Origin of the sequence: Streptomyces sp. HUAS 15-9, assembly GCF_025642155.1 — a bacterium.
GTDB lineage: Bacteria > Actinomycetota > Actinomycetes > Streptomycetales > Streptomycetaceae > Streptomyces.
In genome coordinates this window covers 1-55,569 of record NZ_CP106798.1, presented here as the reverse complement: position 1 = coordinate 55,569, position 55,569 = coordinate 1, and the positions used below count along the sequence as shown (strand labels likewise).

54 protein-coding genes and 6 pseudogenes (1 of these 60 only partly in view) are annotated in these 55,569 nt (G+C 67.9%); 25 read left to right on the top strand and 35 right to left on the bottom strand.

What is annotated here, in order from left to right:
* Together N8I87_RS00295 and istA (N8I87_RS00290) are read left to right on the top strand one after the other, a co-directional pair.
* Positions 1 to 732: pseudogene (locus N8I87_RS00295) on the top strand (IS481 family transposase) (its annotated part extends 42 nt beyond the left edge of the window); the annotation flags it as partial.
* A gap of 339 nt (positions 733 to 1,071) precedes the next feature.
* Entirely contained in the window at positions 1,072 to 1,791 is a 720-nt protein-coding gene (istA, locus tag N8I87_RS00290; RefSeq protein ID WP_263204650.1) for an IS21 family transposase, read from the top strand.
* Positions 1,792 to 1,837: 46 nt separating this feature from the next.
* Here istA (N8I87_RS00290) and N8I87_RS00285 read toward each other — a convergent pair whose 3' ends face one another.
* Positions 1,838 to 2,506, bottom strand: coding sequence for a recombinase family protein (locus tag N8I87_RS00285; RefSeq protein ID WP_263204649.1), 669 nt, complete (start codon positions 2,504 to 2,506; stop codon positions 1,838 to 1,840).
* 248 nt (positions 2,507 to 2,754) lie between these two features.
* On the opposite strand from N8I87_RS00285, the gene N8I87_RS00280 reads away from it, so the two are divergent.
* Positions 2,755 to 3,495 (top strand): class I SAM-dependent methyltransferase, encoded by a 741-nt coding sequence (locus N8I87_RS00280; RefSeq protein ID WP_263204648.1) that lies wholly within the window; start codon positions 2,755 to 2,757, stop codon positions 3,493 to 3,495.
* 55 nt (positions 3,496 to 3,550) lie between these two features.
* On the top strand, positions 3,551 to 4,453 hold the full coding sequence (locus N8I87_RS00275) for an aminoglycoside phosphotransferase family protein (RefSeq protein ID WP_263204647.1): 903 nt from the start codon (positions 3,551 to 3,553) through the stop codon (positions 4,451 to 4,453).
* A 126-nt stretch (positions 4,454 to 4,579) separates the two neighbouring features.
* On the opposite strand, the gene N8I87_RS00270 is transcribed toward N8I87_RS00275, so the two are convergent.
* A complete protein-coding gene (locus tag N8I87_RS00270) occupies positions 4,580 to 5,662 on the bottom strand; it encodes a transposase (RefSeq protein ID WP_263204646.1) in 1,083 nt (360 codons plus the stop codon).
* A gap of 177 nt (positions 5,663 to 5,839) precedes the next feature.
* On the opposite strand from N8I87_RS00270, the gene N8I87_RS00265 reads away from it, so the two are divergent.
* Entirely contained in the window at positions 5,840 to 6,283 is a 444-nt protein-coding gene (locus N8I87_RS00265; RefSeq protein WP_263204645.1) for a hypothetical protein, read from the top strand.
* Positions 6,284 to 6,378: 95 nt separating this feature from the next.
* Here the strand turns inward: N8I87_RS00265 and N8I87_RS00260 are convergent, their stop codons facing one another.
* Positions 6,379 to 7,356 (bottom strand): transposase family protein, encoded by a 978-nt coding sequence (locus tag N8I87_RS00260; RefSeq protein WP_411577171.1) that lies wholly within the window; start codon positions 7,354 to 7,356, stop codon positions 6,379 to 6,381.
* Positions 7,357 to 7,431: 75 nt separating this feature from the next.
* The gene (locus N8I87_RS00255; protein WP_263204644.1) at positions 7,432 to 7,971 is read right to left on the bottom strand and encodes a GNAT family N-acetyltransferase; all 540 of its coding nucleotides are present in this window, start codon (positions 7,969 to 7,971) and stop codon (positions 7,432 to 7,434) included.
* A 297-nt stretch (positions 7,972 to 8,268) separates the two neighbouring features.
* On the opposite strand from N8I87_RS00255, the gene istA (N8I87_RS00250) reads away from it, so the two are divergent.
* Both istA (N8I87_RS00250) and istB read left to right on the top strand, forming a co-directional pair.
* Positions 8,269 to 9,864, top strand: coding sequence for an IS21 family transposase (istA, locus tag N8I87_RS00250; protein WP_411577358.1), 1,596 nt, complete (start codon positions 8,269 to 8,271; stop codon positions 9,862 to 9,864).
* Positions 9,861 to 10,625: an IS21-like element helper ATPase IstB gene (gene istB / locus N8I87_RS00245; RefSeq protein ID WP_263204642.1), complete on the top strand. Its 765-nt coding sequence runs from the start codon at positions 9,861 to 9,863 to the stop codon at positions 10,623 to 10,625. The genes istA (N8I87_RS00250) and istB overlap by 4 nt, the downstream gene beginning before the upstream one ends.
* Here the strand turns inward: istB and N8I87_RS00240 are convergent.
* From N8I87_RS00240 to N8I87_RS00185, 12 genes and pseudogenes are all read right to left on the bottom strand, one after another.
* On the bottom strand, positions 10,622 to 11,146 hold the full coding sequence (locus tag N8I87_RS00240) for a hypothetical protein (protein ID WP_263204641.1): 525 nt from the start codon (positions 11,144 to 11,146) through the stop codon (positions 10,622 to 10,624). The two genes, istB and N8I87_RS00240, sit on opposite strands and share 4 nt — an antisense overlap.
* Positions 11,147 to 11,156: 10 nt before the next feature.
* Complete coding sequence (locus N8I87_RS00235; protein ID WP_263216241.1) at positions 11,157 to 11,939, bottom strand: Tn3 family transposase; 783 nt, start codon at positions 11,937 to 11,939, stop codon at positions 11,157 to 11,159.
* Positions 11,940 to 12,731: 792 nt separating this feature from the next.
* Positions 12,732 to 13,119, bottom strand: a pseudogene (locus N8I87_RS00230) (DUF4158 domain-containing protein); the annotation flags it as partial.
* Positions 13,120 to 13,409: 290 nt separating this feature from the next.
* Entirely contained in the window at positions 13,410 to 14,285 is an 876-nt protein-coding gene (locus N8I87_RS00225) for a Crp/Fnr family transcriptional regulator (protein WP_263204640.1), read from the bottom strand.
* Between the two features lie 38 nt (positions 14,286 to 14,323).
* Positions 14,324 to 14,812, bottom strand: a complete 489-nt coding sequence (locus tag N8I87_RS00220; RefSeq protein ID WP_263204639.1) for a hypothetical protein — start codon at positions 14,810 to 14,812, stop codon at positions 14,324 to 14,326.
* Positions 14,813 to 14,924: 112 nt separating this feature from the next.
* A complete protein-coding gene (locus N8I87_RS00215) occupies positions 14,925 to 15,743 on the bottom strand; it encodes a class I SAM-dependent methyltransferase (RefSeq protein WP_263204638.1) in 819 nt (272 codons plus the stop codon).
* Complete coding sequence (locus N8I87_RS00210; RefSeq protein WP_263204637.1) at positions 15,740 to 17,314, bottom strand: radical SAM protein; 1,575 nt, start codon at positions 17,312 to 17,314, stop codon at positions 15,740 to 15,742. Before N8I87_RS00210 ends, N8I87_RS00215 begins: the two co-directional genes overlap by 4 nt.
* Before the next feature lie 35 nt (positions 17,315 to 17,349).
* On the bottom strand, positions 17,350 to 17,652 hold the full coding sequence (gene merT, locus N8I87_RS00205; protein ID WP_263204636.1) for a mercuric ion transporter MerT: 303 nt from the start codon (positions 17,650 to 17,652) through the stop codon (positions 17,350 to 17,352).
* Positions 17,636 to 18,091, bottom strand: a complete 456-nt coding sequence (locus N8I87_RS00200; protein ID WP_263204635.1) for a MauE/DoxX family redox-associated membrane protein — start codon at positions 18,089 to 18,091, stop codon at positions 17,636 to 17,638. The genes merT and N8I87_RS00200 overlap by 17 nt, the downstream gene beginning before the upstream one ends.
* A 46-nt stretch (positions 18,092 to 18,137) precedes the next feature.
* The gene (locus tag N8I87_RS00195) at positions 18,138 to 18,740 is read right to left on the bottom strand and encodes an SRPBCC family protein (protein ID WP_263204634.1); all 603 of its coding nucleotides are present in this window, start codon (positions 18,738 to 18,740) and stop codon (positions 18,138 to 18,140) included.
* Positions 18,737 to 19,042: a DUF427 domain-containing protein gene (locus N8I87_RS00190; RefSeq protein ID WP_263204633.1), complete on the bottom strand. Its 306-nt coding sequence runs from the start codon at positions 19,040 to 19,042 to the stop codon at positions 18,737 to 18,739. Before N8I87_RS00190 ends, N8I87_RS00195 begins: the two co-directional genes overlap by 4 nt.
* 80 nt (positions 19,043 to 19,122) lie before the next feature.
* On the bottom strand, positions 19,123 to 19,449 hold the full coding sequence (locus tag N8I87_RS00185) for a DsbA family protein (protein ID WP_263204632.1): 327 nt from the start codon (positions 19,447 to 19,449) through the stop codon (positions 19,123 to 19,125).
* 81 nt (positions 19,450 to 19,530) lie between these two features.
* On the opposite strand from N8I87_RS00185, the gene N8I87_RS00180 reads away from it, so the two are divergent.
* Entirely contained in the window at positions 19,531 to 19,794 is a 264-nt protein-coding gene (locus tag N8I87_RS00180) for a hypothetical protein (protein WP_263204631.1), read from the top strand.
* Positions 19,795 to 20,074: 280 nt separating this feature from the next.
* Here the strand turns inward: N8I87_RS00180 and N8I87_RS00175 are convergent, their stop codons facing one another.
* The gene (locus N8I87_RS00175; RefSeq protein WP_263204630.1) at positions 20,075 to 20,248 is read right to left on the bottom strand and encodes a hypothetical protein; all 174 of its coding nucleotides are present in this window, start codon (positions 20,246 to 20,248) and stop codon (positions 20,075 to 20,077) included.
* A gap of 237 nt (positions 20,249 to 20,485) precedes the next feature.
* On the opposite strand from N8I87_RS00175, the gene N8I87_RS00170 reads away from it, so the two are divergent.
* From N8I87_RS00170 to N8I87_RS00160, 3 genes and pseudogenes are all read left to right on the top strand, one after another.
* Entirely contained in the window at positions 20,486 to 21,385 is a 900-nt protein-coding gene (locus N8I87_RS00170) for a hypothetical protein (protein WP_263204629.1), read from the top strand.
* A gap of 305 nt (positions 21,386 to 21,690) precedes the next feature.
* Positions 21,691 to 22,002 carry a hypothetical protein gene (locus tag N8I87_RS00165; protein WP_263204628.1) on the top strand — a complete coding sequence of 104 codons (312 nt, stop codon included), beginning with the start codon at positions 21,691 to 21,693 and terminating at the stop codon, positions 22,000 to 22,002.
* A 655-nt stretch (positions 22,003 to 22,657) separates the two neighbouring features.
* Positions 22,658 to 22,777: pseudogene (locus tag N8I87_RS00160) on the top strand (Ku protein); the annotation flags it as partial.
* A gap of 242 nt (positions 22,778 to 23,019) precedes the next feature.
* On the opposite strand, the gene N8I87_RS00155 reads toward N8I87_RS00160, so the two are convergent.
* The 4 genes from N8I87_RS00155 to N8I87_RS00140 all read right to left on the bottom strand — a co-directional run bounded on the left by N8I87_RS00155 (position 23,020) and on the right by N8I87_RS00140 (position 27,651).
* Positions 23,020 to 23,481, bottom strand: a complete 462-nt coding sequence (locus tag N8I87_RS00155) for a hypothetical protein (RefSeq protein WP_263204627.1) — start codon at positions 23,479 to 23,481, stop codon at positions 23,020 to 23,022.
* A 248-nt stretch (positions 23,482 to 23,729) separates the two neighbouring features.
* Positions 23,730 to 24,242 (bottom strand): DUF6262 family protein, encoded by a 513-nt coding sequence (locus tag N8I87_RS00150; RefSeq protein WP_263204626.1) that lies wholly within the window; start codon positions 24,240 to 24,242, stop codon positions 23,730 to 23,732.
* 5 nt (positions 24,243 to 24,247) lie between these two features.
* On the bottom strand, positions 24,248 to 26,740 hold the full coding sequence (locus N8I87_RS00145) for a tyrosine-type recombinase/integrase (protein ID WP_263204625.1): 2,493 nt from the start codon (positions 26,738 to 26,740) through the stop codon (positions 24,248 to 24,250).
* Positions 26,737 to 27,651: a tyrosine-type recombinase/integrase gene (locus tag N8I87_RS00140; protein ID WP_263204624.1), complete on the bottom strand. Its 915-nt coding sequence runs from the start codon at positions 27,649 to 27,651 to the stop codon at positions 26,737 to 26,739. The genes N8I87_RS00145 and N8I87_RS00140 overlap by 4 nt, the downstream gene beginning before the upstream one ends.
* 384 nt (positions 27,652 to 28,035) lie before the next feature.
* On the opposite strand from N8I87_RS00140, the pseudogene ku reads away from it, so the two are divergent.
* Positions 28,036 to 28,854 (top strand): annotated as a pseudogene (ku, locus tag N8I87_RS00135) (non-homologous end joining protein Ku); the annotation flags it as partial.
* On the opposite strand, the gene N8I87_RS00130 reads toward ku, so the two are convergent.
* Both N8I87_RS00130 and N8I87_RS00125 read right to left on the bottom strand, forming a co-directional pair.
* Positions 28,851 to 29,240: a DUF6233 domain-containing protein gene (locus tag N8I87_RS00130; protein ID WP_263204623.1), complete on the bottom strand. Its 390-nt coding sequence runs from the start codon at positions 29,238 to 29,240 to the stop codon at positions 28,851 to 28,853. The pseudogene ku and the gene N8I87_RS00130 sit on opposite strands and share 4 nt — an antisense overlap.
* A gap of 226 nt (positions 29,241 to 29,466) precedes the next feature.
* Positions 29,467 to 30,036: a DUF4232 domain-containing protein gene (locus N8I87_RS00125; RefSeq protein WP_263204622.1), complete on the bottom strand. Its 570-nt coding sequence runs from the start codon at positions 30,034 to 30,036 to the stop codon at positions 29,467 to 29,469.
* A 174-nt stretch (positions 30,037 to 30,210) separates the two neighbouring features.
* Between N8I87_RS00125 and N8I87_RS00120 the strand changes: the two genes are divergently transcribed.
* Entirely contained in the window at positions 30,211 to 30,843 is a 633-nt protein-coding gene (locus N8I87_RS00120) for an HNH endonuclease family protein (RefSeq protein WP_263204621.1), read from the top strand.
* A gap of 102 nt (positions 30,844 to 30,945) precedes the next feature.
* Here the strand turns inward: N8I87_RS00120 and N8I87_RS00115 are convergent, their stop codons facing one another.
* Positions 30,946 to 31,203, bottom strand: coding sequence for a DUF6207 family protein (locus tag N8I87_RS00115; RefSeq protein WP_317633431.1), 258 nt, complete (start codon positions 31,201 to 31,203; stop codon positions 30,946 to 30,948).
* 669 nt (positions 31,204 to 31,872) lie between these two features.
* Between N8I87_RS00115 and N8I87_RS00110 the strand changes: the two genes are divergently transcribed.
* Positions 31,873 to 32,418 (top strand): lamin tail domain-containing protein, encoded by a 546-nt coding sequence (locus N8I87_RS00110; RefSeq protein WP_263204620.1) that lies wholly within the window; start codon positions 31,873 to 31,875, stop codon positions 32,416 to 32,418.
* Positions 32,419 to 33,592: 1,174 nt separating this feature from the next.
* Entirely contained in the window at positions 33,593 to 34,066 is a 474-nt protein-coding gene (locus N8I87_RS00105; RefSeq protein ID WP_411577170.1) for a hypothetical protein, read from the top strand.
* A gap of 114 nt (positions 34,067 to 34,180) precedes the next feature.
* Here N8I87_RS00105 and N8I87_RS00100 read toward each other — a convergent pair whose 3' ends face one another.
* Together N8I87_RS00100 and N8I87_RS00095 are read right to left on the bottom strand one after the other, a co-directional pair.
* Positions 34,181 to 34,384: a cold-shock protein gene (locus N8I87_RS00100; protein WP_037751662.1), complete on the bottom strand. Its 204-nt coding sequence runs from the start codon at positions 34,382 to 34,384 to the stop codon at positions 34,181 to 34,183.
* Between the two features lie 337 nt (positions 34,385 to 34,721).
* Positions 34,722 to 35,009, bottom strand: coding sequence for a WhiB family transcriptional regulator (locus N8I87_RS00095; protein WP_263204617.1), 288 nt, complete (start codon positions 35,007 to 35,009; stop codon positions 34,722 to 34,724).
* Positions 35,010 to 35,258: 249 nt separating this feature from the next.
* Here N8I87_RS00095 and N8I87_RS00090 point away from each other — a divergent pair, with 249 nt between their 5' ends.
* Positions 35,259 to 35,966, top strand: a complete 708-nt coding sequence (locus N8I87_RS00090) for a hypothetical protein (RefSeq protein ID WP_263204616.1) — start codon at positions 35,259 to 35,261, stop codon at positions 35,964 to 35,966.
* A 240-nt stretch (positions 35,967 to 36,206) separates the two neighbouring features.
* Here N8I87_RS00090 and N8I87_RS00085 read toward each other — a convergent pair whose 3' ends face one another.
* The 3 genes from N8I87_RS00085 to N8I87_RS00075 all read right to left on the bottom strand — a co-directional run bounded on the left by N8I87_RS00085 (position 36,207) and on the right by N8I87_RS00075 (position 39,809).
* A complete protein-coding gene (locus N8I87_RS00085; RefSeq protein WP_263204615.1) occupies positions 36,207 to 36,701 on the bottom strand; it encodes a lamin tail domain-containing protein in 495 nt (164 codons plus the stop codon).
* A gap of 521 nt (positions 36,702 to 37,222) precedes the next feature.
* Entirely contained in the window at positions 37,223 to 38,413 is a 1,191-nt protein-coding gene (locus N8I87_RS00080; RefSeq protein ID WP_263204613.1) for a helix-turn-helix domain-containing protein, read from the bottom strand.
* A 1,009-nt stretch (positions 38,414 to 39,422) separates the two neighbouring features.
* A complete protein-coding gene (locus tag N8I87_RS00075) occupies positions 39,423 to 39,809 on the bottom strand; it encodes a hypothetical protein (RefSeq protein ID WP_263204612.1) in 387 nt (128 codons plus the stop codon).
* A 349-nt stretch (positions 39,810 to 40,158) separates the two neighbouring features.
* Between N8I87_RS00075 and N8I87_RS00070 the strand changes: the two genes are divergently transcribed.
* Positions 40,159 to 40,563, top strand: a complete 405-nt coding sequence (locus N8I87_RS00070) for a hypothetical protein (RefSeq protein ID WP_263204611.1) — start codon at positions 40,159 to 40,161, stop codon at positions 40,561 to 40,563.
* Between the two features lie 20 nt (positions 40,564 to 40,583).
* Here the strand turns inward: N8I87_RS00070 and N8I87_RS00065 are convergent, their stop codons facing one another.
* Positions 40,584 to 41,477: an IS5 family transposase gene (locus N8I87_RS00065; protein ID WP_263216237.1), complete on the bottom strand. Its 894-nt coding sequence runs from the start codon at positions 41,475 to 41,477 to the stop codon at positions 40,584 to 40,586.
* Positions 41,478 to 41,886: 409 nt separating this feature from the next.
* Here N8I87_RS00065 and N8I87_RS00060 point away from each other — a divergent pair, with 409 nt between their 5' ends.
* Entirely contained in the window at positions 41,887 to 42,162 is a 276-nt protein-coding gene (locus N8I87_RS00060; protein WP_263204610.1) for a LuxR C-terminal-related transcriptional regulator, read from the top strand.
* A 79-nt stretch (positions 42,163 to 42,241) separates the two neighbouring features.
* On the opposite strand, the pseudogene N8I87_RS44225 reads toward N8I87_RS00060, so the two are convergent.
* Positions 42,242 to 42,562: pseudogene (locus N8I87_RS44225) on the bottom strand (DUF3515 family protein); the annotation flags it as partial.
* Between the two features lie 541 nt (positions 42,563 to 43,103).
* Between N8I87_RS44225 and N8I87_RS00055 the strand changes: the two are divergent.
* Positions 43,104 to 44,003, top strand: coding sequence for a hypothetical protein (locus N8I87_RS00055; protein ID WP_263204609.1), 900 nt, complete (start codon positions 43,104 to 43,106; stop codon positions 44,001 to 44,003).
* A gap of 84 nt (positions 44,004 to 44,087) precedes the next feature.
* Here the strand turns inward: N8I87_RS00055 and N8I87_RS00050 are convergent, their stop codons facing one another.
* From N8I87_RS00050 to N8I87_RS44220, 3 genes are all read right to left on the bottom strand, one after another.
* A complete protein-coding gene (locus N8I87_RS00050; protein ID WP_263204608.1) occupies positions 44,088 to 44,981 on the bottom strand; it encodes a hypothetical protein in 894 nt (297 codons plus the stop codon).
* Positions 44,978 to 45,511, bottom strand: a complete 534-nt coding sequence (locus N8I87_RS00045) for a SigE family RNA polymerase sigma factor (protein ID WP_263204607.1) — start codon at positions 45,509 to 45,511, stop codon at positions 44,978 to 44,980. The genes N8I87_RS00050 and N8I87_RS00045 overlap by 4 nt, the downstream gene beginning before the upstream one ends.
* Positions 45,512 to 45,784: 273 nt before the next feature.
* Positions 45,785 to 45,898 carry a DUF6207 family protein gene (locus tag N8I87_RS44220; protein WP_411577169.1) on the bottom strand — a complete coding sequence of 38 codons (114 nt, stop codon included), beginning with the start codon at positions 45,896 to 45,898 and terminating at the stop codon, positions 45,785 to 45,787.
* Positions 45,899 to 46,349: 451 nt separating this feature from the next.
* Between N8I87_RS44220 and N8I87_RS00040 the strand changes: the two genes are divergently transcribed.
* On the top strand, positions 46,350 to 46,958 hold the full coding sequence (locus N8I87_RS00040; RefSeq protein WP_263204606.1) for a hypothetical protein: 609 nt from the start codon (positions 46,350 to 46,352) through the stop codon (positions 46,956 to 46,958).
* 259 nt (positions 46,959 to 47,217) lie between these two features.
* On the opposite strand, the gene N8I87_RS00035 is transcribed toward N8I87_RS00040, so the two are convergent.
* A complete protein-coding gene (locus N8I87_RS00035) occupies positions 47,218 to 48,462 on the bottom strand; it encodes a DUF4132 domain-containing protein (protein ID WP_263204605.1) in 1,245 nt (414 codons plus the stop codon).
* Positions 48,463 to 48,604: 142 nt separating this feature from the next.
* Here N8I87_RS00035 and N8I87_RS00030 point away from each other — a divergent pair, with 142 nt between their 5' ends.
* The 5 genes and pseudogenes from N8I87_RS00030 (at position 48,605) to N8I87_RS00005 (ending at position 54,707) form a co-directional block, all read left to right on the top strand.
* The gene (locus N8I87_RS00030; protein WP_263204604.1) at positions 48,605 to 48,754 is read left to right on the top strand and encodes a hypothetical protein; all 150 of its coding nucleotides are present in this window, start codon (positions 48,605 to 48,607) and stop codon (positions 48,752 to 48,754) included.
* Positions 48,755 to 49,598: 844 nt separating this feature from the next.
* A complete protein-coding gene (locus N8I87_RS00025) occupies positions 49,599 to 49,853 on the top strand; it encodes a hypothetical protein (protein ID WP_263204603.1) in 255 nt (84 codons plus the stop codon).
* A gap of 1,269 nt (positions 49,854 to 51,122) precedes the next feature.
* Positions 51,123 to 52,704: pseudogene (locus tag N8I87_RS44215) on the top strand (transposase).
* A 3-nt stretch (positions 52,705 to 52,707) separates the two neighbouring features.
* Positions 52,708 to 53,541, top strand: a complete 834-nt coding sequence (locus tag N8I87_RS00010) for an AAA family ATPase (protein WP_263204600.1) — start codon at positions 52,708 to 52,710, stop codon at positions 53,539 to 53,541.
* A gap of 134 nt (positions 53,542 to 53,675) precedes the next feature.
* Complete coding sequence (locus tag N8I87_RS00005) at positions 53,676 to 54,707, top strand: hypothetical protein (RefSeq protein WP_263204599.1); 1,032 nt, start codon at positions 53,676 to 53,678, stop codon at positions 54,705 to 54,707.
* The last annotated feature ends 862 nt before the right edge of the window (positions 54,708 to 55,569 follow it).

The following is a 55,569-nucleotide window of genomic DNA, read 5'->3' as shown; positions in this document are numbered from 1 at the left end:
CAGGCACTGGCCGGCCGGACACTGACGGTCTGGGCGAACCACCGCAGCGTCCACTTCCTGCTCGACGGGCACCTCGTCACCACGGCCCCGTCCCGGCTGCGGCCGGAGGACCTCGCCTACCTGACCATGCGCTACGGAGCCCGTCCGGCCGGTCCCGAGCCCGCACCCCCGGCCCTGCCCAGGGCCCGCAGCGGCACGGCCATCCTCGCCGCCGGCGAACCCGTCGAGGTCGAGCGCAAGGTCCATCGTGACGGGATCGTCGGCTTGGCCGGAGGCCGCTACCAGGTCGGATTCGCCCTCGCCGGCCGCACGATCACCCTCCGTCTCGACGGACACCTCTTGCACGCCATCGCCGACAACGCCCTGATGGGAACGTGGCCCTGCCCCGTTCCGGCCGACCGTCTGGGGCAAATCGACGGGGCACGGACGGCGACGTCCCCGCTGCCGCCTCCGCCCCTGCCTGCTGGTGCCATCCGGGCCCAGCGCAAGGTGCATGCGAGCGGCCGCTTCATGATCAACGGCCAGTTCATCAAGCTCGGCCCGCGGCATGCGGGAAAGATCGTCACCGTCGTCATCGAGGACACCCACTACCGGATCCTGCACGGGGAGGACGAACTCGCTGTCAGGCCCCGCAAGAACCTCGGGCCGATCACCAGGCTCTACGTCAAAGGCATGGGCACGCAGAAGGACCGTCAAGGATCTCCTGACGACAAACCGTCAAGGAAGTCCTGAGACCTCACACCGACACCGCCGCGCGGCCGGTAAGACGAGAGAGGAACGTCGTCCCCGCGCCCGCGGGGGTAGCTCTCTTCTGCGGATTACTTATAGACCTCGTGCGCCGTCGTCCCCGCGTGTTTGTAAGCACGTCTTTGGGCTCCAGCGCACGGATGAAAAGTGGCTCCACGCGTACGGAGTTGATCTGGCTCCACTCCGGTGAGACGGCTTCCCGCGACGTGCCCTCTTTGGAGTGAATGCACTGGTCCGTCCGCCCGGCGACGGCAGGGTTTGTGCGTCGATCACGGTCATGTCGGAGGCCGTGTTGCTTGATCACGGTCGTGTCGGGAGGCCGGGATGGGTTTGTCGCGGGCGGAGCTGTTCGCTGCGATCCGGAGGGACAAGCGTCTCGATCCGGAGCTGTCGCAGCGGGCTCTGGCGGAGAAGTACGGGGTGCATCGCCGGACTGTGCGGCAGGCTCTGTTGTCTGCTGTTCCGCCGCAGAGGAAGAAACCGGTGCCGCGGGCCGCGGTCCTGGACCCGGCCAAGCCGTGGATCGACGAGATGCTGCGGGAAGACGCGAGTGCGCCGCGCAAGCAGAAGCACACCGCCCGCCGGATCCATCAGCGTCTCGCCCAGGAGTACGACTTCGACCTGGTGTCCTACTCCACGGTCTGCGACTACGTGCTGGCCAGGCGCCCGCAGATCGAGGCCGAGGTGCTGGAGGGCCGCCGGCACTTGACGGGGATGGTTCCGCAGGTTCATCTGCCAGGCGAGGAAGCCGAGGTCGACTTCGCCGATGTGTGGGTCCGTCTGGCGGGCGAGGCCGTCAAGTGCCACCTGTTCACGCTGCGGCTGTCGTACTCCGGCAAGGCCGTCCACCGCGTCTATGCCTCGCAGGCCCAGGAATCCTTCATGGAAGGGCACGTCGAGGCGTTCAACGTCCTGGGCGGAGTGCCGACCCGGCACATCCGCTACGACAACCTCAAGCCGGCGGTGAACCGCATCTGCACCGGCCGCAGCCGCATCGAGTCCGAGCGTTGGGTGTCCTTCCGGGCCCACTACGGGCGTGAGTAGCTGCGGTACAGAAAGTGCCGCTGAGATTGATCTTGCTGAGGCTGGGCTACTTCGCGGGGGCTTCGAGCTGCCGGGGCACGGCTCCGGCACGCAGTTCCCGCAGGTCGGGGATGTGGTTGTAGAGGGTGCCCGGGGAGACGCCGAGTAGTTTGGCGATCGAGGTGATCGAGCGGCCGGGGTCGGGCAGCAGATCGCGGGCGGCTTTGACGACTTCCTCGGTGGCGACGGTGGGGCGTCCGCCGACCCGGCCGCGGGAGCGGGCGGCGGCCAGACCCTCGTTGGTACCGATGACGATGAGTTCCCGGATGAACTCCGCGAGGGCGGCGAAGACGTGGAAGACGAGCCGACCGCCTGGGGTAGTGGTGTCGAGGTTCTCGTGCAGCGAGGTGAAGCCGATTCTGCGGTCACGGAGTTCGGCGACCATGTTGATGAGGTCCTGGAGGCTGCGGCCGTAGCGGTCGAGCGAGGGGACCACGAGCGTGTCACCGGCGTCGAGGAAGGCGTGGCACGCCTTCAGTTCCGGGCGGAGCGCGTTCTTGCCGGACTTCTTGTCCGCGAAGATCTTCCGGCACCCTGCGGCGGTGAGTGCGTCGAGCTGTCGTTCGAGCTTCTGTCCGCCGGTCGAGACCCGGGCGTATCCGATCTTGATTTCGGTGCGGACGAGCGGTTCGGCGACGAGGAGGTCCGGACCTTCGGCCGGTTCGAGGGCGGTCATGGCCCCGGATCATGTCAGAAAACGGTGGTCTCGGGTTGTTGAATGGCCCAGGTTTTTGAAGGGGTTTTTGAAGGCTCTGCGGGCTCCTGGCGGTCCCGCAGAGTGATCTTCAGAAAACGAAGGTTTTTTGAAGGAGCGAGGGGCGGTCAGGCGGCGGCCGGACGCGTGTGATCTCGCGCGGCGAAGGTTGAGTGGCTGTTGGGTGTGGGGGCCTGCCCGGCGGATCATGTGACTACTAAGCTGCGACGATGAAGTCCGCGGATCGGAACCAGGCCAACGACTACGACAGCTTCGCCGAGATATTCTCCGCGGAGTCCGACAACAGCCTCGTGAACGCTTACTACGAGCGGCCAGCGATGCTGGCCCTCGCAGGGGACGTGACCGGCCGTCGGATCCTGGACGCCGGCTGCGGCTCGGGCCCGCTGTCCGCCGCGCTGCACGAGCGCGGCGCCGTCGTCACCGGCATCGACTCCAGCGCCGGGATGCTGGCGCTGGCGAGGCGGCGACTCGGCGACGATGTGGCCCTGCACATGGTCGACCTGTGCGACCCGCTGCCGTTCGATGACGGGGTGTTCGACGACGTGGTCGCGTCACTGGTCCTGCACTACCTGGAGGACTGGGGGCCGACGCTGGCCGAGTTCCGGCGGGTGCTTCGGCCCGGCGGCCGGCTGATCGCGTCGGTGGGCCACCCCTTCGTGGCCTACGCGCACCGGGATCCCCGGCCCGACTACCACGCGACCACCAGCTACACCTTCGACTGGACACTCAACGGGCAGTCCGTCCCGATGGAGTTCTGGCGCAGGCCGTTGCACGCGATGACCGATGCCTTCACCACCGCCGGCTTCCGTCTTTGCGTCCTCAGCGAGCCGCAGCCCGACCCGGCCGCCCGTGAGCTGTTCCCAGACAGCTTCCAGGACCTTTCGACCAGTCCCAACTTCCTGTTCTTCGTCGTCGAGGTGCCGCTGTCGGCCACCGGTTCAGGCGGCTGACCGGTCGCGGATCACCAGCGGATCCTGTACCGGCGCAACGGTACTGTGGCGTCGCATGAGCGACGTCGAGATCGAGATCACCGCGGAACTGGTCCGTGACCTGCTGCGGGAGCAGCATCCTGACCTCGCGGGACTGGCCATCCGCGAGGTGGTGGGTGGGTGGGGCAACCAAATGTGGCGCCTTGGGGACGGGTTAGCCGTGCGCATGCCGCGTACAGAAGGTGCCCCGAACCTCCTGCGCAAGGAGTGCCGGTGGCTGCCCGTCCTGGCCCCGCGCCTGCCGCTCCCGGTCCCCAACCCCGTACGGATCGGCGAACCGTCCGCGCGTTTCCCGAAGCCCTGGACCATCATGACGTGGGTCCCCGGCGAGCCACTGGACTGCACCTCCATCAGCCGCGGCGACCACGCGGCCGACACACTGGCGGCCTTCCTCACCGCGCTCCACGTGGAGGCGCCTGAAGACGCGCCAATCAGTGAGGACCGCGGCGATCACCCAAAGAAGTGCACGGACGGTTTCGACCACTTCTTCCATGCCGTCGTCCCCGACGACCTCGCCGCCGAGGTCCGGGCCGTCTGGGACGACGCCGTCGCGGCGCCCGAGTGGGAGGGCCCGCCGCTGTGGGTGCACGGCGACCTGCATCCTGCGAACGTCGTCGTCTCGGACGGGACGCTCTCGGGCGTGATCGACTTCGATGCCATGTTCGCCGGTGATCCGGCGTGGGACCTCGCCGCCGCATGGGTCATCCTTCCCGCGGGCGCCACCTCACGCTTCTTCGACGCATACGCGCAGGCAGACGAGGGGACGATCCGGCGGGCCCGCGGGCTGGCCGCCCTGAAGAGCCTGTTCCTCATGCTGATGGGCCAGAACGGAGACCGGGGCCTTCCTGGCGGCAAGCCAGCATGGGGACCCGTAGGCCGGGCAGCACTCGATCGTGTTCTGAGAGGCGGTCTGATGTAGGCAGGCAGCGATGATCCTCATCGATACTCGCTGCCGAAACTGCCGCGACGTCGCTCTCGCGTCGCTCACGATGCCCTCCCCGTGGAGCGGACCGGACGAACCGCCCAACGGGGCGGGTGCGCGCGATCAGTCCTCGTCCTCGTCGTCCTTGATAGCGTCCGGGTCCCGAAAGGGACGCAGGCCCTGGCCGGGGCCGCTTGCCCTGATGTTGAACAGGTAGCGGCCCAGGATGCGGATGTGGTCGTGGCCGAGGGGTGAGAGCCGGGCGAGGTCGGCGTCGGAGATGTGGTGGCCCTCGGCGCGGAGCTGGTTGACGGCTTCCTGGATATAGACCGAATTCCACAGAACACAGGCATTCAGGACGAGTCCCAGCGCCGACAGTTGGTCTTCCTGCCCCTCCTTGTACTTCTGCCTCAGCTCGCCTTTCTGGCCGTAGAAGATGCGGCGGGCGAGTTCGTGGCGGGACTCCTGCCGGTTGAGCTGGGTGTTGATCTTCCGGCGGAAGAGTTCGCTGTGGTAATAGCGGGCGAGGAAGGCGGAACGGTCCAGGCGACCGATCTGCATGACCGTGCGGCCCAGCGGGCTGGGGCGGCCCTGGCCGGCGAGGACGGGCAGGATCTGGGAGGCGCGGACGGTGCCCTCGCGCAGCGAGCCCGCCAGACACAGCAGGTCGTCCCAGTTCTCGATGATGGTCCGCTTGCGGATGCGACCGGTGGTCAGCGGGTTGAGCGGGCCGTAGTCGGCCGCAGGGTCGGCGCGGTAGAGCAGGGTGTGCCTGGCGTCCGCGAGGCGCGGGGAGAACTGGTAGCCCAGGATCCGGAACAGCCCGAAGATCATTTCGGAAGCGCCTGCGGTGTCGGTGGCTATCTCGGTGGGGTTCAGCGAGGTTGGCTGGTCGAGGATGCCGTCGAGCAGGTAGAGGCTGTCGCGGCGGGTGCCGGGGATGACGATGTGGTTGAAGCCGCTGTACTGGTCCGAGAGGTAGTTGTAGAGCGTGATGCCGCGGGCGGCGAAGCGCAGTCCGTCGGCGGAGGCGAGTTCGCCTCCGCCCCAGTGGCCCGACGATGGGCAAGGTCGCCTGGTAGTCGACCAGGACCGCGTTGGCGAGCCGGAGTGTCTCGGCGCGCAGGTAGTTCTGCTCGACCCAGAACAGCTGGTCGCGGGAGCGGCCGGGCTCGTCCTCGTGTCGACGGTCAGACAATTCCCCATGATCTGCATGATCAGCGTCAGGCAATTCCCCACCCCCGTGGTCACGATTCCCCACCGGGGCGCTGACCATCGATGGTGCTGCTGACCGCGCTGGGACCGGTGTGAGAACGGTGTCGGTGATCCGCCGACGCTGCCATCTCATCCGCAGAGGCTCGGGCGCTCGTCTAGGGTGACGCAATGGGGTTTGAGCTGCGGGAACGGTGGAGCGCACAGCCGTTGTGGGCGAGATGGGTTCTCGCGGTGTACTTGATCGGCCTCATTGAGGGCACCGGTTCGCACATCGCAGATCTGGTCCGTGGCGGCATCTATGCCTATGTAGCGTTTCATCAAGTCTCTCTGCAGGTGTTCTTCGTCAGCTTGGTGATCCTCGATCCGTTGGCTGCCGTGCTGGTGGGGCTTGTGCGGCAGGAAGGGATCTGGCTGGCAAGTGCCGTGATGGTGTTGGACGTCAGCGCGAACTGGTGGGGTAATCGGCACTGGCTGAGGGATGTCCCTGCGCAGTTGCTCTGGCTGTTGCCCATCACCGCCTTTGGCTTGTTCGTTGCTGCGTTCGCGGTCCCCTTGCACCGTGCGGTTGCCGGGGCGGCGAGCAGGTCGCCGGCGGCTCTGCCGTCGGCCTGACGGCTCACGATTCTCAACCGCTGCCGCCGGTCTTACGAGTAGCCGCACGATAGGGCTTGGGACGTGCTGGCCTGGCGGTTCGGCTCAGGGGTGGATCAGCAGGCCGTCGCGCGGACGCGGTCGAGTTCCACGCTCGGCCTGCTGCGGGTTGGGCGCTTGGCACTGCGGTCGGAGACCAGGGCGCCGATTGCGGCGATGACCTCGGGCAGGTCGTCGCGCTCGCCGGTCCAGCGTTGCAGCGACCGCCACTGCTTGACCTCTGCGTTGGCATGCTCGACCATGATCCGCCGTTGGGATTGGCGGCGGCGCGCATGGTCGTAGAAGTTGCGCTCGGACGGCCCAGCGTACGCCGCTGGCTTCTTCGGCGGGGCGCTGACCTGGCCGGGGAAGTCGCGGGCCAGGCCGGCATAGCCGGAATCGACTTCGGCTTTCACGTTCGGGTGCAGCCGCAACTGCTCCTCGATGCCCTCGGTGCGTACTGCTGTGACATCGTGCATCCGGCCCGGGCGAATCGCCCCGAGCCACAGCTCCCGACCCTGCTCGTCGCTGATCATCGTGGCTTTCTCGGTGTTCTGCTTCTTCTTGCCCGACACGAACGCCTTACGGCCCGGCCGCCCCGCCTTCGGGCGGCGTACCTGCACCTCGGTACCGTCGATCCGCAGCGTGATCCCCTCGGCCTGGGCATAGGCGAACACGTCCGCAAGGGTCCTGAGCCTGATCCCGGACCGATCCGGCACCGCGAAACCGCGAGCGGCCAGCAACGGGCGCACCTCGCCGACCGCCCGGTCGATCGTGGAGGGCGAAACTCCAAACAGCGCCGCGAGCACCCTGTGCGACAGCGCCCAGCGCAACACCACCAAGGTCACCAGCACCCGGTCCACGAAGACCAACTGGTGATCCGGCCCAGCCCCGGCCGCCCGCAATCGGCCATGACCACGCCGTTTGGCCAGCTCAGAGTCTCGGGCTGCGGTCCACGGCCCGGCCAACTCGCTGATCAGCGCACCCAGGTGTTCCTTCGAGATCCCGCACAGGGCAGAATCAGAGCAGGCCGCGCGGGCCCAACTTGACTTCACACTCCAGATGATCCCGCGCGGCTCTTTGCCTCCGGCACCAGGGCGGCTGCCGGAGCCTGCCCACCGATACCCCGATCACTCGGGCCCGGGCCGGTGCGCCCATTCCTGGTCGAGGATGCTGAAGACTTCGGAGTCACGCCAGCCGTCCCGGATCAGCGCGGTGTGCCGATGTCGGCCCTCGTGGGTCATGCCGAGCTTGCCCAGCACCCGGGCCGATGCAACGTTGCGAGGATCGCAGGTTGCATAGATCCGGTGCAGTCCTATCAGCCCAAACCCTCTGCCGAGAAGTTCCCCGCCGATGGCTGTGCCCACGCCTCGACCCCACACCCGAGGATGCACGAGATAGGAGATCTCGCCCTGACGGTGGGCCAGACTACGAACCTTCAGCTCGCCGATACCGACGAGTTCACCGTCGAGGCAGGCCGCATACACGAATCTCGCCTGCGGGGACCGCAACCGGGCATCCACCGCGCCTTGGACGAAGTCCCGCGTCTGTTCCTCGGTGTTCGGCCCCCACGCCTGGTAGCAGCAAGCCTCCGGCAGACTGGCGAAGGCATGTACAGCGTGGCAGTCACCGACAACGAGATCGCGCATAGTCACCGAAGTTTTGATCACGAGCCGATCCTGTCAGGCCAGCTTCGCCACATACCAACACCAAGTCGCGGGGCTCCCACACGATCAAGATCGCATCATTATCGTGCGGCAACTCGTTAGGCCGCAGGGACGGTCTCCGATATTCCCTGTTTTAGGTGGTTTGGTGCGCTTTTGGGTCTTCCTTGCGAATCGGTCGCGTTCCCCATGGGCATGCCGGTGCCCGGGTTGAGGGTCTGGGCCTCTCGGAGCCGTTGCGGTCCCTTGACCTGCGAGCCGAGAGGTCGACGGACGCACCGGATGGCAAGGAGAACATTCACCGTGGTCGACATCGTCGAGATCTACGTGCACTGGTACGCGGGCCGGTCGAAGAGCCAGGTGTCCGCGTCGCTTGGGGTGGACCGCAAGACAATCAGGAAGTACCTGGCGCCGGCAGAGGCGGCCGGGATCACCCCCGGCGGGCCGCCCATGAGCGAGGCGGACTGGGCCAAGCTGCTCAAGAGCTGGTTCCCGGAGCTGGCCAGCCGGAGGCTGAACCAGGTCCGGTGGGGAGAGATCGAGCCGCACCGCGACTACGTCAAGCAACTGCTGGAGACCACGACGGTCACCACGATCCACCAACGGCTGCGGGACGAAGGTAAGTTGAAGGTGTCGTTGTCGACGTTCCGCCGCTGGGTGCACGAAAACCTGCCCGAGGAGGCGGCCAGGTCGAAGGTCACGGTGCTGCGGGAGAACGTCGAGCCGGGCTCGGAGGCCCAGATCGACTACGGCTTCCTGGGGCAGTGGATCAACTCGACCACCGGGAAACGGCACCGGATCTGGGCGTTCGTGATGGTGCTGCCCGCCTCGCGGCACATGTTCGTCCGCCCGGTGGCGCACATGGACCAGCACGCCTGGACCCTCGCGCACGCGGAAGCGTTCCGCTTCTTCGGCGGTGTCCCACGGCGCCTGGTGCCGGACAACCTCAAGACCGGGGTCGACAAGCCGGACCTCTACGACCCGCAGATCAACAAGTCGTATGCCGAACTCGCCACCTACTACGGCACGTTGGTGGACCCGGCCCGGGCTGCGAAGCCGAAGGACAAACCGCGGGTCGAGCGGCCCATGCCCTATGTCCGAGACTCGTTCTGGAGCGGGCGGACGTTCACCTCGGTGGAACACATGCAGGCCGAGGCCCTGGCCTGGGCGATGAACGTCGCAGGTCAGCGGCAGTGCCGCCCGCTGGACGGCGCGAAGCCGCTGTCGGTGTTCGAAGCGGTGGAGGCCGAGGCCCTGCTTCCGCTGCCGGCCGAGCCGTTCGTGCTGGCCAGATGGTCGAAGGCGACGGTCGGCCCGGACATCCACATCAAGGTCGGCCGCACCCTCTACTCGGTGCCCTGGAAGCTGATCGGCCGCCGCGTCGATGTCCGCTCCACCGCTGTCACGGTGCAGGTTTTCCACGAAGGGGAGCTGGTCAAGACCCATGCCGCCCTGGAGCAGGGCAAACGCACCGACAAGAACGACTACCCGCCCGAGAAGATCGCCTTCCAGATGAGGACGCCGATCTGGTGCCGCGGCCAGGCGTCCCAGGTCGGGGACGCCTGCCGGGAGGTGATCGACCAGCTCCTGGAGGTCAACGCCCTCTACCGGCTCCGGGCCGCCCAGGGGGTGCTCGGGCTGCGGAAGAAGTACAGCGACACCCGCCTGGAGGCCGCCTGCCGCAAGGCGATCGCGGTCGGCGACCCGTCCTACCGCACCGTCAAGGGCATCCTGGTCGCCGGCACCGAGACCGACCCGGAACCCGAGACCGGTGACGCCGGTGCCGCGGCCTTCCTGCATGGACCCGAGGGCCTGTTCGCGGCCACCATCCCCACCCAGACTCCCGGCAGCGTCCACGACGACCAGGGCCACGATGACGCGGAGGAGGCCGCCCGATGAGCGTGATGACCACCGCCTTGCGCGACTGTCTCAAGACCCTGCGGCTATCCGGGATGCTCGAAACCCTCGACGCCCGCCTCACCCAGGCCCAGAAGGGCGAGCTCGGGCACCTCGACTTCCTCCAGGTCCTCTGCCACGACGAGATCACCCGGCGCGAGTCCGTCGCGCTCGAACGCCACCTGCGCAAGGCCAAGTTCGAGCAGCAGGCCACCTTGGAGGGCTTCGACTTCAACGCCTCCCCGAAGCTGCCCGCCGCGCAGATCCGCGACCTGGCCGCGCTGCGTTGGCTGCACTCCGGTGAGTCCGTCATTCTGTTCGGACCCGTCGGCGTCGGGAAGACGCACGTCGCGCAGGCCCTCGGCCACCAGGCCGTCCGCCAGGGCGCCAACGTCCGCTTCGCCAAGACCAGCCGCATTCTCGCCGAGCTCGCCGGCGGCCACGCGGACCGCACCTGGGACAGACGCATGCGCGAGCTCATCCGCCCCGACCTGCTCATCCTCGACGACTTCGCCATGCGCCAGCTCACCGCCTCCCAGGCCGACGACCTCTACGAACTCGTCTCCGAGCGGCAAGGACGCTCACTGATCATCACCAGCAACCGGGCACCCAGCGACTGGTATCCCCTGTTCCCCAACCCCGTCGTCGCCGAGTCACTGCTGGACCGGCTGATCAACGCCAGCCACCAGGTGATCATGAACGGCCCCAGCTACCGGCCCAACAAGCGGCCCAAGGACCCGACCGGCAAGCCGCCGACCGCCTAGCGTCCGGGCTGGTCGACGTTCCACTCCCTCGGCAGGGCCTCGTCACAGAAGACGCAGACGAAGTCCTCCTCGCGCACGATGTTGAGCTGCTGGCAGGAGAGGCAGCGTCGGAACACCACCTCGTGCGTGAAACCGGACGGGCGAACGATCCCCGCCTGGTCCAGGGCCTCGACGACGGCCGACCACGAGCTGACGTCCGGGCAGTAGCCGGTCGACTGATTGCTGACCTCGTCGACCGCCCACCGCCCGGACTCCTCGCGAAAGCTAATCTCGCCGGCGCCCAGGACCGCTTCTCCACCAGCACACACCACGTGCTCACTGCGACGCGGCGCGAGACGCAGGACCCCAGCCTGATCGACAACGAAGGTGAAGGGCTCGGCCAACTCCTGCACCGTCCGAGCCGAGACCCACTCGTGGAAGTCCGCCGGCGACCGCATGCCCTGACCCTCGCCGTCCGGACGGACGAGGCTCCTCAACTCGGCCGGTCCGACATAGCGATAGCTCCACCCGCGCATGGTCATGCTCGCCAAACTAGACCCGACTGGGGCGAGGACCTGGGGAATTACGTGACCGCAGGGGTGGGGAATTACGTGATCGTCGACAGTCCTCGGAGACCATCGCCTGAATCCCGATGTTGCACGCCTCGGCCACCAGGACCGCTGCGAGCGATACGACGAGATGCTCGGCGCGGCTGCCCGCCTCCGAGACGTGGTGGAAGTGGTTCAGGAACCCGGTCCAGGCGTGGACTTCGAGGAGGAGTTCTGGGAGGTCGACGGTGGGGATGCGGGCGTCGACCGCCTTGCGCAGGTCGGTGAGGCTGGCGGGTTCGGTGAGCTTGTCCAGGCCGGTGAGGACGAGGTGGTCGCGCAGTTTGCCGTTTTCGGTGCGCTGCTCGATGCGTACGTGCGGGTTGTCGGCGAGGCCAGCGTGCAGGCGCTGGTAGTCGTGGTCGAGTTCGCGGCACCAGCGGTCCACGTCGACGCCGGGCTTTGCGGACAGGCCGAGGCTACGGCATACCCGGGTGCGGGCGTTTTCCCAGGCGTCGTCCTGGAGCAGGGCTTTGCGGGGGTCGCCCCACTTGTCCAGGCCGGGTACGAACACGTCGTGGCGGCGCAGGGCGCCGCGCAGGGCCTCGGCGGTGCCGACGATCCAGGCGTGTTTGTCGACGCCGCCGGAGTGCTCGCCCTCGGTGGGGAAGACCTTCGTCTGCCAGGTGGGGCCGAGGTGCTTGACGGGGACGGAGGGGAACAGCTCGCTCTGGCGGCTCTTGGCCAGGGTCCGCTCCAGCTTCGGCAGGAACCTCAGTGCCTCCATCAGGGGGCCTGCCTCTTCGACGCCTTCCAGGCCGAGGTGCTTGGCCAGGCGCCGCAGCGGCTGGTTGATGGTGCGGTAGCGGGCGGTCAGCTCGGCGGCGATGGTCTCGGCCTCGGGCCGGGCCAGTTCGCCGACGGTGCGGGCGGCCTGGTGCATGGCGGTGATGTCGAGCAGGTCGAAGGCGCCGCGGATATCGGGTTGGTCGGGGTCGGCGGCGGCGTGGGCGAGGGTGATCCACGCCTCGCGCAGCATCAGGGCTGAGGAGTCCAGGTCGCCCAGGGTGCGCATGCGCTGCTTGACGGCCAGGTTCGCCGAGGTGCGGGCCAGGTCGGACATCAGCATGTCGAAGACCTCGATCGCCTCGTCCGCGGCCCGGTTGCGCATCGCGGCGGCGAACGCCACCAGGGTGGCCATCCGCCGCGGCTCGGCGAGGTCGGCGACAGCCTTGGCACGGACTGAGCTGGCATAGCGGGACAGGGCGTGCAGACGGCCGGCGGGGACGGCGGACAGGTCCCAGCCGGAGGCTCCGAGCTTGTTCAGCTCGATGAACCGGTCGATGGCCTTGCCCGCACCGGGGCCGGTGATGTCACGCGGGGAACGGCGCAGCCGGTCCAGCTTGGAGGTGCGGCGGCTGTCCTCGACCGGCAGCAGCCCCGTCAAGGCGGTCCGCTGCTCAGCGGTGGGCTTGGCGGCCAGGGTGCGCCACGTCTTGCGGTTGGTGTGCTCGCGAATCGAGGTGACCGTGCGTTCGAGGACGGTGGCGCCGGGCAGCAGCACCTTGTTCTCGACCAGGTGCAGCGTGGCGAGGTCGAACAGAGCGATGGGGCGCTCGTTGCCCGACCAGCAGCGGTCCCATAGCCAGCGGGCCAGCTTCCACCAGGCATCGCCCTTCAGGTCCCGGTAGCCGTAGGCGTCCTTGATGGCGCCTTGGTGGTCCCAGCGGGTGCGCTCGGCGCCGTACCCGGCCAGCACCGAGGCAGGGTGGCCGAGCTGCTCGGCGACGTATGCGACGACCTCGGCGGGCGCGTGTTCGGGGTTCCAGGAAGGTGCCCAGGAACCGCACGGTGCCCAGCTGGACGGCGTAGCCGAGCTGCGAGCGCACGCCCCGGCAGACCATCGCCCGCCGCCGCGCGTCGCGGTCCAGCAGAAAGTACCCGGCCAGCTGTCCGTCGTCGGGCACCTGCGTGAACGTGCCGTAGTTGCGGCGTTGTTCGTCGGTCAGGAACGCCACCAGCCCCTGCCCCTCCCCATCGCTTCTCCTGCTGTGACGGCGCTCACTTTAAGTCACATGATCAGCGGATGTGGCACCGGGTCAGCCTGGTGATGACGGCGGCGCGGATGACGGGGCCGCAGGGTCGATGCGGCGCTGCCGGGCAACTGCGCCCCGATGGTTTCCCGCCGGGGCGCGACCGTACCGGGGCCGGAGCCATGGCCAGCCAGGGCGGGCCGCCGCGGAGGTCCCTCGTGCGCCTATCCGGCTTCGTCGAGCAGCCGGGCGGGGTCGAGGACGGTGATGCGGCCGCGGGCCAGGCGTAGCAGGCCGCGGTCGGCGAACTCGCGCAGCACTTTGGTGCAGGTCTCGCGGGAGGTGCCGGCCAGCGCGGCGAGCTGCTCGTGGGTGAGGGCGATCTGCGGGTGCCGCAGGCCGGGCCGGAGCTTCCCGGCGGGGGTGTCGGTGCGGGTGGCGAGGGTGGTCAGGGTGGTGGCGATGCGCTGGGGGACGGACTTGAAGACGCTGTCGGACAGGCGCTGTTCGAGGTCGGCGAGGCGGCGGCCGAGGATCTCGGTGATCCGGGCGGCGATCCGGGCATCCGACAGCAGGAACTTCTGCACGTCGGCGCGGCTCATGACGCACACGGTGACGTCGTCGAGGGCTTCGGCGAAGTTGTCGTACATGCGCTGCCCGAGCAGGGCCATCTCGCCGAAGATCGTGCCGGGGCTGATGATCGCGCAGGTCAGCGCGCGGCCGTCGGCGGAGACCCGGAAGATACGGACCCGGCCGCGTTTGAGGATGAACAGCACCTCGGACGGCTGCTGGGGGGAGTGGAGGATTTCCCCGGCGGTATAGGTCTTCATCGGGGCCGCGGCGGCGATGGCGTCCATCTCCGGCTCGGACAGGTCGCAGAAGATGTCGACCTCGGAGATGCACCAGGTGCGGTCGGCATCGCCCGTCTCGCCGTCGTGGTGTTCGATCATGCGGTGGGTCTCCTCGCGTCGCCCGGGGGCCCACGGTGGTGGTGCGGCGCCCCAGGCGGGGGCGGCCAGCGCGCTGGTGCCCTCGGCCAGACAGTAGGGCACCGCGCCGCCGGCGGGGCTGTCGCCGCGCGGCGGAGTGTCCGCTGCCACAGCGCTGGGGTTGTGGGAAATGGAGTCCGGTTTCGGCCTCATCGCCCGGATGCACCCGTGGTGCGCTTGCCCATCACCTGTGCGATGCAGGAGTAGGCCAGGCCGATGAGCAGTCCGAACAGCAGGTGGCCGCCGAGGCTGGAGCGGGTGACCGGATTCCAGTCGAAGACTGGCATGTGCAGGTTGGCGGGCATGATCCACAGGGCGCCGAGGACCCACCAGACGGCACCGTAGGCCAGCCCGAGGACGGCGGCGGGCGCGAGCTTTCGGGCGTACTCGCCCAGCAGGACGCCGAAGCCGGTGCCGGCGAAGAGGGCGATCGCCAGGTGGATCAGCCAGCCGACGACGGCGTTGGTGGAACCGAGTAGCCCGGCCACCATGGTGATCATCGCGGTGTTCATCATCGGCCGCGACACCGACATCCAGATGCCGAACCCGACGCCGCCGACCAGTCCGGCCGCCGCGCCGTAGAGCGCGTGGACCGGGATGACGGCGGTGTGCGGGGAGACGTGCGCAGTGGTTGCCATGATGGTGCGTCCTCTCCTTGCCGATCGTTCGCTTTCGCCTGTGACGCTAGGGCGGCCGACGGGCGCGGGTATGTGAGGGCGCTTACGTACGGGCGAGTAGACACCGTGGTCGTCACGACGCCTTTTCGGCGATCAGCAGCGCGTAGCCGAGCATTCCGTCGGCGACGGCCGTGCGGGCTGCCGCGAGGACGACGGGGGCGGCGTCCAGGTCCACTCCGGCCTCGCTGAGCCGGCCTGCGGAGGTCATGCGCAGCAGGTTCAGCCGGGCTTCGATCTGGTCGATCATGCGGGTCATGGCGTGGTCGTGGCGCTCGCTGCGCAGAGTGCGTAGTCCGGCGGCGGCCAGGAGCTTGGCGTACTCCTGAAGCGGGCGGGCGTCGGCGATGCAGGCGATCCGCGCGGCGAGACCGGTCAGCACGGCGGGGAGCCGGTCGGGGATGGCGGTGACGTCGGTGATGCCGAGCCGTCTGCCGGGTTTCAGGACGCGGGCGAACTCGGCTGCGGCCCGGGCCTTGTCGGGGAAGGTGCACAGGGCGCACTCGCACACCACCGCGTCGAAGACGGCATCCGGGTAGGGCAGTTGTTCGGCGTCGCCGGTGGTGAAGACGGCCCGGTCGGCGAGTCCTGCGGCCTGGGCGGCGCCCTGGGCGAGGGCGGTGTTGGCCGGGGCGTAGTCCACGCCGTCGACCCGGACGCCGTAGGTGTCGGTGAGGAGCAGGGCGGTGGTGCCGCGGCCGGAGGCCACGTCGAGCACGCGGCGGTCCTCGCCCAGGTCCAAGGCGTCGGCGAGGCGCCGGGTCAGGGTCGTGCCGCCGGGATGGTAGGAGTCCCCCAGGAGCAGGGCGACTACGTCCGAGGAGTACGCAGCGGCGCAGCAGGCTTTCAGCTCGTCGCCGGGCGGGCCGGACGGGAGCGTGTTCCGGTCGGTCATCGCGTCTCCTCCTCGGCGGTTGGCCCGGTGATGGCGGTCTTGGAGCCGTACGGGGTATCGGTGAGCCGGTCGGCCAGCGGCAGCGCGTTCGGAGCAACACCGGCGACGGGCACGCCGGACATCTCGGCGCGGACCTGCTCGCGGTAGCCGACGGAGTTGTACGCGCAGAACGGAATCAAGCGCCCGTCGGGGGTGATCTCCTCAACGCAGCACTTCATCAGCTGCTTGACGTTGAGGGTGTAGGAGTCCAGGAAGTCCTGCACCACGATCATGAACGCCTTGTCGTTCAGCTGCTTCACAGCCTCCGGCAGGTCGATGCCGCAGGCGTCCGCGCAGTCGAGGGCTTCGGCGGCGGCCCGCAGCTTCTCCTCGGTGGTGGCGGTGCCCATGAACGCCGAGGCGGACCACAGCTTCTCCAGCGCCTCCCGGATCCCGGCATCCGGCATCACCCGGTTGGAGACGTAGTCGAGGTAGTCCTCCACGTTCAGCAGCCGCGGGATCGGCACGACGGTGCGGTTGCCTACCTCGCCGTCCACCAGGAGGTAGGTGATGGAGCGGCAGGTCGGGAAGCAGCACGGCACGGGGAAGAAGTCGCCCTTGGTGAACCAGTCCGGGCGGTGGGCGTTGATCAGCCGGATGACGTCGGGGTTGGTGAGCCGGTTCAGTGGGTCGAATTCCACGTGCCGACCGGAGTGGGTGACCGGTTGGAACGCCACCGAGCGGACTGCGGGGTGGTCAATGCCGTACTCGATGATCGCCCCGAGTTCGTGCTCATTCAGGCCCCGTTCGACGGTCGCGACCAGGGTGACGGTCAGACCAGCCTCGGCGCAGTTGTCCAGGGCCCGCTGCTTGAACGTGCGCAGGTCCCGGCCGCGGATCTCCAGGTGGGTGCGTTCGTCGAAGCCGTCGAACTGCAGGTAGATGTTCACCGACTTCCCCGGTGCCTGGTTGCGTTTGCCGAGTTCGGCGACGAAGGTCCGGTCGGTGGCCAGGCGGATGCCGTTGGTGTTGAGGTTGACGGATCTGATCGGGCGGGCTTGGGCGAGGTCGATGAAGTCCAGGATGTGCTTGTGGATGGTGGGCTCGCCACCGGAGAACATCACCACCTCCGCCTCCCCCTCAGAGGCCACAAACGCGTCCAGCATCCGCTCGCACTGCTCACGGGTGATGGAATAGCCGTCGCTGTGGTGGCCGGAGTCGGCGAAGCAGATCGGGCAGTCCAGGTTGCAGCCGGTGTTGACCTCGATGATCCCCAGGCAAGCATGCTGCTTATGCTCCGGACACAGGCCGCAGTCGAGCGGGCAGCCGTCCTTGACCTCGGTCTGGAAGCTGAGGGGGATGGTGCCGGGCTTGTTGAAGCGGGACGAGGCCAGGTACTCCTCGGCATCCCCGTACACCAGCGCCTCGAACTCCCCGTGATCGCGGCAGCGTTTACGCAGATAGACCTTCGTTTCGCGGATGCTGACCTGCGCATCGATGGGGGTCTTGCACAGTGGGCAGATCGACTTGGTGAACTCCACAAACACCTCGTCCCGGTCCACCTTGCGCCTCGGCGCCGGTGCCTGGGCCATCGCAGAACTCCTCTCACAGGGGCAGCAGCAATCGGTCACCGGACGTCGTAGTCCGGGGTGTCGTCCTCACGGCGGTGCGGGTCCGGGACAGTCGGGCAGCAGCCGTCCGGCCCGGCGCCTCGGCGACGCCGGGCCCGGCACCACAGGGCAGAGGCGGTGCCGGCCACGAGCACGACCGCACCGACCGTGATCAGCCACAAATTGGCCAGCGCGCCACCGACCGCGCCGAGCCCCGCTCCGCCCAAGAGCAATGGACCCGCGCAACACACGACCAGGACCAGACCGGCCGCAACGGCGACCGCCCCACCGAATCGGGAGCGTTCACGGGAAGCGGACATCACGAGCTGCCTCCACGCCACCGGTCGACTCCCTCGCGATGGCCGTACGGGCAGTGCGCAGCAGCACGGCGGCGTACACGAGGGTGAGGGCGTCCTGCAGGAGGACGAACCAGCCCAGCCGCTGGGTGAGGTAGTTCCCGAAACAGCCGCAGTTGTCCACGGCCAGTCCCCGCGCATACGCCTGGACGGCCAGCACAGTCCACACGACGGACACGGCGGTGTAGACCCACACGGGGGCGCTGGCTGTCGACCGGGGACGAGTCAGGAACCACACCCCGCACACCAACTCCCCAGCGATCAGCGCCGCGGCCAGCGCGGCCGCGACGGCGCCGTGCACCAGACCGTACGCGCCGAGAACGGTCGGCATGACGGTAATCGAGGCGATCTGTCCGGCGGCCATCGCCGTGTAGACCGTGCCGAGTACGAGACGGAGCACCATGCCCGCGACGCTACGGCCGCCGGGGTGGCCGGAACTGTAAGCGCGCTCACCGAACCAGCCGCGGATTCACCCTCCCACCGCCGGAGCGGCGCTCGGCCTCGGCCTTCACCGAGGCGAGCGAGGCGGCGACCGCTGCCTCCCAGCGGGAGGCCACCAAGTTGCCCCACCACTGCCCCAGCCGCCACAGATCGGTACCCAGTTGCCCCTCGTACACCAGCCGGGTCCCCGCCGCGGTCTCGCTCAGTACGAAGGACTCGGTCACCTGCGGCACGGGGCCGCGCACCAGGCGGAAGCCGACGCGCTCGGGCCGGGTGAAGCGCACCGTCTCCACCGTGACCGCTCGCAGCCGCCCGCCCGCGACCGGGGTGAAGTGCTCGGCCAGCACCAGGTCACTGCCGCGTTCCAGCACATGCAGCTTCTCGCGCATCGCCCGAGGCGTACGGCCCAGGTACGGCCGGGCCACCACGTCGAACACCGTCTCCCGAGGGGCCGCGATGTCGACGCTCCGCGGGCCCAACGCGCGGGTACGGCGCCCCACACCGACATCGACCGGGACGGCTCCGGTCACCAGCCCCAGGTAGCCGGCGGCCAGCGAGCCGCCCACACCCACGCCCCAAGCCGCGATCCGCAGACCACGAGCGGCGGTCACCGGCTCTCCTGCGGCGCTGCTTCCTCGACCATGACGCCGTTCCAGAACGCGACGTACCCCTTGATCTTCTTCGCCAGCGGGCTGGGGTGCGGGTAGTACCAGGCAGCGTTCACGTTAGTCTGCCCGCCGACGGACACGGTGTAGTAGCGGGCAAGCCCCTTCCAGAAGCACAGCGACCTGGCCCGGCTCTCGGTGAAGTACTCCCGGTGGAGCGACTCGGGCGGAAAGTAGTGATTGCCCTCCACGACAACGGTCTGCTCGGCCTCCGCGAGCACGGTGGCGTTCCACACGGCACGCATCATGACCGGCCACCCCCGACGAGATCTTTGTGGTCCATGACAGCGACGCTAGGCGCCATCTGCCAGTCCGACGGTGATCCCGCTTACACTCCGCCGCCCGCATCGACGGCTGACTCCAGGGCCTGCCGGAGCTGATCGACCTCAGGTACACCGGCCAGGCCGCCCGGGGTGCGGTACATCCGGCAGGCGACCGACGACGCCGCACCCGGTTCAGCGAACAGGTCGCGGCCGTCGATCAGGATCGCCGGGGAGCCCGTGAAGCCCGACCGCTCGGCCTCGGCCTGGTCCGCGATCACCCGTGTGGTGAAAACGGTGCTGGACAGCCCGACGCCGTCCAGCACCTGCCGCAGCCGCTCCTCCACGAGCTGCTGGTTGGGGCAACCCGGCACCACCAAGACCTCAATCTCCATGCCTCCAGGATCGCGCACTCCGGACCGTACGGGCCGAAGAGCCCGCCCGCGCCGAGCACCGGAGCGCCGCCACTTCATCCAGTGGAAGTCGGAGATCACCGCCCCACCGTACGAGAGGTTGGCCGCCTTCAGGCCGGCCGCGCGACCGCCGCGATCCGGTCGGCGTACGTGCGGAACGCCTTGCGCCCGGACGGAACTGCTCATCGGGCGGCTGAGGCGGCAGAGAAGCAATCCGCGCATGCCACGGTCAATTCAGACCACGAGCTGCAGGCCTTGGCTCAAGAGCTTCGCGACCGCCTGACAGCGGAACAGGTGGAGAAGCTGATCAAGCTGCTCAAGGTGTGAGCCCTCCTTGGGTGCTTACGTCGTAAGCACCTGTGCGGCAGGCCTTCCCTGCGCGAAGCGAGGGGCTGAGCGAAGACGGGGGTGCTTACGGCGTAAGCACCCCCGTCCCGGGTCGTCTTTCGTCGGCTCCGGTGACCCGAGCAGCCGGAACACCGTCCACAGCGGGCGCCTGGGTGCTTCGCCGCGTTTAGGGCACATTCCAGATCCGAGCAGCGACGAGCCCCGCGGCGCCTCCTCGAAGTCCAGCGTCGTAGGACGGGCCGGGTCGCGCCGCGGTCGTTCACCGGGCGAGGATCACGCCAACGACGGTGGTCATGACCGTGACCACGCTGACCGCAGCGCCGAGCGGCTGGCTCCATGACGGGTGGCGGTGTACGACGTAGGCGGCGCCGGCCGCGAGCAGTCCCACGACGACGGCCAGGAGCAGCACCACGAGCGATGCGAGCGTGGACAACGGTTCTCCCTCGGAGTTGAGTACGGCCCCGAAAAGAAGCACGCAGTACATACGACTGAAGATCTGATTCGGGTACATGGCGGCCCGGTGTGAGGGCCGGGAAGGCCCGGACTGGCGACGCCACTTCGGGCCGACACGGTCCGCTCACAGCTGGCCGTAGCACCCGGACCCACACTCCCGTCAGGTGATTACTGGAGGCCATTCGAGAGGCCCGGATCCGGGTGTAAGTTCCACGCCGTGACGGACGAGAACGATGAGTGGCAGCCGGCTACCGCTGAGGACCTGGTCGCCGATGCCGTGGCACTCGGCGTCCCGAAGGCCAGTCTGCGCGTGATCACGGACTGGACGGAGTACGGCTTGCTCGGTGCTCCGGCGTTCCGCAAGTCCACCCGGCACGGCAGCGATGCACGGCTGTACTCGGCCGATCAGCGCCGGCTGTTCACCGAGATGCTCAAGGCCCGCCAGCGCTCTCCACTCGCACGCGTCCCGCACCACACGCTGATCCGCGTGGTCCTGCATATATGGCTGACCGACGACACGGTTGTGTCCGATGCCCAGGCGCGCCGCGGCTGGCGAACCTGGGCGCGGGCTACCAGGAGCACCGCAGCCAAGCGCAGTGAGAACGCCCGCCAGATCGTTGACCAGTTCGCCCACCCAGATGCCCCGTACCACCAGCGCCGCAAGGCGCAGCTCCTGATCGAACAGGGGGAGAAGCACCGCTCCGCGGACTGGGACCGGCTCTATTCGGCGCTGACCGAGGTCTGCTCTCCTTGGCCGGCGGCTCCCGGCAGCCGCATCGAGCGGAGCATCGGCACGCCCATACTCCCTTTCGGCGTTCGGGAGGCTATCGCCATGTGGATGCTCGACCACAAGGTGAGCCGTCTCCTCGCTGCAGAAGCGGTCCCCGAGGCCACGCTCGTCCAGGCCCGCGCTGAGCATCGCGTGAACTGGCAGTCGTACGAAGCCCAGCGGGAACAGTTTCAGATCCAGGCCACGAAGCCGGAAATGTTCGAGAAGCCTTCGGATCTGGAAGAGCAGATCAAGCAGCACGTGGCAGGCTTCGTCCCGGTCGTCGGACACGTACTCGGACTTGACCAACCAACATTCGCCGAGGCCCGAGCACTGGGCCAGCCCTGACGTCTGGGCTGGAGCGAGGTCGCGCGGGGCCTCTGGCACGGCCGCACACACAAGCGCCGCCCGCTGCAGGCAACGTGGCCGGTCACGGTTGGGGCTGCGGTCGGCCCCACCGTCCCCCTGCCCAACTCGGCATTTGTGCAGGTAGTAGATTTACGTTTGTGACGAAAAAGGCGGACCGCAGTCCGGACGCACAAGAGCGGCTTGTGCAGCGCACCTGCGCCTGGTGCGGTGCGCCCATCGACTACACGGGCAGGGGTCGGCCACCGGTCTATTGCCCGCCTGCGCACCGGTCCCGGGCATGGGAGGTGCGCAGTGCCGACCGCCGCGCGGGCCGACCGGTGGCGGCCGGCGGGCGGTCCGCCGAGCCCGTCCGGGAAGTGGTGGAGCGTACCGTCGTGCGCACCGTCCCGGTCCCGACCGCGCCCCGTCTTGCCGTACGACTGAGCGGCGAGCCGTACACACTGCCCACGGACGCCGTCGAGTGGGTGGAAGCCCTGGCTGCACTGCGTACCGGCGCAGGGTCCGCGCGGATCTATCCCTTCCGCGAGCAGCTGGCTCGCGCCTGTGACCGTGCGGCGCGTGCCCTGCGCGAGGCCGAACCGGATCAGGCTGTCTGACGCTCTGGGAGTCGCTCGTGCACGTTGGCCGGCCCGCGGCGTGTGCTGTTGTGCCTCGGGTGGGTGATCTCCGCCTGGTGTCCGTGACGCTGGCCGGTGGGGCGGGCGTTGGCCGTTCATGATCCGTTACTTGTTCACCGCGGCGGCCACGGTGGCCATGCTGGCGTCCGGGCTTGTCGGTCCGGCGTCGGCGTCAGCCATGTCCCTTCCGCCGTACGTCCTTGTGCCGCGAAGTGGCGGGCCGTCACCACGGTGGCGGTGCGCCGGCCCCGGTGGAATGAGGGGGCGGTAGCCACGACGCGTTCGCCGGTTCTCCGGTACCTGCGCCGGGGCGAGGTGGTCACGTCCTGCGTGGCGGCTGTCGGGCGGGGCGGCTGGTCGGCCTACCACGAGTGCGGCGGCGGTCACCTATGGCAGGTGGTTCCCGGCGGTCAGGTACCACGAGGGTGCCTGCGGCGGCAGTAACCGGCGGCGGGCTGGCGCTGGTCTGCTTCTAGGCTGGCCCTGGCCAGTGCGAAGCGGGAGACAGCCGAGGAGAACAGGGCAGTCCATTGAAGCTGGCGGCCCTTCGCATAGGAGACCCTGCTCTCGGGTGACCGGTGCTGGCGTGGCTTCTAGGCTGGGTGTGCTCGGGGTGTTCTGCGGAGGTTCTGCCATGCCCCGGACGATCTGGAGCGGCGCGATCAGCTTCGGTCTCGTGACCGTTCCCATCCACGTGGTGTCCGCGACCGAGGACCACAGTGTGCGCTTCCACCAGTACCACGTTGAGGACATGGCTTCTCTGGGGAAGAGTGTGCTGCGACTCTCAAGTGGCGCCGATTCGTGCAGCTCAGCGTTGATGCGGTCGACAGTATCTGTTGCAACAGGTGTGGCGCCATCGCTGAGTCGAGCGAACGAGGGGCCCCCGCGCCCGCTGCGCGGCAGCCAATCGTCTTTCGGATCGGTGTAGTGAAGCGCCGCGCTCTTGTGCGGCTCCCGGCGCCCAGCCTGCGGAAGCCTTCATCAGCCGCCGCAGCCTCAGCCGGCCTTCGCCGTGGGCCTCTGGCCTTGCTCTGCCTGGTGGATGCGCAGCACGAAGGCACGTGCCACGGAGTTGAGCACCTTCGGATCTGCAGCTGGCGGCCCATCAGTGTTGATGTTCACGTATGCGCTGACGGAGCCCACTCGCATCTGGATTGAGCTGCTGCAGTAGCTCCGGCCGAGGCAATAGACGGCCGTGAATGCCGTGTCCGCACCGTCTATCTGCGCCGCTGCCTGCTGCGTGCCGGCAGTACGCCTCTTCCACTTGCCGTAGTCGGCCTCGGCCTGTGAGCGGCTCCTGAACGATCTAAGCCCGAACCCAACGTGACCGTTGAGATCTGGCGCGCTGTAAGCCTTCCTGCCGAAGGCAACGAAGCCATCGGTACCCGAGCTGCCCTCTATGCGATATGAAGTTGCTGCCTTCCATCCCGGGGGCACATCGGCTGCTCCGGGCAGCACGACCCACAACTGCTCCTTACCAAGCACCACATCGGCCTTAGCCGACGATGGGACCTTCGTCGTGGCCTCCGGCCCTGGCCGATCTGCTCCTCCGCACCCGGACAACATCGCGATCGCAGCAGCCACACTCAGGACCTGGGCGGTATGTCTCCCCGGCACCGTTCCCCCCAACGCGTCAGACAGCAGCAAAGCTCACGCTTGGCGATCATATGCTCACGTCAAGACGACGAGGACATGGCCCGTCAGACCTACGTTTCGCGCTGGTTCAGGGCCCGGGTTAGCTCTCGGTTGGCCGCTCGGGCAGCCTCCAATTCATCGGCACGTTCGTCGAGCTGATCTTGGATGTCGGCGAGGTTCTGCTCCAGCATCTTGATGCGTTGCTGGAGCTGGTCGACATCGGCTGGCGCCCCCAAGCCGGACTCGGCCCAGGCCGCCTCCCCGAGGGCCTGGGAGAGGCGCTTCTCCAACTGCTGGACCCGCGCGGCAAGGCGTTTGTTCCGTTCCAGCGCGTTGGCCAGGTCGGCCTGCAGCGAGGCCCGGCTGACGGCTGCGATCTGCCCCTCCTGGGGAGGGGCGGCGGCCGCGGCCGCGTGGACACGTTGGAGCAGGTCGCGGTGCCGGTAGAGAAAAGTTCGGTCCACTCGAGCCGCACGGGCGAGAGCCGAAACGGTGATGTCGGCGTCGCTTCGCAGCATCGTGTCGAGGGCCTTGAGAACGCGCTCCCGGCGGCGGGCCGAGTCGGCCCGCCGCCCGTCACTCATGTTGGTCATGCTGTTCTGCCGGGGCGAAAGTCGGGCATGGGCGGTCCGACGCGGGGCATCCCGAGGGCAACGATCTGCCGGCGGCTGCGGCGCAGGACAGTGGTGGCTTCCTTGATCTGCGTGCGGTCCTCGTCGGTGAGAACGTCGAGGTCCTCTCGGACACGCCGCACAAGACGACGGACCCGGGCGATTTCCTCGTCGGAGGGTGCGGCCTCGACTTTTGCCCAATCGTCGGCGGAGGCGAACGCGGCCAGTCGTTCTCGGTTTCGCAGCAGGTCGGCGAGGTATGCCTCCAGGTCAGGGAGGTAGGAGGCGTCGGTGCGGAAGTGGTCGCATCCGACGCAGCGGAATCGGACGGGGCAGGCGTGTCCGCCCGCCGCGACGTTGGATGGCTCGACGCAGACGCCGTAGGGCGCTTGGACCTCGCCGACAGCGCGGCGGGCATACTCGTCGTCCAGCAGTTCCTTGGCTTGCCGCCAGATGCGGTTGCCGTGCCGGTCGAACTGCATCGCCGAGACGCGGTCGACGGCCTCGCGTTTGCGCTGCTCAGTGACACGGTAGTAACGCTGAGTAGTGCTGAGTTGGCGATGGTCCATAAGGCTTTGGAGGACGTCGGGCTGGATGCCCTCGTCAGCGTGCCGCTGGCAATAGGTGTGCCGGTAGGCGTAGAGGAAGATCTTGCATTTGTCGAAGGGCAGCATCTTGGTGGCCTGCTGCCCGTTGATCTCGACGCGGGTGGGGATCAGGAACGCGGGTAGTGACCGGATCCATTCGCGGTGGCGGCTGGCCAGCCAGCCGGACGCGAGTGGCTTGCGGCCGTGGGGGTTGCCTACCCGTGTCGGCAGGAGCATCAGCTCAGCGGTGGGGGTCAGGGGGAAGTCGGCGCGGATCAGTTCCTGCTGCCTGGTGATCACTCCTGCGGTGGCCTGGGAGATCGGCAGTCGGCGTCCTTTGCGGCCGGCCTTGTAGTTGTCGTAGATCAGGACGTTCTGGCCGTCGGTGTCCTGCTTAAGGCAGTCCCACCGCAGTTGGCAGATCTCCATGGGCCGCCTGCCGGTGTCGATCAGTAATTCTGTGGCCACCCGGTTCTCGTTGCCGTTCCGCTTCGTGCCGGCGAGGGAGGGCAGGTACTCGCAGATTTGCCGCATGACCTCGGCTGGGAGGTCTTTGCCTGCTTCGGTGTCCTCGGGGTCGTCGGGGACGTCCTCGGCCAGGAGAGCGAAGTCGTCCGGCAGACCGTGTAGCGGCTCGCCGGGTCGGGTCAGGCCCAATGAGCGCATCCGGGCCAGGTTGCTGCGCACGCAGCGGCTGACGACCACCGTTCTGCGGGCCGAGATGACGCCGGTGTGGCGCAGGTAGCTCAGCCGGTTGGTGAAGGCGGTGATGTCCCTGCGGCCCAGGGATCGAATGTCATTGCCGCCGTCCTCGCGCTGCAGCCGAAGGCTCTCGGAGAGGAGCGCGAACGCGCTGAGAATGTCCTGGCACGTGGCGATGGCCTTGCCGCGGCGCTGCGGCAGCGAGAAGAACGCCCATTTCTTTGCGGCACCGCGGAGCCATGGCTGGTGGATCGCGGTGAAACGCAGATAGCCGGCATGGCCGAAGACGGCGCCGTTCCACACGTCCTTGGCCCGTTCGCCCTCTGGGGTGAGCCCGAAGCGGCCGACATGGGTGACCAGGCTGCTGCAGAATCCCCGTTCGCCGCGGGATACCTGGTCTAGGTCCACTGCGGCCAGCGAGGGCAGTTCGAGCTCGCGCAGCCGATTGGTAAGCGTCCGGAGTACGGGCTGCGTCGTGTGCAGGCCCTCGCGGGTACGGGCCTGGATGCCGTAGAGGATTTCCGCGACCAGCCGCTCGGCCAGTCCGCGCAGGCTGACCTCGTTGTTCGCCGAGACAGGCGCGGTAGTACGCCGCCACCGCGCTTCATCGTCTCTGCTCAGTCCGCGTTTGACGGCCCACGACCAACGGACACGATGGCCATGACAGTACGGGGAACTGCCGTCTCGCTTGCGGTGGCAGGCCACGACCTCGCAGTGCCCGAAGGCCGGCAAGGGGACAACGTCGTCACGCACGAGGAACTCCTCCAACGTCACCTGAAGCCGGGTGAGCTGGGCGAAGTGGGTCGAGCAGACCGGATTTCTCCACGACCGGAACGGCCGCGGGCATCCCTCCACCGAGCAGTCCGCGACCCCGGTCCGGCGCGTACCGGGGCGAGCCGTCTCCACGAACTGATCCACGCCAGGCTTCCCTGCCTGCCTCCACCGCAGCCGGCACCCTTCACACAGTTGCCGGGCGACACTGGCCTGTGGACAGCCCTTCACCCTGCACATCGGCATGCCAAGCAGGTGATGGTCGTAAGGGAAGAACAACATCCGGACCTCATCCGACCAGCCCAGCAGGTCCAGAAATTCCTGATCCACCGCAGCTCGCAACGCCGAAGCCGTGCCGTCGTCCTCCTCAAGGCGCGCTGCGAGCCGGAGTGGAGCAGCGGTCACCGTCATCGGGTTCCCTCCCCGCCCAGCTCCCGCGGCGAGGGAACGCGGTTGACCGCCTCACGCAGCCGTGACGCCGCCGGATGCAAGTAGGGCCGCGCGGACTCGGGATGCTTGTGCCCCAGGAGCATCTGCACCTCGTCCAACTTGCCGCCGGCGTCGACAACATTGCTGGCCATCGCGTGCCGACACATCCGAGGTCCCACCCGGCGGCCGAGCCCCGCCCGCCGGGACAACGACTCGCACAACTCCCCGATTGCGTCCGCAGAGACCGGTGCACCTAGCGGGGGCCGGAAGAGGTTGACGAGCAGAAAGTCGCTGCCGTCGGAACCCAGATGCTCGTGGCGTTCCAGCGCGTACTGGTCGAATGCCTGCACGACCAGGAAATCCACGGGCATCACCCACGACTTCTTCGACTTCGACCATGCGTTGTTCTCGTTCTGTCGCCGGACGACATGCACATGGGTGCCTTCGACGTGGCACCCCAGTGACCGCGAGTCCATCAGCAAGTGAGGATCACAGCGACGAAGGCCCGCGACCTGACCTGGACGCAGTCCGACACGGGAGAGCAGGAGCATGATCAGCCGGTCGCGCGCCGAGCGGCAGGCGAGGAACATCGCAATGACCTCCTCATCGCTGGCCCGGTCGACCGCGGTCTCGGGCTCCTGGAGCCGATGGTGGGCTCGCAGGCGGTGGCGCATTGCGCCGCTCTCACCCCGGGCTGCCAAGGGCAGGTCGTGGTTGTCGCTCAGTTCGTAGATCTGCTCCAACACCGAGGCTGCCACGGCCTTGTTGATGACCGCGTGGACCAGGAACATCCGCACTGCTGTGAGCACTTTGTTGATCCGGCTGTCCCCGCGGACCGGCTTGATCCCCGGCCCAGGCACCACAACGTGACGCTGCCCGCCGTTGCCGGGCATCCACCTCAGCCAGAGGATGAACAGCCCCATCTCACGAGCCGCCGTCCGCCAGTCCCGCCCCGTGCTCACGCACCAGCGCAAGAACAAGACGAGACCCTCGGCGTACGCCTTCGTCGTCAGCTCCGCCCGCCCTCGCGCCAGCCGAATCTCCCGCAGAAATCGGTCAGCTTCCTCTACGACCTCAAAATCGTCATCCACCACGGTCCAGTACCGGACGCCCGAAGGCATCCGTACAGGAAATGCGCGCACTTGTACCCCTAGTCCACGAGCCGATCGCAACGATCCGCCGCAGAGCCACACCCCCCGAGAACCTGTCGTACGGCCCCAACGAGCAGTGCCGTAGGACGTCACACCACGGTCTCGGAACCCCCAGAGAACGGAGGGCGGGTGCGGGTGCGGAAGGTGTGCGAGCTGGAGGACCGTGAGGTCCGCCAGGACGAGATCGGCAAGGGCTACGAGCTCACCAGGACACAGGTCATCCCGGTCTCGGACGAGGAACTGCGGAATCTTCCGTTGCCGACGGCGAAGGCGATCGAGATCCAGGGGTTCGTGCCGTGGGAGTCGATCGACCCGATCAGGGTGGGGGAGGGCTATTACCTGCAGCCGGACGGGCAGGTTGCGGTGAAGCCGTACGAGCTGTTGCGCAGGGCGTTGGAGCGGTCGTCGCGGGTGGCGGTGGCGAAGTTCGCCTGGAGCGGCCGGGAGCGGCTGGGACTGCTGCGGGTGAGGGAGAACGCGCTGGTGCTGCACGCGATGCGCTGGCCCGACGAGATCCGCGACCCGACGGAGCTGTATCCGCCGGCGGTGGAGGTGTCGCAGGCGGAGGTCGATGAGGCCGTGCTGCTCATCGACCGGATGGCCACCGACCGGCTGGAGGGCGCGGACTTCGTCGACCACTACACCGAGGCCCTGGAGAAGGTGATCGAGGCGAAGCGGGAGGAGAAGCCTCTGCCGCAGGTGCCGGAGCCGGAGATCCAGCCGGGCAAGGTGGTGGACCTGATGGCCGCGCTGCAGGAGTCCGTGGCCCGGGCGCAGGCCTCCCGTGGCGAGGACACGGAGGCCAACGTCCACAAGATGCCCCCGAAGGCCGCCGTCAGGAAGGCGGCGAAGAAGACACCGGCCACGAAGGCCACCGCGAAGAAGAGCACGGCCGGCAAGGCGACCGCGAAGAAGACGACTGGGCGCGGGCCGCGCAGTGCCTAGTCGAGGATGCCGAGGGCGGTGTCGGGTCGGCAGTGGATGCATGCCGGTACCTGTCGGCGCAGGGCGTCGAGTGCCTGCTGCCGGGTGGCTGGGCGGCAGCGTCCGCTCTTCGCGGCCGCCCAGCAGTCGCCGGTGTGGACGGCGTCGACGTTCTGCTTGTTGAGTCCGTACTGGATCAGCCACTCGGGCGGGTCCGGACGCATCTGCTCGCCGCGGCGGCGTTCCGCTTCCCGTCGCTCTTCTGCTGCTATCCAGGTGTCGAGCTGGGCGAGGGCTGCCGTCGCCTGCTGGACCACGACGCGGCGGGCGAAGTGGAGCAGCTGGAGCCGCGACGGCGCTTCCTCGTTCGCATGTTCGATTCTGTGATCAGGGGAAACAACCGCCACACCCGGGACAGGCAGTGTCCCGTGCCACTGGATCTTGACCGTTTGTCATCGGACTTTGACCGACGCGAGTTTGTGTCATCGGAGTTTGATCACCGCAGGTCAGCGACTCAGCGCACTGAAGGTGCGCTGAGTCGCTGACCTGCACTTATGTGCAGCGCCTCGTAAACGTGCAGGTCAGAGCGTTGCGATCGTCGTGCAGGCTGCTCGATTTGTGGGGACGGTGGGGTCAGGAAGGCTTGACCGCCGAGACCGGGGTGACGGTCACCTTGTTGTCGCACTCGGCCCACACCCCGTCGTTCAGGGCGACCTGGTGCTTCCCGGAGTGCGGCAGCCCGATGACCATCGTCGGATACGTCACCGGGTCCTTGCCCGACACGCAGTAGCCGTCGGCCTCCCCCTGGACCTGGACGAAGGTCAGCTTCACCCACGCCTTGCCGTGCGGCCGGACCGTCACGGTGGCCGCCCTGCCGATGGGGGTGACCTTGAGCGGGGTGTTGTGGGCGGGGGAGCCGTTGCCGGCGCCCGCGACCGTCGGATGGCCCTTCAGGACGCACGTCCTCCGGGAGACGTTGGTGAACTGCACGACTGCCGCCCCGGTCCCGGTCCCGACGGGCCGGTGGACGGCCTGCCAGGCGCTGACCTGGAGGGCGGAGGCCGGGCAGGCGGGCGGCGGGGTGGAGGTGGTGGTGCTCACCGCCATGGCGGTGCCGGGCAGGATGCCGGTCACCGCCGCCGCGACGGCCGTGACCGCCGTCGTCGCCAGAGCCGCCCTGCGAATGCCGTTGCTGTGCCGCATGCTGTCGTCCCCCTGAGTCGTCTCGTCCGCGGGTTTCGGTCGTCGGTTGTTGCCCCGCGGTACGTGTGGTCGTGGTACGTGAGTGCAGAGGGGCGGGAGAGCGGCAGGGTTCCGTCGGCGACTACTTGTGACGGAACGGTGACGACAGGCTGCACCCGTGCAGATGGCCGTCAGGTGCACCGCGCTGCCTTCGGCCTGCCCGCCACCACCCTCCTGCTGACCGTCATCAGCGCCAGCCCGGCACTTGCCGAGCCTCCCGCGCCGCCGTCGACGGCAATCGCCCGCACGGAGCTCGCTGCCCTTACGGTCGCTGCACCGCATTCGATGGACGGCTACGCCCGCGACAAGTTCGACATCTGGTCCACCCAGCCGAACGGCTGCACGACCCGCCAGGCGGTTCTCGCCCGGGACGGCAAGGACGTCCAGGACAAGCCGGACGGCTGCCAGCCCGCATCCGGTTCCTGGTACTCCGCCTACGACGACACGACCGTCACCGACGTCGCCCAGGCCACCATCGACCACATGGTCCCCCTCGCCGAGGCCTGGCGCTCCGGCGCCGACACCTGGACCGCCGACCAGCGCAAAGCCTTCGGCAACGACCTCAAGGACCCCCAGCTGCTGATCGCCTCAGAGTCTGCGAACAGCTCGAAGTCCGACAGCGGGCCGGCCGACTGGAAGCCCACCAACCAGGCCTTCTGGTGCACGTATGCCAAGGACTACACGCACATCAAAGCGGTGTGGAAGCTGACCACCACCGACCAGGAGAAGACGGCCCTGTCCTCCATGCTCGACACCTGCACCAATTGACACGAACGGTGAGCCCGGACGCCCGTCCGACCGTGCAGTTGCTTCGGGGCCGGTCACGCGTCGGTGCGGCGGAGCCGTCCGCCGCACCGAAGGCGGCCTGGTTCAGGACCTGGGGGATCGGCGCATGTCGAGGTAGCAGCGGAGCCGGACTCCAGGGTGCCCGGGGGTCCGGCTCGTGCGCTCGACGGTGGTGATGGCCCACAGTGCGGCGAGTGCGGCGTGAAAGGCGAACGCGGTCTGGTCATCGGCGGCCGCGATGTCGACCACCACCAGGCCCGGCTCCGACACGTACACCTCGTGAATCACATCCATGACCCGCACGACGCCCTCCCGGCCGGAGCGGGTTCGTCCGGAGCTCACCTTTCACCCGGTTGGCCACTCCAGGCGTGCCTTGATCCGCCCGTCCTCAGCGCACGACGTTACGCCGAGCACGAGCGCAATGCCGTATCCGCCATCCAGGCAACTCATACGGAGCACCCTTGGCGTCCAGCCACTCTCCCACCGGCAACTCCAGGAGGCCTCAGGGGCTTTGGGCACGCGCCGCGCCTCGGGCTTCGAGATCCATCCATCGCCATTCCGGCAGTGTCCCGGGCGTGCGGGCCTCCGCGCCCTGCCTTTCACGAGGCGCCCGCCTGGGACGGCGCTCTGCCCCGGCCCAGGGAAATGTGCTGGTCGTTAATTGGAGTGCGGTCAGCGGCTGTTACTCACTTTCGGGTGACGGCGCGCAGCGCAGCAGGGTGGTGCGCCCGCTGCGGATCGATGCCGGGTAGCCGATTCCGGGCGGCGGTTGAGGCCTGTGAATCGTCAATCCTGCGCACTCCGCAGGTAGGTGGGCGTTACATCCAAGAGTTGCACGAATATGGGCAAGCCGTAATAGGCGTCGCGTACCGCGCACAACGCCTCCACTCGGCCTGCATGGTGCGAGTCGGCGGCCGGTCGGCCGCCGACTCGCACCACACACCTGGGGTGGCCTGCGGCTTTCACGCTGTCGGTTCTGGGGTGTGCGCACGACTGTGAAGGGGGGACCTCGTGTTCGTATCCGTTTCTGTCACCGTCCGTCGCCTGTCCGCAGCCGCTGCCGTGGCGGCCGCCTTGGTGGGGGCGGTGGCTCTGCCGGCCGCGGCTGCCGACCACCACCCGGGGCGTGCCGACCGGGCCCAGGTGGTCATCAGCGCCGTGCAGTACGACTCGCCGGGCCGGGACGACCGCTCCTACCGCTCCCTGAACAAGGAGTGGATCGACCTCACCAACACCACCCGCCGGGCGGTGAACCTCGACGGCTGGACCCTGTCCGACGAGGACGGCCACACCTACACCTTCCGCCACGTCCGCCTGGACGGCCGCTCGACCGTCCGCGTCCACACCGGCGTGGGCCGTGACAGCCGCACGGACGTGTACCAGGACCGCCGCAACTACGTGTGGAACAACGACCACGACACCGCGACGCTGCGCAACGAGCGGGGCCGGTTTGTCGACGACGAGTCCTGGGGCCACCACCGTGACGGCGGCGACGAGCGTCACGGCGGCGGTGAGCGGCATGGCGGCGGTGAGCGTCACGGCGGCGTCCGCCGCTGACGAGGCTGCGGGTGCCGTCAGCCGGTGAAACCGGCGGCCCCTCGCGGTACCCGCACAGGTGGTACGCCCCTGCGGGGGCGTACCACCACCTGCCGTCGGCAGCTGAAAAAAGGGTTCCGCCCTGGTCGGTGATGCTGTGTAGAGTGGCCGGGCCCGACGCGGGGTGGAGCAGCTCGGTAGCTCGCTGGGCTCATAAACCCAGAGGTCTTCTCTGAACTACGCAAACTACAGAGGGCCTGGCCGCTGTGGCGGCCAGGCCCTGGGTCTCAGCAGGAGCGGTGCGCTACCTGTGGTGCTGGTGCAAACTCACGGCTGGCAGATGAATGTGGCCGCCCCAGTTGAGTGTCGTTACGGCAGTGGTTGCGGCTGTGACGAGGGCGGCAACAGCCGCAATCTGATCGGTGCTCATGAGAGTGGTCATCACTACGATGACCACGATCACAACTGCAGCCGAGCGGCCACCGCGTGGCGTTGCACCCAATGGTATGGGATCGTGGATTTGGATCGACACGTTTCGTCCTTCCATCAGAAGCCCCTTGCGCCGCTCGGTGTCCAGCCATCTGCGGAGCAAGGGGCTTTGTCGTATGAGCAGTTGAGCCCGAGATCCGACTTGATGGTGCACCCGAGACCCTTCTCAGGCAAACCCACGCGCCCGACCTTACGCCGAATGGTGGGCGCCTATGCTCGGGCCGTGGAAAACCGCCCCCTCCCTCTTGATCATCAGGATCTCTCGTGAGGCTGATGGATACTCATGTGACCGCGATGCAGGGAGAGTTGTGGATCACTAATCGGTGCTCGTGGCGAGGCTCGTGTGCGCTGCGATCACCCGGCCCGCCCAGCCCCCATCGAGGACGCCATAGCGCCGAGGCACACGACAAGGCGGACCCACAACCGCTGGCTGTGCCCCACGATGCTGATTGGGCCTGGCGCCGTACCCCGCCCGGTAGGGCGATGACGTGGTGGGGCAGCATCTGCTCAGCTGTCCGCCTGCCTGTGAGGGGTCATCATGCGCTCTGCTTATCGCGCCGCGTCGTCCGTGGTGCTGTCCTGCCTTGCGTTGGCGGGCTGTTCGTCTGTATCGGTCGGCGGTTCGCGGGGGGCGGGTAGCGGGAGTGCGGCGGCGGGGCCGTCGGGGAGCGCGGGGCCGGGAGGTGGGTCCGGGCGGGCGATCGCGGTGGGGGCGGGTCCGCAGCAGCAGTACACGGTGCAGCAGCAGCCGGCCGCGGGCTCGTGCCACTACCGGTACGAGACGGGCGAGCCACTCGAGGATGTGGCGTGCACGCCCGGCGCCATCTCCCCTGCCGTCACCCAGACCAACCTGGCATCGACGATCTGCCGCAAGGGCGGCTACACCAAAGACATCCGCCCCTCCACCTCCGTCACCGGCAAGGAGAAGGAACTGAATGCCACCTCCTATGGCTACACGGGCCGGTTGGGGGATGCCGAGTACGACCACCTGATCAGTCTGCAGCTCGGCGGCGACCCCAACGATCCCCGCAACCTGTGGGTGCAGCCGCCGGACCCGGGCCACCAGACGGGCGGCGGGGTCAACAACAAGAAGGACCCGGTGGAGACGATGCTGCACACCGCGGTCTGCTCCGGCAAGGTCACCCTCGCGGCCGCTCAGCGTGCCATTGTCACCGACTAGACCACGGCCCTGAGCAGTCTCGGACTCGGCTGAACCCAGTCGGCTGCTGTGCAACGGTGCACGGTGCCGTTGGCGAGCGCTCAGAGGGCACCGTGCATCGTTTTTGTCGTCCGGTCAGGCGGGGGTGATGTTCTCCGCCTGCGGGCCCTTCTGGCCCTGGGTGATGTCGAAGGTGACGGCCTGGCCTTCCTGGAGCTCGCGGAAGCCGCTGGCGTTGATGTTGGAGTAGTGCGCGAAGACGTCGGGGCCGCCTCCGTCCTGCGCGATGAAGCCGAAGCCCTTTTCGGCGTTGAACCACTTGACGGTGCCGCTGGCCATGTCTGTGCCTTCCATTCGATGGCGGGTCCGCACCGCGCGGACCCGGAGGTGGTCGTCCTGGTCCTCGGGCACTGCACAGCAAAACGCCCGCGCCACAGCGCGGGCAGGGACTGCGAACCACGACATCTGCCAGCGACGTTACACCGCGGCTCCGCTCCGTCACCAGTGAGCAAGTGCCACTGGACCAGGCAGCGTCGCGACTTGGGCCGAGCCGTACGGCGCGGACAGCGGACAGTCCCCAGCCCGGGTAGTTGAGCTTGTTCTCGTCCCACCTGCGGCCCGGCGCCGTCAGAACCAGGGCAGAGGACCCGTCCGCCGCGGGCCCGCCGTCCTGCGGTCAGCCGGCCGCGGGGTGCTCGAACGCCTGGCGTGCTTCCTCGAGTACTGCTCGCCAGGATGCGACGTCGGGTCTGCGGCGCAGCAGGGTGCGGCGTTCGCGTTCGGTCATGCCGCCCCATACGCCGAACTCGATGCGGTTGTCGAGGGCTTCGGCCAGGCACTCGGTGCGCACCCGGCACCCATGGCACAGCGTCTTGGCCCGGTTCTGCTGGGCCCCCTGGACAAACAGCTCGTCCGGGTCGGCGCTGCGGCAGGCCGCGCTCTCCACCCATTCGTCAATGGTCATGGCTTCCCCCTCAACATCCGCAACGACCCTACGCCGCCCGCCGTGCACAGCGCTCGCCAGGCCTCACAGCGACCCACGGCCCCGCGCGAAGACCCGGGCTCCGCAGCGCCGGGCCCGTCGTCCGTCAAGGCGGAAGGCCAACGGCGTGTGGCTCTCGATCAGGTGTGATGTGCCGGGACGTCAGCTATGGAGTCCTACGGGTGGGTAGCATCCGGCGCAACACACCAGACACCAAGGAGCGTGAGGGCCGTGGCCGACGAGGCTGCCACCATCCAGGACAAGTACGCGGGACGCTTTGCCAGCGAGCTTGAGACAAACCGCAGTGAGCAGGAGAACCTCCGAGCGCGTCTGCAGCAGTTGCAGACGGAGGAGGAGGTGCTGCTCAGACTGCAGAGAGCTCTGGCTGCCGCGACTGCCGGCCCGGACTCCGCCGCCAGTGGTACGGCAGATGCTGCCGTGACGGGGGAGCAGGGCCTCACCCACGCGCTGGAGGAGGCGGCCGTGCCGCAGCCGCGGCACCAGGAGACCAGTAGCCCCGCGGCGCCGGCCAAGAAGGCCGCCGCCAAGCGGACTGCCCCGGTCAAGAACGCCGTCACGAAGACTGCTGCCAAGCAGACCACCGCGAAGGCCCCGGCGGACAAGTCGGCGGCGAACAAGGCCACCGAGCCTTCGCTGGGCGATCTCCTCAAGCAGATCCTGGACAGGCACCCCGGGGAGCCGCGCACGGCTGCCGAGGTCACCAGCGAGTTGGAGAGGGAGTACCCCGAGCGCGCCCGGAACACCAACGTCGTACGCAACACCCTGGAGCGGCTCGTCGCGAAGAGCGCTGTCGAGCGCACAAAGCAGAAGAGCACCGTCCTGTACGCGAGTCACGGATCTGCGGCCGCGGACAGCACAGCCGCCGGAACGTCCCCGGCGGCCGGCGAGGAGGACGAGAAGGCTCTGGCGCAGGCGTAGCCCATCACCGCCGGGCCACGGTTCGAAGGCTGGCGCTGCCCGGCCTCGTCACCCCGATCTTGAGCTGTAGGTTCATGGCCAGATTTTGGCGGGCTTGCCCGCGGTGGTTGTGCCTGCGCTTATGCCCAGCCACCGCTACCTCGGCGGGTCCAAGCGGCCAGCGGCTACGGCCCTTGACCGTAGCCGCACGAGAGCGGCCGCCTCGCGGTGCGGCTGGCCGCTCGTCGCGGATAGTGCGGGTCAGCCGTGGTAGGTGATGTAGCCGTTGCCGTCGGGGTCGGAACCGGCGCTGGTGTAGGAGTGGGTGTCGGCGTGGGCTCCGGAGGACTTGTACAGGTAGATGGTGTCCTTGTCGTTGTTCCAGATGAAGTTGCAGTTCTGGCGGTAGACGACGTTGTGGGCGTCGGAGTCGGTGCCGTGGCCGCCGCGCAGCTTCACGTAGTCGCCGGGCTGCAGGTAGTGGTTGGCGGGGAAGGTGAAGTGGTTGCCGGTGGCGTCCTTGACGACGTAGCCCTTGAGGTTGACGGTCGTGCTGCGCGAGTAGTTCTTGATCGTGAGGTATTCGTCCCTGGTGTTGCCGCCGGAGCACCGGTTGGAGTCCGGGCCGGGTGCGTTGTACTGCACGCCCTTGATCTTCAGGGCGGAGGTGTACTCGGTGGCCTGCGCCGGTGCGGCGGCGAGCAGAGCGATCGTCGCGGCGGTCGCGGCGGCCGCCACGGCGGAGCGTGTACGCATGAGGAATCCCCCCTCAGTGGTGCGAATGGAGCGCCAGGAGCCTACACAGATGGCGACCGCAAGGTGATGGCTTGGCGGATGAAAGGCAGAGGCGAACGGCAGGGTCCGCGGGGGCGCGTATCCAGCTTCCCTGCTCCGGTCTGCCAGCTTTGCCGTGGCGATGGGCAAGTGCATTGACGGCCGCCCGCCACGCGCCTTTCGGGCGGGTAGCGCCTGGGCCAGGGCGCTGAGCGTCGTTCGTGCGCCGTGTGCCGGCACCGCCCTGTGAGGCGGGGAGCACGGAGGGCGCCGAGGGCTTGGCCTGCGCGGCTGGTGGGTCGGCGTCCGCGTGCCGGAGCGAGCGTTTGGGCAGTCTGCCTGCTGCCGCTGAGCGTCGGCCTTTTCGGGCTGGCTCTGTCGGTACGGCGATTGACGACCGGCAGCAGTTGGTGTTCACGCGGAACCTGGGGCGACAACAGGACTGAAGGCACAAGGGCCGCGTCGTGGTGGGTGCTGGGCTCTGGGCCGGTGCGGAGGTGTGGTCAGCGGCCGTTCCAGTGGGTTGCGCCGGGTATGGGGGTGGCGAGGCATCGGCGGGTGGGGGTGAGGCGTGGGGGGCCGAGGGCGCTTTTGAAGGCGGTGAGGAGTTCTTCGACTCGGGTGCTGGCGGTTGGGGGGTCTTCTCGGGTGGGGGGTGGTTGGGGGGTTTCGGGGGTGGTGGGGGTTTCGGTTTCCCAGAGGGGGAGGAAGTAGGACGGTTCGCCGTCGAGGAGTTGGATGAGGCGTCGGACGTGGTCCCATTCGCCGGTGCTGGTGCCGTCAAGGAGAGCGGTGACGTGGTCCTGGTTGAGTGTGCCTCCGCTACTGATGGCGATGGCCCAGGGGGTGGGGCTGCCTGCGCGTAGGTGGAGGAAGCGCAGTGCGGAGGCGAGAGAGGCGGGGGCGGGCTGATTGTCCCGCCGGGCGTTGGATGCTTCCCAGACGCGGCGCATGACTTCGGGGTCGGCGCCGCAGGCGCGGGCGAGCGCAGCGGCGTACTTCCAGGCGGGGAAGCGCTCACCGGACATGAGTCGTGAAAGGTAGCTGGGGGACAGGCCGGTTCGGGTCGCGAGGGCTCTGAGGCTGAGTCCGGAGGCGCGCTGGAGGCTGCTGAGGACGGTGGCGAGGTCCTGCCCGGCCAGGGTTGCTGTGGTTCCGGGCTGGGCGGGGGGCGGGGGGCAGTCCGGGCTGTCGCCGCTGTCGAGGCTGGTGCGTGTCTGCCGGGTGGGGCGGGGATGTGCGGGTGGGGCCGCGGGGGCGGGACGCTGGGGGACCGGGCTGCGGCGGGCGGGCAGGGACCACTTCTTTCGTGCGGAGTCCTTGCTCATGCCCAGCAGTGCTCCGATCTGTTCCCAGGAGGCGCCGCGCTGTTTGCTTCGGGCCACCATGTGGGGGGTGAGGTGCTCGGTGAGGACCTGGAGGCGCACCATCTGTTCCAGCGGGGCGGTCAGGGAGGTTCCTGGCTGGTCGAGGGCGAGCAGGATGTCGCGGGCCTTGTGGGCGATCTGGTTGAGCTGGACGCGCAGGGTCTGGTCGAACTGCAGCGTGTCGGGCGGGTCTGTGGCGGCCTGGCGGTGGCGGTGGGCGGCCTGGCGGCATCTGGTGCTGCAGTACTCGCCGGGCCGGCCGGTGGCTTGACGGCGTCGCTCGTTGCCGCACCAGGAGCAGGTGGGGTTGGAGAAAGTGTTCCCCATCGTGGCGTTTTCCCTTTATCGGTGAACTTTCCCGGGCGACGAAATGGGGATCGTCGCCCGGGTTTTGTGACGGTGAGCGGTGTGGCTGCATCCGTTTCGTCGTGCGGATGCAGCGGGATCACGACGACGGCCGAGGGGACGTCGGCCGTTGGATCATCGGGACACTGGGGGCTCGCGGCGCGTTGCCCGCCAGGTCATGACCGCCCACACGGCCACCGTGACCAGGGCTGTTGCCATGTCGGTGACGTCTGGGGAGTGAGGGACGACAATGAGCGCCGGAGTGGCCGCGGCAGCTCGCACGTGGGACACCCAGGGCATGTTGCCGGGTGTTGCCTCCATGTTGCCGGGCGTGTCGTCCTGGACAGCGGCTTTGTTATGGTCATGCGCGGGTCGACGCCTCAGGCGTTTGATCCCACGCTCGGAAGGGGATGCAGACAAGGGCTTCTCCTAGATCGAGATGCTGTGGAGCCGCGAACCCGGGGCCTGCCAAAGCACGGGTTCGCGCTCCGTGACTGTAGTGACACGCTCTGCGCCGCGCCATTCGGTCAAATGCCCCCATCTGCAGTACAACGCGGGATTGATCGGACACTTTCGTAGGCGTTGCACGGGCAATCAGCTTGCTTTTCGCATCTCTTTCCGAAAATGCACCGCACGTAGATAGCGATCTTGGTATCTCGCCCACTCCGCGACGGCCGTGAACTGCACCAACACCCCAGCAGGCAACACCTGTCAAAGCGCGTGGACACGCGACCCGCGCGCGCCGGTCTCAAACGCCCGGCGCAGGAGCGCCTTCCGTTTCTCTTGCGCGAGCCTTCCTGGCGTCCTGGAGTTCACCAAGGTCGCCACGGGCGTACGGGCGTCTTTGGGTGCTCCGACATTCCCGTTGCGGCCGTTTTGCCCATGCCGGAGCCGTCCGCTGCACCGGAGGCGGCTTGGTTCACGTCCTGGGGGGACTGGCGCATGTCGAGGTAGCAGCGGAGCCGGACGCCGTGTAGGCCGGGGTCTGTTGTTACGGAGGTGAGGTGGCGCAGTTGGTGGACCATGGCGGGCTGGGGGAGGGGGACGCTGCGGATCTTGGGGTGGTGCTGGCTGGCGATGAAGTCGGTGTGCTGCCCATCCGCGTCAGGCCCGTACAAGACCAGCAGGCAGACGGCGTTGAGGTCCCACCAGGCCAGTCGGCGTCGGGGGTGCGCTCGTCCTCTGGCGGGGTCCATTCGGTGTGGGTGGGGGACGGCGTCTGCGGTGCGCTGGCGCGGTGGCCGGTGGTGGGGGCCTGGCGGCTGCGGAGTCTGGCTTCGGCGGCGGCGATGTCGTAGCTGGTGTAGCGGTTGCGGGTGAGGGCCTTGGCGAGGAGGTCGTCGATGGTGGTGCGGTTTTCGGGCTGCAGCGAGGTCATGAGCGGTACTTCTTCCCGTCGGGGTGCTCCGGGGAGGGGAGTTTGAGCAGGGTGGCGAGGCGCTGGCGCGGCCGGTGCGGACCTGGAACCGGACGGTGGCTTCCTCATTGCCCATCAGTACGGCGGCCTCGGCGGCGGTGAAGCCCATGCCGTAGTGCAGCAGGATCGCGTCGCGCTGCCGTTCGCTGAGCGAGGCGACGGCGGCGTACAGGGCGATGGTTGTCGGTGAGGGTGTCGTAGGGGTCGTCGCTGTGGCCGGCGAGCGCGGCCTCGAACGCGGCGGTCTCCATCAGACCGCGTTTGAGATCTGGTTCGGTGGCCTCTCGGAGGGTGCTCTAGGCTCGGCCAGGTGATCTTCGACAAGTTCCCCCTCGTCGGCGGCTTCAGGGAGCTGGAGTACGGCAGTTTGGACGGACCGTCCATCCGAGCTGCAGCGCGCATGGCTGCGCCGGGGTATGAAGACGATCTGGTTCGGTACCTGCGCGCCGGCACGGCCTTGGTCGCCACGCCTTCAGCTGTGCCTGACGTGCTGAGCGAGACTGGGGCGTTCATCGGAGGGCTGCACCTGCTCACAGACGGACATTGGCTGTGGTACTCCGACCTGTCCCACTACGTGGGGCGCTACCACGTGGAGCTCGACCCGGCGTTCATTCAGCACGCACGTAGCAACAACTGGACTGTTCCGCAGTTCAGCGACGAGCGCCTCGAAGCGATGGTGACGTTGCTCATCGGAGACGAAGGTGAGCCGGACTGATGTTGTCCCGCGCCTAGATATCAGGCCGCAGTTCGAGTCAACGGGCGTCGGCCTGCCCGGGAAACTGGCCCCACTCGGGTCAGGCGGCGGACCATGATGCCGATCATCGCCCATCGGACCATCGTCTCGGAGCGGGCGGGACTGGTCTCGTAATCGCGGGCCAGGCGTCGGTGGGCGGTGATCCACGCGAAGGTGCGTTCTACCGCCCACCGCTTCGACTGGACTTGGAACCCCTGCTGGTCGGGGTCTTTACGGACGATCTCCAGCTCGCGGCCGAGCACGGTGGTGGTCCAATCGACCAGTCGGCCGGCGAAGCCCTGGTCCGCCCAGATCTTCTTGACACCTGGATGGTCGAGGCGGGTCCACAGCAGCGGTCGGCGGGCGCCGTCACGGTCCTGGACACTGGCCGCGACGACGTGCACGGCCAGCAGCAGGCCGAGAGTGTCAGTGACGATGAACCGCTTGCGGCCCTTAACCTTCTTGCCCGCGTCGAATCCCCTGGTGACGGCGGGAACGGTGTCAGCAGTACGAACAGACTGCGAATCGATCAGGCCCGCGCTCGGCTCGGCGTTGCGGCCGTCGGCTTCGCGGATCTGACCGCGCAGGGCATCGTGGATGCGCTGGACCGTGCCGTCGTCGTGCCACCACGTGAAGTACCAGTAGACCGTTGGCCAAGGCGCGAAGTCCTTCGGCAGCTGCCGCCAAGAGCAGCCGGTCCGCACGACATAGAAGATCGCGTCCACGATCCGCCGCCGCGGATGCTTCTCCCGCCGCCCGCCCTTGGGCCCCACCCGCGCGGGCGGCAACAACGGTTCAACCAACGCCCACTGCTCGTCCGTCAAGTCCGACGGATACCCGCCCCCGACACCGCTCACGACATGCTCAACGACCACACCAGCAACAGGCCACGGCAGATCTCAAACACGGTCTCAGATCGGGGCGGCGCCGACGCTTACGGCGCATGAAGGCGATGTCGGCCCGGTGGCCGGGGTCATATTTCTCTGGCTGGTGTTTCTCATTCCATTCATCGGCAACCAGGCTATGAAGTTAAAAGTTGCCAAAAGATTCGCTGGTTGAGCGATCACATAACGAGCTTCCCCCTTTGAGGCAAATCTTCTTTCAGAAGCGGGAGGTTGGCGCTGTAATAAGGGGCGTGCACACGACATAACTGACGGGTAGGTTTGGAGCTGATCTCGAGCGTACCCAGGCCACGGGGGTCTGCTGGGCAAATTGGGGTCAGGAAGGACCGTTATGACCGGGCGGTTCGATAGGCGCGGTTCGGCTTGCTCGTATCGGTGCACGGGTCACAATCCCGCGTTAGGCGTGCAGAGGCTGGAGAGCCTGACCGAGCGGGAGCGTGAAGTACTCCTGCTGCTCGGAACGGGCTTGGGCAACCGGGAACTGGCCCGTGAACTGGGAATCGCGGAGCGCACCGTGAAGGCGCACATCGCGAACATCGTGGACAAGACCGAACAGCAGACACGCACGCAGGCTGCGATCGTTGCAGCCTTGGCCCACGACCAGCTGTGTTCGGATTCGGCGTGCACGCAGCGCCTGGCGAAGCCCGTGGAGCGGAGAGTGAAGCCCCCTGCCGCCTAGCACGGTTCTGTGCCTGCCCGCCGGGCAGGCACAGAAAGGCTCGCTGCGATGCGATGCAGCGTGACGGTGGCCGGTTCGGGGCGATGAGCCGGGACAGGCCTACCAGGGACGCGTCTGTCTTGCCCCCGCCGTCGAAGTCGACCTGCACGGCCGGGGTGCGCCCGTAGCTGACAATGATCTTTCGTGTGCCGGTGGACTGCGCCTCGTCGAGGACCCAGTCGACCCCGTTGACCGCGAAGCAAGGATCCGTGGTGGGCCCGGGAGGCGTGACTCCACAGCGCACAACGACGTTACGGTCCCCCCACACCGCCATGCCGGGAAGGCTGCTGTTGCGGCGGGACAAGCTGCCGAGGGACGTGGGGGCGGTGTCGGTGAGGCGGCGATACTGCGGGGCACCGGAGGCCTTGGCCGGGCCTCATCCGTCATCCGCATCGGCGTCGGTGCGTGCGAAGGCGGCCAGAGCGGTGCTGGTGGCAATGACGCTCACCCTGGGGTGAGGGCGAGTTGGACTCGGCGCGTGGGAGGCATGCCCGGCGGTCGTCTTCCCGGGTGGGGACAGGTGGGTCGGACTCCACGTCAGGGCACTTGGGCGGACGGGTGGTACGGGCCTGGGCTCCCTTCCCTTTGGGGCATTGCCTCTTTAGACACCTCCCGATCAGCCGTGGTGACAGCGGAAATTCGTGCCTATGTTCGGTTGCTCAAGCAGGTCGACCGATCAGGGAGAAGCGATGCGCAAGGTCTCTCGTGTCCGGAAAATCTTAGTCGCCACAAGCTCGATGGCGGTCGCGGCTGCCGCTTACGTGGCGGCCCCCACGACGCCCGGGAACGCCGCACCGGTGGCCGATTCCGTACCGGCCAAGGGGTGCACAACCCTCAGCCCCACACAGACGCGTCTGGTTGGGGCGGACGGGAAGACTGTGTCGCCGTCGGCTGCGCAGGCCGTGCGCGCCGCAGCCGGGCAGGAGCTGACGTACCGTCTGCCGGGCGGTGCGACCATGTCGACGGTCGTCCCGCCCCAGGGTTTCCGGCCGCAGACAGCGGCGCCCGCGACGGCGCGCGCCTACGGCTTCGACGCCCCGGACAATCCGAAGGCGCTGGCGGTGTGGCGGGCCAAGTACAAGGGGTACCGCGAGACCATCCCGTCGGTGCCGTGCCTGGGGACGTCCCCCTTGTCGTCGCCGCGATTCACCGCCTACAGCAGCAACTGGGGCGGCTATGTCGCCACCGGACACTCCAACTACAACGAGGTCTATGACGACCAGAACATCCCCACCTACTCCACGAGTTGCGGCCCCAACAGAACCACGCTGGCAGGTTCGTGGATCGGCCTCGGTGGCTACATCCACTCCACAAAGCTGATCCAGCAGGGTTTTGCCTCAGGCTCGTCGGGCACGGCCACCCAGGGTGCCTCGCTGTGGTTCGAGTACCTCAACTCCGCGCACCAGAACCCGCCCGTCTACATCGGGCACACCACGAAGACCGGACATGTCATCTCGCAGTACATGACCTACAGCTCCGGAAAGGTCGGGTTCCACTGGTACGATCGGACCGCCGGATCCGGCTGGTCACCTGTCAACGTGTCCGGTCTTTCCGGTTACTACGACGGAAAGACCGCGGACTACATCACCGAGCGGCCGTCCGGTTTCAAACTGCGTAAGTTCAGCCGGCAGACGTTCAGTGCCGCCGGTGCCAGGTACGGCAGCACCTTCAAGGACCTGTTCAAGCTGTCGACCACCGAGGTGCGGATGACGACCAACGGCACCTCGTCCGGTGCTGCCCTGAACACCAACACCCGCTCCAGCTCGAGCAAGTTCTACCAGACCTGGAAGCGCTGTTCCTAGCATCGGGCCTGCGGGCCGGCCGTCGCCGAGAGCCGCCGTGTGCTCCCGGCGACAGGCGTTAGCGGGCGGCACTCGCGTGGTCGTTTACTTGGCCGGGCGGAGCTGCACCTTGTCACCGTTGGCCGTGACCGCGTACCTGACGGGGGCACCTTTTTCGGTGGCCGAGCAGTAGACGGCGACGGTGCCGCCGGGAACGTCGGGCAGAACGTTTTCGGGTTTGGCGTTCGTCGCAGCCAGGTGTTTCGCGCGGACGTGCTTGACGGTGGTGAAGGTGCCGTCGGAGGTGGACTCGTGTCCGAGCGCCTTCTTGCACACGGAGGTCATGGAGGCACGCGAGCTGATCGTGGTGTCCTCGCGCCACAGGGCAACGACTCGTTTGTGGCTGTCCAGGAACCGTAGCGTTCGGGCGGCCGAGCCGTTGGGTGCGTCCACGGTGACGTAGGCGGTACGCGCGACCGCGTCCAGGAGATCGGGGGTCGGCGTGGTGAGCATGGGGCAGGACTGGAACTGCCGTGGCGGCAATGTGGCGGTGAACGAGCCGTCCGTACCCAGAGTGAAGCTGCCGCCGGCCTGCGGGCCGCAGGCACTGTTCACCTGCCAGCCGTTCGTTGCCCCGTCGGCGCCGATGATGAGGTTCGCCGGAATGCCGCTGACGTCGCGCCACGACGAGACGTCGCGACCGTCGATCCGGACGGCGATCCACCGCCCGCCGAGGCTTTCGGCGGTCAGGGATGAGGTGCCGAAGATAGGAGAGGCCATGGTGTTGCTCCTGCCGTGGTCCGCCTGTGTTGCGACGGCCACCGATCCGGCGAGGGCTACGACACAGGCAAACGCGCCGGCGACGGCGAGCCGCCGACGCCGACGCAGCCTCGTCCCGGCGCGGACTGCTTCGTCGATGTCGATGTGGTCGGCGGGAGCGCTGATGCTGAGGGACGCAATGCGCGCGGCGAGTTCCTCCGGCGTCTGGTCGGGGTTCACGATGCTCCTTCGATCCTGGTCGGTCGTATGTTCTTGGTCGGGTGCGTTCGGAGCGCGGAGCGCAGGGCGTCCAGGCCTCGGCTCGTCTGGCTTTTGACGTTGCCCGGGCTCGTCTTGAGCAGGGCGGCGGTCTGCTCGATGGACAGGTCCTCGAAGAAGCGCAGGACGAGCACGGTCCGCTGCCCGGCCGGGATCGTCAGCAGGGCGGCGATCAAATCGTCGTCGCGCTCCTCGATGCGGGTGTGCGGGTGTGCGTGCAGCGTGGCCACATCCGCCTCGCTGATCTCACGTCGGGCCGGCCGACGCCGGTAGTCGGTGTGGAGATTGCACAGGATCCGACGGACGTACGCGCGCGGATCACCGGATGCCACCACCTTGTCCCACCTGGAGTAGAGCCGTCCGAGCGCGTCCTGGACGAGGTCATCGGCGAGGTACCAGTCACCGCAGAGCAGAAATGCCGTCGTACGCAGGCGTGTCCGGTGCTCAAGTACCCAGGTTCGGAAGTCGGTCTCGCGGGGATGATCGGTCACGCTCTTCCTCGTCTCACGCGTCCAGGCGTCGCCTGCGCCGGATCCAAGTCGACCCAGATCCGCCCTCTTTCCCTACGCCCTACACGGAACCCGGGCCGCCCGGGGTTGCACGCGGCCGCGAGCGAACCTGCGTTGCCCTTGCGGCTTTCGTCGGTGGAGGTATCCGGGCGGCCCGCACCACACGGTCTACACCGTCGGGGCCGTGCTCTGCGCGATCCTGGTCAGCTGCTCGACACCCGACCCGATCGGCGACACGACCTCGTCCGGCGTGGTTCAAGACCTGGGGGACTGGCGCATGTCGAGGTAGCAGCGGAGCCGGACGCCGGAGTGCCCGGGGGGCCAGCTCGTGCGGCGTCGGGCGCCTTGCCCGTTTTTCGAGATCCTCATCAGGAGCGTTTGCGGCGGCGCCTTCAGCGAACGTCCGCCCCGTCCACGCCATTACCCGGTCAACCTGGACGCCGAGAGCACCTTGCAGGTACTCAAACAATAGGGGGCTTGTTGAGTCAGCTCTTCACCAGTTAACCAAAGTTGTCTCAACTGCGATGTGTACCAAAGGGCATTGCCCTTTCGGGTGCTTGCCTCTTTGTTACCGTCTAATGCACAGGCTGATACCTACCCATAGTGCATCACGCACTTCTCGCCCGGCCACGCCGACTGCACGGAATCTCTGTCGTGTGCGTCTAACGTCATCTCATCTGAGTAGTCGACAAGATCACTCACGGGGTAGGTTTCCTTCTGGCCGGTGATCATCCGGCCGTAGATGAACATGCCGGGTCGCAGTGCGTGGGTGAGCGTGACCGTCTCACCCGTTGGGTAACGGCTCGCAGAACGGGGAACCATGATCAGGTATCAGCGCGTGCTCGCTGCGGCGGGCTCGCTTGCCGCCAGTGCCGCACTCTGCTTCGGTGGCACCGTAGCCAGTGCCGCCACCTCCGGCCTTCCGCATGGGCCGGGCCCGCAGGCCCACTACACGGTGCAGAAGCAGCCAGCCCCCGGCAGTTGCCACTACCGCAGCTACCACAACCAGCCGCTGCCCGACAGTCACTGCACCCCGGGAGCACTGAATCCGAAGGTGACGGCCAGAACGCTCAAGTCCACCATCTGCGACCCGGGGTACAGCTCTAGGATCCGGCCCCCGGCGTCGGTGACGGGCGCGGAGAAGTCGGCAAACGCCAAGTCGTACAGCTACAGGGGCAGTCTGCGCGATGCCGAGTACGACCACCTGGTTTCTCTGTCCCTGGGCGGTGACCCCAACGACCCGCGGAACCTCTGGGTCGAGCCCCCGAGCCCTGGGCACAGGCCGGGAGCGGGGCCGAACAACGACAAGGACAAGGTCGAGGCCCGTCTGCACACGGCCATCTGCAGCGGCAGGGTCACCCTTGCCTCGGTCCAGAAGGCGATCGCGACGAACTGGGTCACTGCGGAAGCCAAGCTCGGCCTGAAGTAGCAGCTGCATCGGGTGCCGCTGTCATTGCTGCCGTGCCCGCAGCGATGGCAGCAGGCCGCGCGCTGTCAGAAGCCGAGCGGTCGGCGGAGGTCCGGTTCCTACGCGGGACGCAGGCCAGGCTTTCTCGCGTCCCGCGTCGTATCGTCTTCTTCTGCCGTTGTCGGCGATTGGGGTGCTTGGACGGCGATGAGCGCAGGCCATAGCCGCTCTCCCGTGGGGGCGCCCTGCAGTGTGCTTTCGCGTCGGGTGGGGTCCTGTGTCAGGTGGCATCCTTGATCTGGTCGTAGGGCTGGGGGACGTCGCGTTCGGCGAGGAAGACGCGCACAGCGTCGACCTGATCGGGGGTTGCCCGCTTGGAGTGCCACAGCCGCACACGGGTGGTGCCCGCGATGTCGACGGTGCGGCCGTCGAGCGTGTGGCAGCCGGTCTCGTGGGGAAGGCCCGCCGTCCAGATGCCTTCTTCGGTCTCGTACTCCCAGATCAGGGCGCGGGCGAAGATGCCCGTGAGGGGGTGGTCGCGGTAGTAGCGGGCCCACTCGGCATGCGGCCACAGGCGGTTTTCGTGCTGCAGCGCGTACAGGCGGCGGCGTTCGCTGCTGAGGGTCTCCTCGATCTTGCGGGCCAGTAGCCGGGTCACGTCGACGTTGTGGGGCAGGTACTTGGTCTTGAGGCCGGTGGGCGAGCGGAACGGCGAGGAGGTGCGCGTGGTGGCGCCGCCGTCGTCGACGTCGATCCAGTCCACGGTGACCCGACCGCTGGAGGAGAGGGTGATGACGGCCTCGTAGGGGATGTTGAGCCAGATCGCGCCGCATCCGATCCAGCCCAGCTTCAGTGTGCCGTCCGCACCGACGCCGTGGGTGGGCACGGTCCGTTCCTGGAGCTGGTGGGGTGGGACGCCGAGGCGAGTGGCCGTCTTCTTGGCCACCTTGGCCAGGTGCCGGTGGGAGTGGGCGCCGGGCTGGACCTCGCGGTGCAAAGTCCAGAGGGCTTCCATGGCCGACAGGTCGGCGAGAGCGGTGAAGACGGCGCCGCAGAGGTCGTCGTCGCGCTTGTAGTAGCCGTCGAGGACGTGGGCGTTCTTGCGGGCGACTGTGAGCAAGTCGGCGACCAGGTCATCCAGTTGGGTTGGTGAGGCGCCGCGGGCGAGGTAGCCGGCGGCCAGGGCGAAGCCGTTGGCCAGGTCGCGGGTGGGGGTTCGGTCTGACTTGGCCCACAGGTCCTGCCAGGTGATGTTGGGGTCGGTGCAGTCGTGCAGGGATCCGCCGGCTGACAGGGCCCGTATCGCCTCCGCCACCAATTCCCGCGCGCCGTCCGTCTTCAGCAAGGCCTTCGTCTGCCGCTTCCAGGCGGCGTCGACCTTGTAGTGCCAGTCCCAGAAGGTCCCGGTGCGACCGAGGTGCAGCACCAACTCGGTCAGCTCCGGAGGCAGCTGGGTCACCCGGTCCCTAATCCGCTCCGACCAGCCGTTGCCGCGCTCCAGCAGATCATCCACACATTCAGCCATACCGTGATCTTGGCAGGCGGCACTGACAAGCTTGCCGCGTCGTCCAAGAGGCCGCCGAAACAGGGCGCGTTGAGCGGCGCCCGCGGGCGCTGGCCGCAGCGCCTGGGCGGGTGATGTCACACCGGGTCGCTACGGGCCGGCCATGGCCGCGCACACCTCGGGTCCGAACGGACTCGTCCTCGTTCACATTGCTGTCCACGACCCCGCCCAGATGGAGGAGCGCGATCCGCAGGCCGCCGACTACGCGCGCCAGCTCTTCGCGGCCTCGGCCAGGTACGCGGGCATCTCCTGAAACGAGCATGGGGCCGAGCCGCGCTGGCTCGACATGGACCCAGCACCTGCGCGGCCGCCACAAATGATGAGGATCTCTGGATTCGGCCAGGGCTACTCGTCGCCTCACTTGCTCTGTTACTCAACCGAGTGGGGAGCGAAAGCGAGCGCCTCGCAGGTGGCGAGCCGGGGCCGCCCGCTCGTGGAGTGTGTGGGCCGTGCCGAGCCGTCAAGGACGCCTTCGGCGGCGCTACGCGCTGGGCTTCGCTCATCCTGGACCGCTCGCCCCGTCCCTGGACCGGGCTGGCTACCGGGCGGCCCCTCCTTTGTGGGGGTGCGCTCGTATTGCTACGGCAGACGGACATGTAGCGTTCCGTGAGCAAGGACGAACGACGGGAGTAGAACCGGGAAGGGGTGTTGGCCCTGCTCGGCCACGACGACCGATCCGCCCTCGGCCCTGTGCTCGTGAAGCTACGGCACACCCAGCATCACGCAGGGCCGCCAGCGATGTACTTCGAGCAGATCCAACCCTTCTGGCCTTGGGCTCCGGACTTCACCACGCCATACGTCCAGTGCAGCGCGCATATTAAGATCGTCTCCACGGGGAACGCTGGAAGCTTCCCACGGGGAGTCACGTGCGCGCAGCGAGTCACCGCCGGGCGGGCCCAAGGGTCTGCCCGGCGTTCGTTAGGCGCACGGACAGAGAGAACGGGTGAATCGTGCGAATAGCAGCTCGAATGGTGGTCGCGGGCGTTGCTGCGACAGCGCTCATGGGGACGTCCGCGACGGTCGCTGAAGCTCAGGCATCCCGCGCCACGGCCGATGGCGTGTGGCGCTGTGAGGGTAAGAAGGTGATGCGGTGCATCATGCGCGTCAGTGCGAACAAGGTGCAGCTGAACTTCACCAATAAGACGTACGGGACGATCCACTCGGAGTTCTTCCTGAACTGCGCGGGGCCGTCAGGTCAGATGGTCTACGACTTGAAGAAGGGCCTCAAGCCGCGGGGCGGGTACCTCTCCAGTGTGATCACCTGCCCCAAGGGGCTTCAGGACTCGGCCATAGGGATCCAGAGGACGCTGTCCGGCTCCGACGCCTGGTATACCCCCAGGATCGCCATCTGATCCGCTCTGGTCAGTGAGGGAGTGGATCGGCCGCCTCCTTCGAGGTGGAAGTGATCCGGCACCGGCGGGAGCCGCGGACCGGACCCGGCCCACCTGGGCCCTGTACTCGTGAAGCTACGGCCGGGGGACATATCCCCCGGCCGTAGCTTCACGAGTACAGGGCCTTTGTGGTGCTCGGCCGCAGGTCAAGTGGCCTGTGGGTGGGGAGACTTTGTGCAGCTTCTGGTTGCTGAATGTCTTCGGCGTTTTCCCCGCTGCCGTGGCGAGGTCGGCGAGTGTACGGACCAACGCGGCGCGTCCGGCGCGGATCACGATGCGAACCCTTCTTCCTCCAGCGATGCAGGGTCATCCTGCTGCAGTTTGTACAGCTCCGAGGCACCCGAAACGCCGACCCTTGCGACATCTCTTGCGGCTACTCCTGCAACATCTCTTGCGCGAGCCTCTCCGGGAGGGTCGGCGTGTCCGCAGGTCAACCAAGGTTCCCGCGCATGGTCGAGGGTCTGACATCCCCTCTGCTGCCACTTTTCCCGCGCTGGTTGAAGGATGAGTGAGGAATGGGGGCGGGCGTGGGCGGGCGGCGGCCTCGGGGATAGGGCGCGGCCTGGGGTCCGCTGCGCGTCGGCTCCGCCGCCGCGCTGGCCGGTGTGGGGCCCGGACCTGTCGGGTGATGTGGCGCGGTCTGTTGTGAGTTGGTGGCCGTATGGATGTCAGTTGGTGTTATGGGTGGTCGGGTGTCTGGCTTTTGAGGGTCTTGGTGCTGTTGCTGTGGTCTGTGGGGTGACAGGCTTGCGGTCTTGGTGCTGTCGGTCTGTCGTGGTGTCTGTAGGTCTTTTGGTGTCTGGGGTGGGCGCTGGTCTGTTCTGCTGGTGAGGTTCAAAGGGGTGTCGGCAGGAGGCGCAGGCGGCGTCACGGTGCGAATCTGCGGTTTGGTGTCAGTGGTGGTGTGCGTGTGTTGTCACCGGTGTCTAGGTCTTTGACCTGGTGTGATGTGGTGTTGGGTGGCGTTCTGCTGGTGTCACTCCGCTGATTTCGGCTGGGGTGTGGTGGTGCAGATTCCTGAGTCGGGGGAGTGTACGCCGGGTGTTGACCCATCTCGTCTTCTTCGGTGAACTGCGCTGTCTGTTTGTTGGTTGGGGGACTGTGGCCGGTAGCGGGGATGGTTTTCTTGCCGGGCGGTGCGGTATGAGTCGTGCGCAGCGGAGCGAGGGTGGCCGGTCGGTCGCGCGGTCGGTGGCTGGTGTGCCGGGGTTGTTGGGGCGGGAGCAGGCGGTGTCCCGTCTGCTGGTGTTGGACGGGCGTGGGGAGTTGACCACGGAGCATGTCCGTCTGGTGGCGGCTTCGGTGGGGGTGTCGCTCAGGTCGGTGTGGCGGTGGCTTGAGGCTGCTCGGCGGGAGGGGCGTACAGGGCCGCGGGGGCGGGAGCGGTTCCGGGTCACGCCGGAGTTGCATGCGCGTCTTCTCGCCTGGTGTGGGAACGCGGCTGCGGTTCACCGGGAGCTGGTGGTCGAGCATGCCGCGGCTGTCGCTGAGGGCCGCTGCGCCTCGCCGGTGCCGTCGTTGGCGACGTTGCACCGGGCGATTCGCCGGGATCTGAGTGCGGGGCAGCGTGCGGCTCTTGCTGGTGGGGAGCGGGCTCGGCGGCGGCACGATGTGCATTTGCGGCGGCCGAGGTTGTGGCGGAATGCGTGCTGGGAGGCTGATCACACGCATGTGCCCGTCGAGGTTGTGCTGGATGGGGAGCTGGTGTGTCCGTGGGTGACGTGGTTCGTCGATTGCGCGACGAACGCGATTGCCGGGCAGCCGTCACACCGCATCAGCCGTCCAGGGACGCGATTCTGGCCGCGTTGAGGATTGCTTTGTCGAGGGACGAAGAGCTGTCTGGCCCGTACGGGCCGGTCGGGGGTCTGCCTTCGCTGGTGCGGATCGACCGAGGCAGCGATTTCCTTTCTTCCACGGTGGCGGCGGCGCTGGGTGCGTTTGCGGTGCCGGTGGAGGACCTCCCCGCCTACCGCCCGGAGCTGAAGGGAACGGTGGAGAACCTGAACCGGTGCGTGGAGCGGATGTTCTTCGCGTCGTTGCCCGGCTACACCCGCGCCCCGTCTGCCCAGCTGCGCCCGGGCTCTCGGAGCACCCGAGGGAGCCAGGCACAGGGGGCAGAACCGCTTGAGTTCACGGTGTTCGTCGGTCTGCTGCTGGAGTGGATCACATGGTGGAACACGGAGCACACCAGTCAGGCGCTTGAGGGGCGTACCCCGCTCCAGGCGTGGCAGGACGATCCCACACCGGTCGAGGACGTGGACGCTCACCTGCTGTGGGCGTTCACGCTGGAGGACGACGGACGGGTGCGCACGCTGACTGCGTGCGGGGTGCGCTGGCGAAGCCGGTACTACGTGGGGAGTGGATGACCGGCCGTGCGGATGCGGGCACGAAGGTACGCATCCGCTACATCCCGCATCATGACCATGAGATCGAGGTCTTCGACGCGGCCTCGGGCAGGCACTTGGGCACAGCGCACCTGGCAGACGCGGCCAGCGCCGACCAGCGGCGTGCGGTGCGCCAGAGCCGGGAAGCTGAGAAGCGCCGCCTGGCCCGCGCGCTGTCTGCTGCCTCGCGTCACACGCGGGACCGGTTCGGGGCGGTCACCAGTGCACAGCGCCCGCAGAGGCTGGGCGCGTTGACGGCAGTACAGGCCGAGCAGGAACTCGCCGTCAGCCACCGGGCGGACCTGGCCGCGCGGGCGCTGCCGGATCTGATCCCGCCCAGCGAGCCCCCTGCCTCCTGGGCCCGTCCCGTCAAGCGACTGGCACCAGACCCCAGCACGCCGGCGAGCATGCCCGACGAGGGGAGCTGACCGATGACGACCGCACAGCGCCGGGGCCTTCTCCCGCAAGAACGCGACGACCACTACATGCGCCTGAAAGACGCCCACGTTGTTGCCACCAAGACCCTGCTGGAAGTACGGGAGAACATCCGAGTGGCCGTCGAGGCCCAGGCGATGATCTGCATCTACGGCGCTACCGGCCACGGCAAGTCCCTGGCGGTCAATGCCTCGCTGCGCGAGCTGGCTCCGGCACTGACGCGCCGTATCCGGTTCCAGGCCCGGCCCACCACCCGGGGTCTGCGGTACGAGCTCTTTCACGCTCTGGAACTGCCGGGCCGACCGCCGCCCCAGCCGATCGAATTCGACCGGGTGCTGCGCGCCGCTCTGGACGAGCCGAAGGTACTGGTGTGTGACGAGGCGCAGTGGCTGTCCAAGCATTGCTTCGAGTATCTGCGCTACCTCTGGGATGACTCCGACACCGGCCTGACGATCATCTTCACGGGAGGCAACGGCTGCTTCGAGACGCTGCAGAGCGAGCCGATGCTGGAATCACGGGTCTACACCTGGCAGGAGATTCCCCGGATGCCGCTGGCCGAGGTCCAGACGGTCGTCCCTGCGTTCCATCCCTTGTGGGCCGACGCCGACCCCGCGCTCATCGCCGTCTGCGACCAGGAAGCCGCCCACGGGAACTTCCGCGCCTGGGCCAAGATCACCCACCAGCTTCTGGGCGGCCTGGCAGCAACAGGCCGGACGCGTGTGGACGAAGACCTCCTGCGCTGGGCCTACAGCAAGCTCCTCGCCGGGGGACACGATGCTGATCTGCACCAGTCCGCCACCCCTCATCGTGGTCCTGGACCCGCACGATGACCTTGTGCACACCCGCGCAGCTCTTGCCGCACATGCCCCTGGGCGGGCCAGCTCACGGTCCATCCACTCCGGGCACCGATTCCACCCTCGCACTGGCCTACGACATCCTGGCCGCGCTCGGCAAGCCTGTGCCCTTGACCGGGTACCGCCAGCGCGACACGGCCTCCGCCTGGACCATCGCAGCCGCCTGGATCCTCGCCACCGGCACCACCCACCTGATGCTGCTGCGCGCTCACTACCTCACCCCTCACCGCCTGCGCGCCCTGCTGCACCTGCGCCAGCGCACAGGCCTTCACCTGTCCCTGGTCTGTCACCGCGCTTACCTGCCCGTGGCCCTTCAACGCGTCCTGGTCGGCGTCGACTGCCACCCGGCCGAGGCCGCAGCCCTCCTCCCGGCCGCCGAACCATCCCCTGCAGTCCAGGCCTCCATCCCGCACCGTCCGCTGGCGAACCGGTGGATCAGCCTGCCCGCCCTGACCACTCTTCGTGCCCTCGACGCAAGTCCCCGCCCCTGCCAGTGCACCGCGCCCACGGCGGCCGATATGGACTTCTTCCCGCCTGTGATGCCACCGGTCACCGAGGCGGAGGTTGCTTTCCGTCTCCGCCACGCCACCGCTCACCCGCACCTGGCAGCCGAACTCGCCACCGCCGCTTTCACTGCGGCATCCACCACGCAGCTCGACACCGCCCACGTCCGCGACCTGGCCCTGGACGCCTCCACCATCACCCTTCACGACGAGGGACTCCGCCTGGGCTGCATGACCCACCACGTTCCGCTCTGGGCCCGCTCCCTCCTTCTGGCCGCGGCCTGCCTGTGGCGTATCCACTCCGACACAGACGGCCCGCTGTTCAGCGACCCTCTGGCGAATACGGACGTGCCGGGCCTGACAGCCTTCGCGGAGAGCTGCAAACTCCGTCCGCCCCAGCCACCGCGCCCCAAGCAGCGCCGCCGAAGGCAGGGCGCGAAGCCACGCCCGAAACCGCCACAGAAGACGATCTGGCCCCTGTGCACTGTCCACTACGCGACCCCATGGCCCACCAGTGACCAGGACCTGATGGAAGGCTGCCCGCCACCACCTCCCCACACCCGTCGGACCATCGCTGCCCGGAAGAAAGGATGGCTGCCGCCCGACTACGGGCCGCGCAGACTCGACGCCCCTTTCTGAGCATCTGCCTGTCACTGTGTACGGCACACGCTGTCACCGGTGCGCGTCATGCACTGTCACCGCAAAAGACGCAGCTCAGCTGAGAAGTGAGAGATAGCCCACCCAGGATGCCGACGCCTGCGCAGCAGCGCGCAGGTTCGTCGGACACTGCGCGGCTTCACCGGTCGACGGCACCCACGCCCTGCCCCTCGGAGGACAGGGCGTGATCCAGAATGAATCTGGACTAAATTTTGAAGCACGCACCGGACGCCACCCCCAACCTCGCTCGGCCCGCACTGTGCGGGAACATCCCGCACCACGCTCCTGGAATCTCGCACACGACAGACTCCCGGTGCGTGCTGACCGAAGAAGCCACACATTTCGGGGCGCCGACAGTGCTGCTACCGGCCGCAATGGGAAGAGACTTGAGTGCGTGGACAAGAACTATGCGAGCAGTACTCAAGGTTGCCAGGACTCATGCGCCCAAGCTGCTCCATCTGCTCCCGGGACAGGCCGCAGCGCAGTGTCCTGCGTACGGAAGGGCAAGAACGTAGTGAAGTTGAAGAGCCGTCAGGCCTGGGCTGCACTTCCGGGTGAGTGTGGGCGAGCTGGCGCGCACCGATGAAGACAGCCACGCCCCCTCCAGAAATGGCCAGACCGCGGTCCTGACCCCGCCAAGCAAGGGGCCGGCCCACCGCCCCTTGCTGCCGCGAGGGCCGCAGGCCCGTTCGCGCGGAGCGCGGGGAGGCTGGAGCGCAGCGGAAGCCGCCAGCCGGGACGCAGTCCCGGCATCGAAACCCGCATAGCGGGCCGTGCCCCCGTAGCGCAGCAGAGGGGGCATCAACTCGACTGCTGCGCAGTCGAGTTGTGTGGCGAGCAACGC

Bases quoted from the DNA above. Each gene is read 5' to 3' on its own strand.
- istA (WP_263204650.1), top strand. From the start codon at position 1,072: ATGGGTTTGTCGCGGGCGGAGCTGTTCGCTGCGATCCGGAGGGACAAG.
- N8I87_RS00285 (WP_263204649.1), bottom strand. From the start codon at position 2,506: ATGACCGCCCTCGAACCGGCCGAAGGTCCGGACCTCCTCGTCGCCGAA.
- N8I87_RS00280 (WP_263204648.1), top strand. From the start codon at position 2,755: ATGAAGTCCGCGGATCGGAACCAGGCCAACGACTACGACAGCTTCGCC.
- N8I87_RS00275 (WP_263204647.1), top strand. From the start codon at position 3,551: ATGAGCGACGTCGAGATCGAGATCACCGCGGAACTGGTCCGTGACCTG.
- N8I87_RS00270 (WP_263204646.1), bottom strand. From the start codon at position 5,662: ATGGGGAATTGTCTGACCGTCGACACGAGGACGAGCCCGGCCGCTCCC.
- N8I87_RS00265 (WP_263204645.1), top strand. From the start codon at position 5,840: ATGGGGTTTGAGCTGCGGGAACGGTGGAGCGCACAGCCGTTGTGGGCG.
- istB (WP_263204642.1), top strand. From the start codon at position 9,861: ATGAGCGTGATGACCACCGCCTTGCGCGACTGTCTCAAGACCCTGCGG.
- N8I87_RS00240 (WP_263204641.1), bottom strand. From the start codon at position 11,146: ATGACCATGCGCGGGTGGAGCTATCGCTATGTCGGACCGGCCGAGTTG.
- N8I87_RS00235 (WP_263216241.1), bottom strand. From the start codon at position 11,939: ATGGAGGCACTGAGGTTCCTGCCGAAGCTGGAGCGGACCCTGGCCAAG.
- N8I87_RS00220 (WP_263204639.1), bottom strand. From the start codon at position 14,812: ATGGCAACCACTGCGCACGTCTCCCCGCACACCGCCGTCATCCCGGTC.
- N8I87_RS00215 (WP_263204638.1), bottom strand. From the start codon at position 15,743: ATGACCGACCGGAACACGCTCCCGTCCGGCCCGCCCGGCGACGAGCTG.
- N8I87_RS00210 (WP_263204637.1), bottom strand. From the start codon at position 17,314: ATGGCCCAGGCACCGGCGCCGAGGCGCAAGGTGGACCGGGACGAGGTG.
- merT (WP_263204636.1), bottom strand. From the start codon at position 17,652: ATGTCCGCTTCCCGTGAACGCTCCCGATTCGGTGGGGCGGTCGCCGTT.
- N8I87_RS00200 (WP_263204635.1), bottom strand. From the start codon at position 18,091: ATGGTGCTCCGTCTCGTACTCGGCACGGTCTACACGGCGATGGCCGCC.
- N8I87_RS00190 (WP_263204633.1), bottom strand. From the start codon at position 19,042: ATGATGCGTGCCGTGTGGAACGCCACCGTGCTCGCGGAGGCCGAGCAG.
- N8I87_RS00185 (WP_263204632.1), bottom strand. From the start codon at position 19,449: ATGGAGATTGAGGTCTTGGTGGTGCCGGGTTGCCCCAACCAGCAGCTC.
- N8I87_RS00150 (WP_263204626.1), bottom strand. From the start codon at position 24,242: ATGAGTGACGGGCGGCGGGCCGACTCGGCCCGCCGCCGGGAGCGCGTT.
- N8I87_RS00145 (WP_263204625.1), bottom strand. From the start codon at position 26,740: ATGACGGTGACCGCTGCTCCACTCCGGCTCGCAGCGCGCCTTGAGGAG.
- N8I87_RS00140 (WP_263204624.1), bottom strand. From the start codon at position 27,651: ATGCCCGGCAACGGCGGGCAGCGTCACGTTGTGGTGCCTGGGCCGGGG.
- N8I87_RS00125 (WP_263204622.1), bottom strand. From the start codon at position 30,036: ATGCGGCACAGCAACGGCATTCGCAGGGCGGCTCTGGCGACGACGGCG.
- N8I87_RS00100 (WP_037751662.1), bottom strand. From the start codon at position 34,384: ATGGCCAGCGGCACCGTCAAGTGGTTCAACGCCGAAAAGGGCTTCGGC.
- N8I87_RS00095 (WP_263204617.1), bottom strand. From the start codon at position 35,009: ATGACCATTGACGAATGGGTGGAGAGCGCGGCCTGCCGCAGCGCCGAC.
- N8I87_RS00085 (WP_263204615.1), bottom strand. From the start codon at position 36,701: ATGCGTACACGCTCCGCCGTGGCGGCCGCCGCGACCGCCGCGACGATC.
- N8I87_RS00080 (WP_263204613.1), bottom strand. From the start codon at position 38,413: ATGGGGAACACTTTCTCCAACCCCACCTGCTCCTGGTGCGGCAACGAG.
- N8I87_RS00075 (WP_263204612.1), bottom strand. From the start codon at position 39,809: ATGACCTCGCTGCAGCCCGAAAACCGCACCACCATCGACGACCTCCTC.
- N8I87_RS44220 (WP_411577169.1), bottom strand. From the start codon at position 45,898: ATGAGGATCTCGAAAAACGGGCAAGGCGCCCGACGCCGCACGAGCTGG.
- N8I87_RS00040 (WP_263204606.1), top strand. From the start codon at position 46,350: ATGATCAGGTATCAGCGCGTGCTCGCTGCGGCGGGCTCGCTTGCCGCC.
- N8I87_RS00035 (WP_263204605.1), bottom strand. From the start codon at position 48,462: ATGGCTGAATGTGTGGATGATCTGCTGGAGCGCGGCAACGGCTGGTCG.
- N8I87_RS00030 (WP_263204604.1), top strand. From the start codon at position 48,605: ATGGCCGCGCACACCTCGGGTCCGAACGGACTCGTCCTCGTTCACATT.
- N8I87_RS00025 (WP_263204603.1), top strand. From the start codon at position 49,599: ATGCGCGTCAGTGCGAACAAGGTGCAGCTGAACTTCACCAATAAGACG.
- N8I87_RS00010 (WP_263204600.1), top strand. From the start codon at position 52,708: ATGACGACCGCACAGCGCCGGGGCCTTCTCCCGCAAGAACGCGACGAC.